Source organism: Pseudosulfitobacter koreensis (assembly GCF_024733015.1).
Classification (GTDB): domain Bacteria; phylum Pseudomonadota; class Alphaproteobacteria; order Rhodobacterales; family Rhodobacteraceae; genus Pseudosulfitobacter; species Pseudosulfitobacter koreensis.
The window spans coordinates 1-54,460 of the sequence record NZ_JANKJG010000014.1 but is presented as its reverse complement, the minus strand read 5'-3'; the positions used below and the strand labels follow the sequence as shown (position 1 = coordinate 54,460).

59 protein-coding genes (1 of these 59 cut by a window edge) are annotated in these 54,460 nt (G+C 61.8%); 22 read left to right on the top strand and 37 right to left on the bottom strand.

All coding sequences use genetic code 11. From position 1 onward, the window contains the following. The 3 genes from NTA49_RS15865 to NTA49_RS15855 form a co-directional block, all read right to left on the bottom strand. Positions 1-51, bottom strand: partial view of an SH3 domain-containing protein gene (locus tag NTA49_RS15865; RefSeq protein ID WP_258295784.1) — the beginning only. 243 nt of this gene lie to the left of the window's left edge; 51 of the gene's 294 nt are visible here — the first part of the coding sequence; it begins with the start codon at positions 49-51; its stop codon lies off the left edge, out of view. A 70-nt stretch (positions 52-121) separates the two neighbouring features. Further along, positions 122-997 (bottom strand): alpha/beta fold hydrolase, encoded by an 876-nt coding sequence (locus tag NTA49_RS15860; RefSeq protein WP_258295783.1) that lies wholly within the window; start codon positions 995-997, stop codon positions 122-124. Positions 998-999: 2 nt separating this feature from the next. Next, positions 1,000-2,292, bottom strand: coding sequence for an alpha/beta hydrolase family protein (locus NTA49_RS15855; protein WP_258295782.1), 1,293 nt, complete (start codon positions 2,290-2,292; stop codon positions 1,000-1,002). Between the two features lie 265 nt (positions 2,293-2,557). Between NTA49_RS15855 and NTA49_RS15850 the strand changes: the two genes are divergently transcribed. From NTA49_RS15850 to NTA49_RS15840, 3 genes are all read left to right on the top strand, one after another. After that, positions 2,558-3,700, top strand: a complete 1,143-nt coding sequence (locus tag NTA49_RS15850) for an Acg family FMN-binding oxidoreductase (RefSeq protein ID WP_258295781.1) — start codon at positions 2,558-2,560, stop codon at positions 3,698-3,700. Then, complete coding sequence (locus NTA49_RS15845) at positions 3,690-4,157, top strand: MarR family winged helix-turn-helix transcriptional regulator (RefSeq protein ID WP_258295780.1); 468 nt, start codon at positions 3,690-3,692, stop codon at positions 4,155-4,157. The genes NTA49_RS15850 and NTA49_RS15845 overlap by 11 nt, the downstream gene beginning before the upstream one ends. A gap of 116 nt (positions 4,158-4,273) precedes the next feature. Beyond that, the gene (locus tag NTA49_RS15840; protein ID WP_258295779.1) at positions 4,274-4,948 is read left to right on the top strand and encodes a hypothetical protein; all 675 of its coding nucleotides are present in this window, start codon (positions 4,274-4,276) and stop codon (positions 4,946-4,948) included. Here the strand turns inward: NTA49_RS15840 and NTA49_RS17245 are convergent. Then, positions 4,945-5,823: a LysR family transcriptional regulator gene (locus NTA49_RS17245; protein ID WP_261368360.1), complete on the bottom strand. Its 879-nt coding sequence runs from the start codon at positions 5,821-5,823 to the stop codon at positions 4,945-4,947. The genes NTA49_RS15840 and NTA49_RS17245 overlap by 4 nt on opposite strands. A gap of 107 nt (positions 5,824-5,930) precedes the next feature. Between NTA49_RS17245 and NTA49_RS15825 the strand changes: the two genes are divergently transcribed. The 3 genes from NTA49_RS15825 to NTA49_RS15815 all read left to right on the top strand — a co-directional run bounded on the left by NTA49_RS15825 (position 5,931) and on the right by NTA49_RS15815 (position 8,294). Then, entirely contained in the window at positions 5,931-6,293 is a 363-nt protein-coding gene (locus NTA49_RS15825) for a DUF4260 domain-containing protein (protein ID WP_258295778.1), read from the top strand. A 41-nt stretch (positions 6,294-6,334) separates the two neighbouring features. Next, positions 6,335-7,720, top strand: coding sequence for an MATE family efflux transporter (locus NTA49_RS15820; protein ID WP_258295777.1), 1,386 nt, complete (start codon positions 6,335-6,337; stop codon positions 7,718-7,720). 151 nt (positions 7,721-7,871) lie between these two features. Then, complete coding sequence (locus NTA49_RS15815) at positions 7,872-8,294, top strand: hypothetical protein (protein WP_258295776.1); 423 nt, start codon at positions 7,872-7,874, stop codon at positions 8,292-8,294. Between the two features lie 156 nt (positions 8,295-8,450). On the opposite strand, the gene NTA49_RS15810 is transcribed toward NTA49_RS15815, so the two are convergent. The 9 genes from NTA49_RS15810 to NTA49_RS15770 all read right to left on the bottom strand — a co-directional run bounded on the left by NTA49_RS15810 (position 8,451) and on the right by NTA49_RS15770 (position 16,341). Further along, positions 8,451-10,001 (bottom strand): RNA-directed DNA polymerase, encoded by a 1,551-nt coding sequence (locus NTA49_RS15810; protein WP_258295775.1) that lies wholly within the window; start codon positions 9,999-10,001, stop codon positions 8,451-8,453. A gap of 207 nt (positions 10,002-10,208) precedes the next feature. After that, entirely contained in the window at positions 10,209-10,691 is a 483-nt protein-coding gene (locus tag NTA49_RS15805) for a hypothetical protein (protein WP_258295774.1), read from the bottom strand. Between the two features lie 181 nt (positions 10,692-10,872). Further along, positions 10,873-11,274 (bottom strand): hypothetical protein, encoded by a 402-nt coding sequence (locus NTA49_RS15800; RefSeq protein ID WP_258295773.1) that lies wholly within the window; start codon positions 11,272-11,274, stop codon positions 10,873-10,875. Positions 11,275-11,427: 153 nt separating this feature from the next. Then, positions 11,428-11,841, bottom strand: coding sequence for a cupin domain-containing protein (locus tag NTA49_RS15795; protein WP_258295772.1), 414 nt, complete (start codon positions 11,839-11,841; stop codon positions 11,428-11,430). A 90-nt stretch (positions 11,842-11,931) separates the two neighbouring features. Next, positions 11,932-12,648, bottom strand: coding sequence for a glutathione S-transferase family protein (locus tag NTA49_RS15790; protein ID WP_258295771.1), 717 nt, complete (start codon positions 12,646-12,648; stop codon positions 11,932-11,934). A 37-nt stretch (positions 12,649-12,685) separates the two neighbouring features. Further along, the gene (locus NTA49_RS15785) at positions 12,686-13,939 is read right to left on the bottom strand and encodes an MFS transporter (RefSeq protein ID WP_258295770.1); all 1,254 of its coding nucleotides are present in this window, start codon (positions 13,937-13,939) and stop codon (positions 12,686-12,688) included. Positions 13,940-14,022: 83 nt separating this feature from the next. Then, entirely contained in the window at positions 14,023-14,943 is a 921-nt protein-coding gene (locus NTA49_RS15780; RefSeq protein ID WP_258295769.1) for an AvrD family protein, read from the bottom strand. 23 nt (positions 14,944-14,966) lie between these two features. Continuing rightward, positions 14,967-15,644 (bottom strand): AAA family ATPase, encoded by a 678-nt coding sequence (locus NTA49_RS15775; RefSeq protein WP_258295768.1) that lies wholly within the window; start codon positions 15,642-15,644, stop codon positions 14,967-14,969. 76 nt (positions 15,645-15,720) lie between these two features. After that, on the bottom strand, positions 15,721-16,341 hold the full coding sequence (locus NTA49_RS15770) for an FMN-dependent NADH-azoreductase (protein WP_258295767.1): 621 nt from the start codon (positions 16,339-16,341) through the stop codon (positions 15,721-15,723). Positions 16,342-16,493: 152 nt separating this feature from the next. On the opposite strand from NTA49_RS15770, the gene NTA49_RS15765 reads away from it, so the two are divergent. Continuing rightward, entirely contained in the window at positions 16,494-17,345 is an 852-nt protein-coding gene (locus tag NTA49_RS15765) for a LysR family transcriptional regulator (RefSeq protein ID WP_258295766.1), read from the top strand. A gap of 94 nt (positions 17,346-17,439) precedes the next feature. On the opposite strand, the gene NTA49_RS15760 is transcribed toward NTA49_RS15765, so the two are convergent. The 3 genes from NTA49_RS15760 to NTA49_RS15750 all read right to left on the bottom strand — a co-directional run bounded on the left by NTA49_RS15760 (position 17,440) and on the right by NTA49_RS15750 (position 19,369). Next, positions 17,440-17,730: a CcdB family protein gene (locus NTA49_RS15760; protein ID WP_258295765.1), complete on the bottom strand. Its 291-nt coding sequence runs from the start codon at positions 17,728-17,730 to the stop codon at positions 17,440-17,442. After that, entirely contained in the window at positions 17,718-17,972 is a 255-nt protein-coding gene (locus NTA49_RS15755) for a type II toxin-antitoxin system CcdA family antitoxin (RefSeq protein ID WP_258295764.1), read from the bottom strand. Before NTA49_RS15755 ends, NTA49_RS15760 begins: the two co-directional genes overlap by 13 nt. A gap of 194 nt (positions 17,973-18,166) precedes the next feature. Continuing rightward, positions 18,167-19,369 (bottom strand): pyridoxal phosphate-dependent aminotransferase, encoded by a 1,203-nt coding sequence (locus tag NTA49_RS15750; protein ID WP_258295763.1) that lies wholly within the window; start codon positions 19,367-19,369, stop codon positions 18,167-18,169. 126 nt (positions 19,370-19,495) lie between these two features. Here NTA49_RS15750 and NTA49_RS15745 point away from each other — a divergent pair, with 126 nt between their 5' ends. Continuing rightward, complete coding sequence (locus NTA49_RS15745; protein WP_258295762.1) at positions 19,496-19,894, top strand: helix-turn-helix domain-containing protein; 399 nt, start codon at positions 19,496-19,498, stop codon at positions 19,892-19,894. Beyond that, positions 19,887-20,150: a succinate dehydrogenase assembly factor 2 gene (locus NTA49_RS15740; protein WP_258295761.1), complete on the top strand. Its 264-nt coding sequence runs from the start codon at positions 19,887-19,889 to the stop codon at positions 20,148-20,150. Before NTA49_RS15745 ends, NTA49_RS15740 begins: the two co-directional genes overlap by 8 nt. 19 nt (positions 20,151-20,169) lie before the next feature. Here NTA49_RS15740 and NTA49_RS15735 read toward each other — a convergent pair whose 3' ends face one another. After that, positions 20,170-21,735, bottom strand: a complete 1,566-nt coding sequence (locus NTA49_RS15735; RefSeq protein WP_258295760.1) for an alpha/beta hydrolase — start codon at positions 21,733-21,735, stop codon at positions 20,170-20,172. Between the two features lie 469 nt (positions 21,736-22,204). Here NTA49_RS15735 and NTA49_RS15730 point away from each other — a divergent pair, with 469 nt between their 5' ends. Continuing rightward, positions 22,205-22,690 carry a MarR family winged helix-turn-helix transcriptional regulator gene (locus tag NTA49_RS15730; RefSeq protein ID WP_261368370.1) on the top strand — a complete coding sequence of 162 codons (486 nt, stop codon included), beginning with the start codon at positions 22,205-22,207 and terminating at the stop codon, positions 22,688-22,690. A gap of 58 nt (positions 22,691-22,748) precedes the next feature. Here the strand turns inward: NTA49_RS15730 and NTA49_RS15725 are convergent, their stop codons facing one another. The 5 genes from NTA49_RS15725 to NTA49_RS15705 form a co-directional block, all read right to left on the bottom strand. Continuing rightward, positions 22,749-23,498, bottom strand: a complete 750-nt coding sequence (locus NTA49_RS15725; RefSeq protein WP_258295804.1) for a DUF1194 domain-containing protein — start codon at positions 23,496-23,498, stop codon at positions 22,749-22,751. A gap of 7 nt (positions 23,499-23,505) precedes the next feature. Further along, complete coding sequence (locus tag NTA49_RS15720; RefSeq protein ID WP_261368369.1) at positions 23,506-24,183, bottom strand: DUF1194 domain-containing protein; 678 nt, start codon at positions 24,181-24,183, stop codon at positions 23,506-23,508. 41 nt (positions 24,184-24,224) lie between these two features. Beyond that, the gene (locus NTA49_RS15715; RefSeq protein ID WP_258295757.1) at positions 24,225-24,653 is read right to left on the bottom strand and encodes a VOC family protein; all 429 of its coding nucleotides are present in this window, start codon (positions 24,651-24,653) and stop codon (positions 24,225-24,227) included. A gap of 109 nt (positions 24,654-24,762) precedes the next feature. Beyond that, a complete protein-coding gene (locus tag NTA49_RS15710) occupies positions 24,763-26,175 on the bottom strand; it encodes a hypothetical protein (RefSeq protein WP_258295756.1) in 1,413 nt (470 codons plus the stop codon). Positions 26,176-26,199: 24 nt separating this feature from the next. Then, positions 26,200-27,129: a transferrin-binding protein-like solute binding protein gene (locus NTA49_RS15705; protein WP_258295755.1), complete on the bottom strand. Its 930-nt coding sequence runs from the start codon at positions 27,127-27,129 to the stop codon at positions 26,200-26,202. A 195-nt stretch (positions 27,130-27,324) separates the two neighbouring features. On the opposite strand from NTA49_RS15705, the gene thyX reads away from it, so the two are divergent. The 3 genes from thyX to NTA49_RS15690 all read left to right on the top strand — a co-directional run bounded on the left by thyX (position 27,325) and on the right by NTA49_RS15690 (position 30,222). Then, positions 27,325-28,239, top strand: coding sequence for an FAD-dependent thymidylate synthase (gene thyX / locus NTA49_RS15700; RefSeq protein WP_258295754.1), 915 nt, complete (start codon positions 27,325-27,327; stop codon positions 28,237-28,239). A gap of 122 nt (positions 28,240-28,361) precedes the next feature. Beyond that, positions 28,362-29,207, top strand: a complete 846-nt coding sequence (locus NTA49_RS15695; protein WP_258295753.1) for a hypothetical protein — start codon at positions 28,362-28,364, stop codon at positions 29,205-29,207. A gap of 739 nt (positions 29,208-29,946) precedes the next feature. Further along, on the top strand, positions 29,947-30,222 hold the full coding sequence (locus tag NTA49_RS15690) for a hypothetical protein (RefSeq protein ID WP_258295752.1): 276 nt from the start codon (positions 29,947-29,949) through the stop codon (positions 30,220-30,222). 70 nt (positions 30,223-30,292) lie between these two features. Here NTA49_RS15690 and NTA49_RS15685 read toward each other — a convergent pair whose 3' ends face one another. Beyond that, on the bottom strand, positions 30,293-30,499 hold the full coding sequence (locus tag NTA49_RS15685) for a cold-shock protein (RefSeq protein WP_258295751.1): 207 nt from the start codon (positions 30,497-30,499) through the stop codon (positions 30,293-30,295). 187 nt (positions 30,500-30,686) lie between these two features. Between NTA49_RS15685 and NTA49_RS15680 the strand changes: the two genes are divergently transcribed. Next, positions 30,687-31,007: an arsenate reductase family protein gene (locus tag NTA49_RS15680; protein WP_258295750.1), complete on the top strand. Its 321-nt coding sequence runs from the start codon at positions 30,687-30,689 to the stop codon at positions 31,005-31,007. On the opposite strand, the gene NTA49_RS15675 is transcribed toward NTA49_RS15680, so the two are convergent. From NTA49_RS15675 to NTA49_RS15650, 6 genes are all read right to left on the bottom strand, one after another. Next, on the bottom strand, positions 30,956-31,537 hold the full coding sequence (locus NTA49_RS15675; protein WP_258295749.1) for a DoxX family protein: 582 nt from the start codon (positions 31,535-31,537) through the stop codon (positions 30,956-30,958). The genes NTA49_RS15680 and NTA49_RS15675 overlap by 52 nt on opposite strands. Beyond that, positions 31,534-32,283: an HvfC/BufC N-terminal domain-containing protein gene (locus NTA49_RS15670; protein ID WP_258295748.1), complete on the bottom strand. Its 750-nt coding sequence runs from the start codon at positions 32,281-32,283 to the stop codon at positions 31,534-31,536. The genes NTA49_RS15675 and NTA49_RS15670 overlap by 4 nt, the downstream gene beginning before the upstream one ends. After that, positions 32,280-33,131, bottom strand: a complete 852-nt coding sequence (gene bufB, locus NTA49_RS15665) for an MNIO family bufferin maturase (RefSeq protein WP_258295747.1) — start codon at positions 33,129-33,131, stop codon at positions 32,280-32,282. Before bufB ends, NTA49_RS15670 begins: the two co-directional genes overlap by 4 nt. 78 nt (positions 33,132-33,209) lie before the next feature. Then, positions 33,210-33,512, bottom strand: a complete 303-nt coding sequence (locus NTA49_RS15660) for a BufA1 family periplasmic bufferin-type metallophore (RefSeq protein WP_258295746.1) — start codon at positions 33,510-33,512, stop codon at positions 33,210-33,212. Positions 33,513-33,773: 261 nt separating this feature from the next. Then, positions 33,774-35,756: a threonine--tRNA ligase gene (gene thrS, locus NTA49_RS15655; protein WP_258295745.1), complete on the bottom strand. Its 1,983-nt coding sequence runs from the start codon at positions 35,754-35,756 to the stop codon at positions 33,774-33,776. A gap of 89 nt (positions 35,757-35,845) precedes the next feature. Beyond that, positions 35,846-36,997: an MFS transporter gene (locus NTA49_RS15650; RefSeq protein ID WP_258295744.1), complete on the bottom strand. Its 1,152-nt coding sequence runs from the start codon at positions 36,995-36,997 to the stop codon at positions 35,846-35,848. 178 nt (positions 36,998-37,175) lie between these two features. On the opposite strand from NTA49_RS15650, the gene NTA49_RS15645 reads away from it, so the two are divergent. The 5 genes from NTA49_RS15645 (at position 37,176) to NTA49_RS15625 (ending at position 40,800) form a co-directional block, all read left to right on the top strand. Continuing rightward, entirely contained in the window at positions 37,176-37,931 is a 756-nt protein-coding gene (locus NTA49_RS15645; protein WP_258295743.1) for an alpha/beta fold hydrolase, read from the top strand. Then, the gene (locus NTA49_RS15640) at positions 37,928-38,920 is read left to right on the top strand and encodes an alpha/beta hydrolase (RefSeq protein WP_258295742.1); all 993 of its coding nucleotides are present in this window, start codon (positions 37,928-37,930) and stop codon (positions 38,918-38,920) included. Before NTA49_RS15645 ends, NTA49_RS15640 begins: the two co-directional genes overlap by 4 nt. Next, on the top strand, positions 38,920-39,348 hold the full coding sequence (locus NTA49_RS15635; RefSeq protein ID WP_261368367.1) for a VOC family protein: 429 nt from the start codon (positions 38,920-38,922) through the stop codon (positions 39,346-39,348). Before NTA49_RS15640 ends, NTA49_RS15635 begins: the two co-directional genes overlap by 1 nt. A gap of 17 nt (positions 39,349-39,365) precedes the next feature. Further along, positions 39,366-39,980, top strand: a complete 615-nt coding sequence (locus NTA49_RS15630; RefSeq protein ID WP_261368366.1) for a hypothetical protein — start codon at positions 39,366-39,368, stop codon at positions 39,978-39,980. Between the two features lie 106 nt (positions 39,981-40,086). After that, entirely contained in the window at positions 40,087-40,800 is a 714-nt protein-coding gene (locus NTA49_RS15625) for an alpha/beta fold hydrolase (RefSeq protein WP_258295739.1), read from the top strand. Between the two features lie 45 nt (positions 40,801-40,845). Here NTA49_RS15625 and NTA49_RS15620 read toward each other — a convergent pair whose 3' ends face one another. Continuing rightward, positions 40,846-42,486, bottom strand: coding sequence for an ABC transporter substrate-binding protein (locus tag NTA49_RS15620; RefSeq protein ID WP_258295738.1), 1,641 nt, complete (start codon positions 42,484-42,486; stop codon positions 40,846-40,848). 210 nt (positions 42,487-42,696) lie between these two features. Further along, a complete protein-coding gene (gene phaZ / locus NTA49_RS15615; RefSeq protein WP_258295737.1) occupies positions 42,697-44,025 on the bottom strand; it encodes a polyhydroxyalkanoate depolymerase in 1,329 nt (442 codons plus the stop codon). A 128-nt stretch (positions 44,026-44,153) separates the two neighbouring features. Here phaZ and NTA49_RS15610 point away from each other — a divergent pair, with 128 nt between their 5' ends. From NTA49_RS15610 to phaR, 3 genes are all read left to right on the top strand, one after another. Next, the gene (locus tag NTA49_RS15610; RefSeq protein ID WP_258295736.1) at positions 44,154-45,959 is read left to right on the top strand and encodes a PHA/PHB synthase family protein; all 1,806 of its coding nucleotides are present in this window, start codon (positions 44,154-44,156) and stop codon (positions 45,957-45,959) included. Positions 45,960-46,101: 142 nt separating this feature from the next. Further along, positions 46,102-46,545: a phasin family protein gene (locus NTA49_RS15605; protein WP_258295735.1), complete on the top strand. Its 444-nt coding sequence runs from the start codon at positions 46,102-46,104 to the stop codon at positions 46,543-46,545. 198 nt (positions 46,546-46,743) lie between these two features. After that, a complete protein-coding gene (gene phaR / locus NTA49_RS15600) occupies positions 46,744-47,319 on the top strand; it encodes a polyhydroxyalkanoate synthesis repressor PhaR (RefSeq protein ID WP_258295734.1) in 576 nt (191 codons plus the stop codon). 79 nt (positions 47,320-47,398) lie between these two features. Here the strand turns inward: phaR and NTA49_RS15595 are convergent, their stop codons facing one another. The 6 genes from NTA49_RS15595 to NTA49_RS15570 all read right to left on the bottom strand — a co-directional run bounded on the left by NTA49_RS15595 (position 47,399) and on the right by NTA49_RS15570 (position 54,320). Continuing rightward, on the bottom strand, positions 47,399-48,586 hold the full coding sequence (locus tag NTA49_RS15595; protein WP_258295733.1) for a DegT/DnrJ/EryC1/StrS family aminotransferase: 1,188 nt from the start codon (positions 48,584-48,586) through the stop codon (positions 47,399-47,401). 127 nt (positions 48,587-48,713) lie between these two features. Next, entirely contained in the window at positions 48,714-50,015 is a 1,302-nt protein-coding gene (locus NTA49_RS15590) for an NAD(P)/FAD-dependent oxidoreductase (protein ID WP_258295732.1), read from the bottom strand. Between the two features lie 15 nt (positions 50,016-50,030). Beyond that, positions 50,031-51,398 carry a glutamine synthetase family protein gene (locus tag NTA49_RS15585; protein WP_258295731.1) on the bottom strand — a complete coding sequence of 456 codons (1,368 nt, stop codon included), beginning with the start codon at positions 51,396-51,398 and terminating at the stop codon, positions 50,031-50,033. After that, complete coding sequence (locus tag NTA49_RS15580; protein ID WP_258295730.1) at positions 51,395-52,075, bottom strand: type 1 glutamine amidotransferase; 681 nt, start codon at positions 52,073-52,075, stop codon at positions 51,395-51,397. Before NTA49_RS15580 ends, NTA49_RS15585 begins: the two co-directional genes overlap by 4 nt. A 66-nt stretch (positions 52,076-52,141) precedes the next feature. Next, on the bottom strand, positions 52,142-53,476 hold the full coding sequence (locus NTA49_RS15575; protein WP_258295729.1) for a glutamine synthetase family protein: 1,335 nt from the start codon (positions 53,474-53,476) through the stop codon (positions 52,142-52,144). Positions 53,477-53,597: 121 nt separating this feature from the next. Next, on the bottom strand, positions 53,598-54,320 hold the full coding sequence (locus NTA49_RS15570) for an ABC transporter permease (RefSeq protein WP_261368363.1): 723 nt from the start codon (positions 54,318-54,320) through the stop codon (positions 53,598-53,600). Positions 54,321-54,460 lie beyond the last annotated feature (140 nt).

Below are 54,460 nucleotides of genomic sequence, written 5' to 3'. Positions count from 1 at the left end.
GGAAAAGCCGATCATGCCTGCGATCAGCGCGGTGATGATGACGTTGCGCATCGTTGTTATCCTTGTGACTGCCTCGCGTCCCTTCTAGGCCGCAGCCCCCGGCACAGGCAACCAAAAGCCCTCAGGTCGGCGGCAACCAGTCCAGCACCACATCCGCAATCTCCTGCGGCTTCTGGTGGAACAGCCAATGATCCGCGTCCGCAATCTCCACCCGCGTCAGGTCCGGCGCGTACTCCTCCAGCCCCTCGGTCGCCTCGGGCATCAGCGCCACATCCCCCATGCCCCAGATCAGCAGATGCGGACAGCGCACCTGCAACCGCTCCACCGGCATCGGGCGCAGATCGGTCACCGGCTTGCCGGGGTCCGCGACCACCAGCGGCGACGCGCGATACCAGTTGATCATCCCGCGCAGCCGCCCCGGACGCCCCCAGGCCTCCTTGTAGCGCGCCAGCACATCGCCCTGCAGCCACGACATATCCATCTTGGCCGAAAACAGTGCGATCAGCTTTTCGAAATCATTGGCCGCCAGCTTGTCCTCGGACCCGTCGCTGCGCAGGTAGTTGATGTATTGCGACGCCTCGGACTGCTTGCCGCCCTTGGCCATCTCGCGCTGGAACGGGGCAGGGTGCACCCCGTTGGCAATGATCAGCCGCGACACCAGATCGGGGCGCATGAACGCCAGCGCATAGGCGACACCGGCCCCCCAGTCATGCCCCAGCACCGTCACCGGGCCATCGTCACCGATCAACGCCACCATGTCCGACACCAGCCTGGACGCGGTGTATTCCCCCACCTCCGCAGGCGCCCAGCTGCGCCCGTATCCGCGCTGGTCGGGGGCGATCACGTGAAACCGCTCGGCCAGCAGCGGCGCAAAGTCATCCCATGCGCCGCCGTATTCCGGAAACCCGTGCAGCAACAGCAGCCGTGGCAGGGCAGGGTCGCCCCATGTGCGGACATAAAATTCATGCCCGTTCAGTTCGCGCATCCCTGCCTGCATGGTCACTCTCCCTTGGCTTTGCTCTCGAACCGCAGACCGGCAGCCGTGCGCGGCGCAAACCCGGTCCAATAGGTGTGATCCTCGGTCTGATCGCCCGCATCGTCCACCGCCACGACCCCGTCACCCGACACGGGCGTCAGGTCGAAATAGGCGGCCATGTCCTCTTCACCCTTCAGATGCAGGTCCATGAACGCGGTGGCAAAGTGCTGGGCGATGTTGTTCATCCGGTTGGTGTCCCAGACCGCATCGGCGTAATGCGCAAACGGCGCATAGCCCAGCCCCTCGTCATACGCCCAGCTTTCGCGGGGTGCGGGCATCGGCGCGGCCGCATTGTGGTTGGCATTCTCGAACGTCAGCAGGTGCCGGTCGGTGCCCGTGGTGCCGTCAAAGATCCCGCGCATCGCCTCATAGATCGACACATCGTCCACGCTGCCCGCCATCAGCATCAGCGGCTTGCGAAAGCCCGAAAGCCCTTCGGCGTCCCAGAACCCGGTGTTGTTGCCCCATGGCCCGATGGCGATGACCGCCTTCACCCGTTCGTCGATCAGCGCCTCGTGGCTCTCCGATCCGGCCAGATGCGCCGCCAGCAACCCGTTCGGCGTGCCCCAGCTGTATTCGGTCGACGCCTGCGTGACACCCGCCCCGCCAAAGATCAGCGCGCCGTAGCCGCCCATCGAATAGCCGATCACGCCCACGGTCTCGCCGTCGATGATCGCACCCAGCGGACCGTCCAGCGTGGCCATCTGCTCGATCACGAACCGCTGGTCGATGGGCCGGTTCAACAGCGTCGATCCGAACGCGCCCTGATCCGAATAGGTGCTGTCGGTGTGGTCGATCGACACGGTGACATAGCCCTTCGACGCGAGGTTCTCGCCCAGGTGGCTCATCAGAAAGCGGTTGCCGGGATAGCCGTGGCTGATCACGATCAGCGGAAACTGCCCCTCTGCCGCAGGGGCCGCATCGCGTGCGGCACGGCCCGTCAGCGTGGCCTGCCGTGCCCCGTCGCGCAGGGTGGTGACATATTCGCCCCCCGGCTCGGTGCCCTCGGCCGCCGGATACCAGACCTCGACCGTCAGCGGGCGGTCATAGACGGGGGCGTCGCCCTCGGTGGTGTTCAGGATATCGACCTGACCCGCGTGCGCAAACTCCAGCGTCTGCACCCCGATGGTATAATCGCCATAGGGCGCAAGCTCGGGCGCGTCGGGCCGGATCTGGTCGATCGGATTTGCATAGAGCATCCCGGCAGCGCCGATGCCTGCAAGCCCAAGCGTTACGGTTTTCAATGCGGTGTTCATGACAGTCTCCCTCTCTGTCTGGTCCGTCCCCGTCCGCCGTGCGGCCTTCGGGGGCTGTGATGTCTCGCCTTGGCGAATGCCGCCTCACGCGTGTCTCATCTTATTGTCTTGGCACTGTGACACAGCCCCCGCAGCGATCAACCCATGACCTTACGGCGCGGGCAGGGGCGGCGGGCGCGCAAGTCCCGCCGCAGAAATCCCTTGAACTGATACGATATCGTATCATATAAGTAGTGCGACATCGTACCAAACTAGGAGAATCGCCATGACCCTGTCCCGCCGCAAGACCCTCGCCCTGATCGGTGGCGGTGCCATCCTCGCCGCCACGGGCACCTTCGCCTACGACATCACCCGACTGCCGCGCACCGCCTCCCTTCCCTGGGACCAGGCCGGGCAATACGACGACCCGCGTATGCGCGCGCTGTCCTGGGCGATCCTCGCGCCCAACCCGCACAACCGCCAACCGTGGAGGGTGGACCTTACGCAGCCCGACACCGCGATCCTCTATGTCGATCCCGACCGCCTGCTGCCGCACACCGATCCATTCAGCCGCCAGATCACCATCGGTCTCGGCTGCTTTCTCGAAGTGCTGCGCATGGCCGCCCTGCAAGACGGCCGGCACGTGCAATTCGACCTCTTCCCCGACGGCTCCGACGCCCAATCGCTCGACACCCGCCCGGTTGCCATCTGCCGCTTTGCGCCCACCGATGCCGCCCCCGATCCGCTCTTTGCCCACGTGCCCCAGCGCCGCTCGCTGAAAGAACCCTTCGACATGACCCGCCCGGTGCCCGACGCGGCCCTGACGGCCATCGCCGCCGCCGCGCTCCACGGCACCACGGTCGGCACCACCAACAGCGAGGCAGACCTTGCCGAACTGCGCCCCTTCAGCCACGAGGCCCTGCGCATCGAGATCGAAACCCCCCGCACCTACAAGGAAAGCGTCGATCTCTTCCGCATCGGCCGCCACGAGGTCGACGCCAACCCCGACGGCATCGACTTTACCGGCCCGATGTTCGAGGGGCTGGCGCGCACCGGCATGTTCACCCGCGACATCGCATTCGACACCACCTCCACGGCCTACCAGCAGGGGCTGGCGGCGGTCTTTGCCAACACCGACACCGCGATGGGCTACGTCTGGCAGGTCACCCCCACCAACACCCGCGCCGACCAGATCCGCGCAGGCCGCGACTGGGTGCGCATCAACCTCGCCGCCACCGCGCAAGGGCTCGGCACCCAGCCGCTCAGCCAGGCCCTGCAGGAGTACCCCGAGATGCGTGCGCATTACGACAAGATCCACCGACGTCTGGCGCCCGGCGGCGGAACCGTGCAAATGTGGGCGCGGCTGGGGTATGGCCCGCAAACCCGGCCCAGCCCGCGTTGGCCCCTGGAGGAAAAGATTGTCGGATAACAAGACGTCAGACCTGCGCATGCTCTTTGCGCTGTTCAACGAGATCGGCATCATCGAACAACTCAGCCGCACCCTTTTCGAGGGGCGGCTGCCCAAGGGCGTTCTGGTCTCGCATTTTTCCGTGCTCAACCACCTCAGCAGGCTGGGTGACGGACGCACCCCGCTCGACATCGCGCGTGCCTTTCAGGTGCCGAAAACCACGCTCAGCCACACGCTGTCGCTGCTTGAAAAACGCGGCTGGATCGAGATGCGGCCAAACCCTGCCGACAAACGCTCCAAGCTGGTCTACCTGACCGACGCGGGCCGCACCTTCCGCGAAACCGCCATCGACAGTCTTGCCCCGGATATGGCCGCGATGGCCGATCATCTGAACCTCGGCGACATTGAGGCGATGCTGCCCAAGCTCGCCGAAATTCGCAGCTACCTCGACCGCGCCCGCGACGCAGCCGGCACCTGACAGCGGGCTGCGGGCCACCCCGACGCTGACCTAGCGTCGGGCGAATTACGAGGGAACACAAACGCGCAAATGCACGTTCGGTCAAAATAACCGAAATTGCGAAGGGCGCTACCGACTTGACGATTCAGGATAAAATCACCGACACACGGCACCGGCCCCACCTGCTTGTGGGCGTGGCCATCGCCGCGATCGCCGCCACCATCGGCTTCGTGCACACGATGGACCCCGGCACCCAGGCGGCCCTTCTGGTCGAGGGCGGTCCGGTCCAGTCCCTGACCGTCGTGGTCTACGCCGTCTGCATCGCACTCATTCTCGTCAGCTGGTCACCTGCCACGCTCAGATCGCGCTGGAACATCCCCGCGGTGCTGCTGGTGTTCATTTTCATCGAGCTTGATCTCGACAAATCCTATTTCACCGTCGGCCTGCTGAAATCGCGCCAGTACATCGGCGATCAGGTCGCACTGCCCGAACGCGCGCTCTCGTTCGTCCTCATCGGCCTGATCGTGGCGCTGGTGCTCTCGATCCTGATCCGCGAAGCGCGCGGTTTCCTGTCAGAGCTGCGCGACCTCAACCCCAGCGCGCTGGCCGCCCTGACCGGCATCGCCCTGATCTTCGTCAGCGAAGCCTCCGACGGCATCGGCCGCAAACTCGAAGGCCTCGGCATCGTGCTGCCCAGGCAAATGGAAAACTCCGCCTATATCGTCGAGGAAGTCGTCGAGCTTGGCATCCCGGTCATGTTCGCCGTCGCCATCGTGACCAGCACCGCCTCGGCCATCGTCAAACCGGACTAGCGGGGCCGCGTCGGGCGCCCTTTCAAGGCCCCCGGCAACCCTGCCACCAGATGATCGAACAGCGCCCGCACCGCAGGGCTCGCCCGCTGATCCTCGTGCATCGCCACTGCGCAGGGCATCTGCACCGTGACCTCGCGCAGCACCCGCACAAAGCCCAGCCGCGCCGCGATCCCCGCCTGACACAGCCCCACGCCCATGCCCGCCGCAATCGCCGCGATCTGCACCAGGGCATCGTCAGTGCGCAGCACCACGTTGCGCGGCGCAGCCAGCCCCCGCGCCGCCAGCCACGGCGCGATCTGCCCGATGCGGTCGTCGTCGATGAACGGCGCACTCACCAGGTCCGCAGGCTCGGCCAGACCCGCTGCCCGGAACAGTCCCAGCTCCACCTCGGGCAGGGTGCGCGCCACCAGCGCCTTTTGCGTCAGCGGCGCCACGCGAATGGCCACATCCGCCGCCCGGTGCAGCAAGTCCTCGGTGCTGTCGGTCGCGGCCAGTTCCACCACCAGACCGGGATGCAGCGCCCGCAACTCCGCCAGCAGGGGCGGGACCACATGCACCGCCATCACCCGCGGACAGGTCAGCCGCACAGCGCCCGCAACCTGTGCGCCCCGGTCCACCATCCGCCGCAGCCCGTGCGCCTGATCCAGCACCGCTTGCGCAGGCTCGCGCAAACGCAGCGCCAGCGGTGTCGCCGTCAGACCGTTCTGCGCACGGGTAAACAACCGCGCGCCCAGCTCCGCCTCCAGCGTCTCGATCTGCCTGCGCACCGTGGGCTGCGACAGCCCCAGCGCCCGCGCCGCCCCCGACAGCGATCCATGCTCCAGCACGGCGCAAAAGGCGGGGATCAGGTCCAGCGAGGTCAGGGGCATGCTCATAACTTCTTTCTAGGCAGTTGTCAGAATTTGAACAATGGCGTTCAGCGTGCCGCGCGCGCAAATTCCTCCCAGACCCTCAACCCAGACCTTCAACCCGGAGCCCCGCCATGACCCACAGCCCCATCGCCCTGATCCTGCGCGCCGAAGCCCTCGCCACGCTGATCGCAGCCCTCTTCGCCTACCACCTCACCGGCGCATCCTGGTGGCTCTTCGCCGCCCTGATCCTGGTGCCCGACCTGTCGATGATCGGCTACCTGCACGGCCCCCGCACAGGGGCCATCTGCTACAACATCGTGCACAGCTACGCCCCCGTCCTGACCTTGGGCGCCGCCCTGTGGGCGCTGGGCATCCCCTTCGCCCTGCCGCTCACCGCGATCCTCGTGGCCCACATCGCCGCCGACCGCGCAATGGGCTTCGGGCTGAAGCGCAGCACGGGTTTCCACGACACCCACCTGCAATCCTTTGCGTAACGCCTCTTTAAAAGGCAGCGGTCAGCGACTACAGGACCGGCATGACCCAATCGCTGACCCCCGCGCCGCCGCGCATGACCTATCCCGAACACGCCCGCGCCATGCTGGTGCTGGGCGTGCCGCTGATCGGCGGGCACATCGCGCAGATGGCCATCGGCGTCACCGACACGGTGATGCTGGGCTGGTACGGGGTCGAAGCGCTGGCCGCCGTCACCCTTGCCTCCACCTATTTCTTCCTGCTGTTCCTGATGGGCAGCGGCTTTGCCATGGCGGTGATGCCGATGGTCGCCTCCTATGCCGCCGAGGACGACGAGGTCTCCGTGCGCCGCGTCACCCGCATGGGCCTGTGGCTGTCGGCAGGCTTTGGCGTGCTGGTGCTGCCGCTGATGCTCTGGGCCGAACCGGTGCTGCTGATGCTGGGCCAAAGCCCGCAGGTTGCGCGCGATGGCGGGCTCTATCTCGGGATCGCGGGCTGGGGCATGGTGCCCGCTCTGCTGGTCATGGTGATGAAATCCTATCTGGCAGCGCTCGAGCGCACCCAGATCGTGCTCTGGATCACCTTGGCCGCCGCCGTGGTCAACGCGCTTGCCAACTACGCGTTGGTCTTCGGCAACTGGGGCGCGCCCGAACTGGGCGTGCGCGGTGCCGCCATCGCGTCCTTCTCGACCCAGGCCGTCAGCCTGCTGGGCGTGGTCATCTATGCCCTGCGCGCGCTGCCCGAACACCAGATCTTCGTGCGCCTGTGGCGGCCCGACTGGCAGATGCTGGCGCGGGTCTTCCGCCTTGGCCTGCCCATCGGCCTGACCAACCTGTCCGAAGTCGGTCTCTTCGCCGCCTCCGCCGTGATGATGGGCTGGCTGGGCGTGGTGCCGCTGGCCGCCCACGGCATCGCGGTGCAGATGGCGGGGCTGACGTTCATGGTCCACATGGGCCTGTCGAACGCCGCCACCATCCGCGCGGGCAATGCGGTGGGCCGCCGCGACGCGCCGCACATGGCACGCGGCGCGCGCACCGCCTTCGTGCTGTCGCTGGCCATGTCGCTTGCGACCATCGCCGTGTTCCTCCTGTGGCCCGAAGTGCTGATCTCCGCCTTCATCGAACGCGACGAGCCCGCCCGCGCCCAGATCATGGTGATCGGAGTGGCCCTGCTGGCCGTCGCCGCCCTGTTCCAGCTGGTCGACGGCGTGCAGGTCATAGCCTTGGGCCTGCTGCGCGGCGTGCAGGACACATCCGTGCCCATGGTGCTCGCCGCGATCAGCTACTGGGGCGTCGGCCTGCCCACCGCCTATGTCTTCGGCTTCGTGCTGGACCTCGGAGGCGTCGGCATCTGGTTCGGCCTCGTCGTAGGCCTGGGCTGCGCCGCCCTCACCCTCGCCTGGCGCTTCTGGCGCGTGAGCTTCCCCAAAATGCGCGGGGCCTGGGGGTAGGGGGCCTTTGCCGCTCGGGGATAGGCCAACTCACCTGATGCAGTATCTTCAAACCAACACGAGGGTATCAAATCGAGAACTCTTCCTCGACAGAACTTCCCTCACTGTATACATCCCGTCTTGAGATTTTCGTTAGGGATTACAGGAAAATATGGACGGACTTGGAATAATCATTCAGGGAATATCAATCCTTGTAGTTCTGCTTTCACTTGGTCCCACGTTTTGGCACGGACATCAGTGTAAACGCTCCAACCCTGAGAAAATGGGCTCCCGATGGGGATACTTTGTCACCTACAGCACCGCACTTTTTTACATTTTCGTTCTGGGTGGTCTGACTGTGTTGTGGCTGGTGAACAATGGGTTCGCCGCACCTCAGGTGTACATGGTTATTTTGCTGGTTTTCATAACAGGTATTTCATATCTGGCCATGAGACGAAATCGCTGGGCGTTGATTGCAATCACGTTCCTTTCACTCAATCCCTTATGGATGATCATCAACCTTTTCTACTTTGGAAACCGATGGAGTGAGTTCAAGGTTGAAGCTCTAGAGAAAAGAGCCGAAAAAACAGCCTGACCGGTTTTAAATTGGCACCGAGAGGCCGACGGCACTGCGTGCCTCGTTCCGGGCCTGGTGGGCCGGTGGGGGAGCGGACATTCGCGCATAGGAAACAAGTTTTAGTCAGCGCTCGAAAAGCTATCATACACAATTCGAGGTGTATGAACGTTGCATCTATATCGAAGAAGCAATCAGAGCGTTGATTTCGGAGTGGCCACGCCACGCCTTCTTCATTACGGATTTATCCGCCCCAACAAAGAATTGCCCAGAATACAGGATGGCGGCTTTGACGTACGGCGAAACATTATCGTAGATTTCTCTAACACTTCGCTTGTCTTGCACTCGACCGAATTTAGCAACGAATATAGCCGCTATTGCGCGTGTTGGGTCACCAATACGACCATCCTGAAGCCAATTTAGAGCATGCTGGACTGTAGAGTTTTCCACAGCTTCGCAGGACATTACTCCGGCAAGATAATACATCCGTTGGTAATCCAAGTGGAATCCGTTTGCGCGTATCAGATCCTCTATTCGCTGTCTAACCTCGGTGTGTTTCTTAGCGAAGTGATTGAGATAGGAGAAATAGTGCCTTGTAAGATGGGGGCGTTCGACAAGCCCTGCGAAGGCCCTTTCAATTCCATATTCGTCGCCAACTGAGCGTAAATATGGCAAGCAGAAACGATCGATTTTCTCTTCAAGATCTGGCGTCTCTGCTTTGTAGTCAAGGAGCGCACGGACGGCCAGTAGCTCATCGTCTACGCCGTCGCTCATCGCCACTTCTAATTCGTCGGAGTTGATCCAATCTCCTTGGAAACCATAGCCGCCTTGTTCAACCAAATCCTTTGCGCCCGCTATCTCTGCTCTTGCAGCGTCGAACAATGTGTCAATTTCCTTTTGCTCGAAAAGGAGAGTTCCCGATTCAATGATTTTCGTTTTGGTGGGGCTGAGATTGAGTCCTACTTTTCTCAGCTTTTCAATCAATGTGTTCAGAAATATTTTGGCTTCAAGTTCGGTACTGAACCCCACATAAATGTCATCAACGTAACGTGCAGACGGCAAGCCTTTTAGTGCGCATAATCCGTCGATATCTGTCAAGTAGAAATTCCCAAGTACATCTGACGGAAAAATTCCCTGAATAATACCTTGGGAAACGCTTTGCTTGAAGCTTGTGAGTACTTTTTCCAATAACCTAACCGACTCCGCTCTGCATCCGCTTCCCTCTAACGCGTTGATCAGTGGGTGTTGGGGAAGTGTCTCGAAGAAATTTGCGACATCACATTGAAGAATGAATCTGCACTCTCCACAAATTTGTTCGACTCTTTCTTGAAATGCATTCCAAGCGTCAAAAGACGGTGCGAACAGCCGTTGATCTTCGCCCGATGGTACATGGCTGAACGTTCGCCCCCTGTCCATCTGTCCCTCCAATTGTGAAAGAATATCCTCGACGAGCCCCTGATACAGAAGCCTGTCTTGAGGAAGCAAGATACTTCCTGGGCGGGAAAGGATGCCTTGCTTGGGCACGCTCATTTGGATCGGAAGCTGAGGCTCATAAGTACCAGAGCCTAGCACCGCACAGAGTTGTTGGATCAGCTCATCGCTCTTCTCGCGAAAAATGATATCAAAGTGCGGGGCAAGTATGAAATCTGAACGATTATCAACAATGATATTCTGGACAGCCTTTGACCAGTCGATTTCATCAATAACTTTCTTGTCTAATCCGGGCACTTTTGAGTACAACCTCTATGCGGTTCAATCTTCTTGTTGATCTGCTCCAACCAACAATATGCAATGATAGATTTCGAGAACAAATGTTGCCATATCTTTTACCTTAAATGGGCAATTTTAAATGTCCACTCTAAGTCCCGCCGCATCGCAGCGACAGATCACGCAACCAAGGTCGGCTAAAGGCCCCTCACCCTCGCAAAAAAACCCTCACCCCACACACCCACTCACCGCGACAACCGCAACGCCGCCCTCATCAAACACCGCGCTCGACACCGCACCGCCGCGCTCCACACTCAGCACGCTCCCCGCGATCTCGCTGCCCGTGACGGTGATCTCGCGCGCGCCCGCCGTGTCGTCCACGTCGATGGTAAAGGACACCACCTGATCCACCGGCAGGCCCACAAGCGTCAGCGACAGCGTCTTCTGGCCGTCCACGACCTCGGGCAGGGCGCTCACCAGCGCGCCGCCGCGCGTCAGCTCGAAGGGTTGAAAGACCTCGACGCCGGCACCCGCGCCGGTGGTGTCAAAGATCAGCCCGCCCGCGCTTGGCCCCATGTCCAGCGTCAGGACCAGCCCGCCGTGATCGCAGGCACCCAAGGCCGAGATCACGAAACTGTCCTTCGGCGCGCCGTCGCGAAAGGTCATCTGAACATCGGCCAGCGCCTGCACCGGCAGGGCAAGCAAGCACATCGCAGCAAAAGGAAAAACCGGGGTCGGGCGCATATCTCTAAAACCTTACACTAAATGAAACTCGGAACATGATCTAACGGCGTTCCGCGCCGCATGGCCACTCAATACCGGCGCACGCGCCCGCGCGGGGCAGTTTTGCACCCGGTGATGCAGACCCCGGACCCCCCGAAGGCGACAAGGGTCAGCCCTCCATCAGCCGGTCGGCCTTCTTGCGGACCAGCACGCTGCGCAGGTCGTGCATCGCCAGCAGCAACGCGTCGGTCACGTCGTCCAGCTGCTCGTCCGTCGCCTTCGACTGCACCCATTGCGCGGTCAGGTTCAGATAATCGACCGCGCGGTGAATGTCGTCGACGTCGCGCGCCGCCAGCAGCGCCTGCCGCGAGGCCATCCAGGCGTTGATCTCGTCCATGTCGGCGGCACTCAGCGTGCGGTCGCCATGCGCCTTCACGTCGCCGTTGCGGATGTTGATCACCGCGATCTGGTCCATCTCGATCCGCCGCTGCCGGTTTTCGGTGTCCAGACGGAACACAAGGGCCCCGTTTTCGCGGACCCTGAAATAATAGTCGGGCAAATCGCCTGCCATGACGCAATCCTTTCTGGCTGGGGATGTCCGGCCTGATGTTTCATGCGGTGTACCAGCAACCGGGGGGCAGGCAAATAATTTCGCCCCTCTCGGCAGGAGAAAATACCAAGAATCCAAGCGAACAGGCAGTGCAGCAGGCCGCCGCGTACCCGGTCAGCCCTGCGCGAACCACGCGACGATCTTGGGCATCTCCCGCTCGAAACCGCCGGGGACATAGACGTTCAGCAGCCGCGCAGGGCGGTCCGTCAGGTTTCTGAAATCATGCGTGACCCCGGCAGGCACCCGGATGAACGCGCCGGTCTCGAACACTGTCCAGGTGTCGCCGACCAGCAGCTCGGGGCGTCCTTCCAGCACATAGAACACTTCGTCATTGGCGGCGTGCTCATGCGCCCCGACACCGCCTTGCCCGGGCGCAAGGATCCATTCGGATATGCTGTAGCCCGCGCCGGTCTCGTCCTCGTCCGCCTTGAACAGGGCGGTCAGATCGCCCATCTCATAGCGCCGCCCGCCGCCCGCCGCCCGGTGGCAGCGCGATGACGGCCCGCGCCGCCGGTGTCTGATCGTCACCTTCCACGACCGCCCTCCCTCCCACAAACATGCGCGACTATGCGCCCGACGCACCGCTCTGACAAGCGGCGCCCACCACCGGGCCAAACGCTAATGCGACAAGGCCGACCCGCGCAGGGCCATATGCGCTTCAAGCTGTTCATGATGCTCGGGGCCATGCACCTGCCGCACCGTGTCGCGTCGGGTCAGCGCGGTGCCCCAGTCGCGCAGCCTGGGCAATCCGGTCAGCAGGTCGATCGACCGTGTCCTGATCAGGAAATCGCAACGCACGAACAGCGGGGCATAGGCGGCGTCGACGATGGCAAAGCCGTCCCCGTTGAAATAGGGCGCGTGGTGCAGGGCCGTCTCGACCTTCTGCATGGCGGTGAACAGCGCCGCGCGGTGCCGGTCCGCCTCGGCCTGCGTCCTTGCGATCATCAGCATGTACTGGGCCCGCAGCAGGTTGCCCGCAAACTCCGCCCATGCGCGGTTCAGCGCCCGTGCGGCTGGCTTTTCGGGGTGCAGGCTGGGGCCTCCCAGCTCGTTGATGAACTCGGCGATGACCGATGATTCAAAGATGAAATCCGTGCCCGTGTCCAGCGCAGGAACGGTGCCCGTGGGCGAGCGTTTCAGGAACCAGTCCGGCTTGTTCTCAAGGTCGATGAACCTGACGTTGACATCGACGCCTTTCTCCAGCGCCACGATGCGGGCGCGCGCCACGAAGGGGCAGATCGGAAAGCTGATCAACACGGCCTGGGGCGGCAGGGTCAGCGGGGCTGTCGGGGACGCATGGTCGTGCGGGGACGCATGGTCGTGTGTCTGCAACATCGTCAGGGGTCCTTTCGGGACAGGGGCAATCGAAACCTCAGGGCAGGGGGCGGGCGGCAGCCTTCACCGGATCACTTTCCGGGCGCGCGCGCAGCAACAGGGTGCAGGCGATCAGCGCCGCGATGGTCGGCACGGCAAAGGCCATGGCCGGATCGGCGCGATAGACGGCCCCCGCGACCAAGGGTGCGATGCTCGCCCCGATGAACAAAAAGAACGTGTAGGTCGCAAGGGCCCGTGCCCGCATCGCGTTGCCCGACCAGAACGTGACGGCAGCGATCAGCCCCGGCACCGCCAGCGCCACGCCCGCCGACACCACGACACTGGCCAGGACAAGACCGCCCGCCGGGACCCAGGCAGGCCATCCGGCAATCGACGCAGCACCGCCGCTCGTGACCAGCGCGACAATCAGCCCGGCGGCGGTGACCGCAAGACCGCTGCAGGCGGTGACCGCGGGGCCATAGGCCTTGGTCAGGCGCGGTGCGATGAAACACAGCAGCAGCGGCGGAAAGCCTGCCAGCCGCAGCATCTGCGGATCAATCATGCCCTCCGCACCGGAACCGGGGGCGGCAAGCATCTGGCACAGCGTGTGAAACGACACCAGACAGAACAGAACCACCAGCGGCGCCAGCACACAGGCCGCAAGGGGCGGCATCGCCCGGCCCGCAGCACCGCCCGCCGCACCGCCCGCCGCCCCCCCTGTCGCGGGTGTCGGGTGTTCCGCCGCAACATCCGCCGGACGCGGCCCCACCGCACCGCTGCCAAGGACACCGCAGGCGCAGATCAGGTACAGCGCCGCCATCCCCCACATCAGCCGATCCAGCGGCACATCGAACGCGGCCACCAGCAGCTGCGACAGCGGTGCCGAGCTGAGAAACGCAAAGCCCATCATCGCAATCGCCATCGGCTGATCCGGTCGCGGCACCCGTTGGGACACCAGCGCCAGCGCCGTCGCGGGAAAGCTGGCGGCGGCAAGCCCCTGCACCATGCGTGCCGCAACCAGCGCGGCATAACCTTCGGCCGCCGCGACCAGCGCCGTGGTCCCGGCCAGCGCGACCAGCCCCGCGATCAGCAGGGTCATGCGGTCAACCTTGTCGGCCAGCGGTCCGAAGACAAGAAACCCGATCGCATAGGCCAGCCCGAAGGCCGCCGGGATCAGGTCTGCCTGCGTCTCGGTGATGCCCAGATCGACGGCAAGCGTGCCAAGCATCGGCAGCACTGCATAGATCTGCGCCACCACCAGAAAACCGGTGATCATCACGGCCACAACAAACGTCCAGGGCGAATGCGTCATCTCGGTCTCTCTCGGATCAAGTGATGGAAACTCGCCCCCCCGAACACACGGGCCTTCCGGGGGGGGATAACAGCGACAGGTGCCTACTGAACCAGATGCACCGCAGGGCCGGGCAGGCGGTGCGTCACACGGCAGGTGATCTGCACGTTGCAAAACGCCGCGCAGACATTGGCCCTGCGCCATTCCCCATCCGCCTTGGTGTATTTCAGAACGTCGTCCAGATGCGCGTGAATGGGCTGAACCCCGCCGCCGCTGGGCATCAGGTCGGAAAAGCTGATGTGCGTCCGCTTCATCCACAACGTGTTGCTCTTGGTGCGGTCGATCTTGTCCAGCTTGTAAAGCAACAGCTGCCCCAGTTGCAGCGCGCAGGCAAAGCTGGCCGAAAGCGACCAGGCGCCCCCGCTCTGCCCAGCCCTGCTCTGCCCAACCCCAACCTGTCCCCCCGAAGAGGCCATGGCCGAGGCCTGCATCCCTTCGGTGTTCAACAGCACCTCGCTCAACTCCACAGGCTGCCTGCAAAACGTCAGCCCGCGCGCCACCCCATGGCCACGGGGCCGCAGGCGCAGGTGGACCTCCATGTTCGCGATGTTCAGCAACATGACCTCGCCCGCTTCGTCGTCCAGCAGCACCTGCCCGGTGATCGCAAGCGCGTCCATGTCTTCCTCGACGGGGCTGCTGCCCGCGACGATGGAAATGCTGCTCAGAAGGTCGGTGGACAACTCGTCGCCCCGGCGCATCCCGATGCGAAACTGCCGCAGACATTCCAGCGCCAGTTCGATGACATCAATGGTGCTCAGATGCGGCTTTTGCTGCGTCCCGCCCTTCTGCGACCACATCGCAGGCAGGCTCACCGCCCCCACGCAACTGATCTGCAAGGCGTTCAGACTGCCCGAAATCCCGAAATCACGAATGATCTGCGAGGATTTCAGATAACCGTCACCGAAATACCGCCCCTGACGGACACCCAGAAAATCGTCGATACTTTTGTAATAGCCAAGTTCCATGAAATAAATCCTCTGAATACGCGTTACATCAAAAGCGTGTCGTAATCCGCCTGGGCCTGCGCCATGGCCTGCTGGACCGACATCACCGGCTTTTTCCCGAACACTTCGGCAATCGCATCGGCGCGTTCCTCGACCGATCCGCCAATCACGACGAATGGCATGTCGATTTCCCTGAGCGTCTCCAGCAGGAATTCATCCGAAGACCGGCGAAAATTCTCGTTGACCGGCCTGTGGCCGTCCTTTGCCAGCGGCAATTCATTCCTAAGGTGAATGAACTGATCGAATGACGCCTTCACATGGCGCTTGAACGCCTTTCCCAGCTCCCACATCACGTCTTCGAAAAACGCAAGCTCGCCGGTCTTTTCGACGCTTGCATCCGGTTCCAGATGGATCGACGCATTCGGATTGACCCCGTATTTCACCCGGACGCTGCCATAGATCCATTCCTGCAAAGAGCAGCCGTCGGAAATGAATTCCGGCGACAGCAGTTTTTCATGCACCACGCGTTCGGAATGACGCACCACGATCATCTGGATCAATTGCGCTGCGGTGCATTCCTCGAGCGTCTTGTCCGGTGCCGCGTGCGGAAGAATTTCACGCATGGTCGATGCCTCTGTGCGGCGCACCCCGAGATACTTGGAAACCACAAGAGACGTATATGTCTTGCCTGACGAATATGTGCCAGTCAGCCCGATCTTCATTGAATAATATCCTTGAACAAACCATTGAAATTGTGAAACTCTTCCGCCGTCTAACCGACGCGCGACCGCCCCGGTATCAGGCTGCGGCGGCTGCCGCTTCGGCCTTGACGATGGCTTCGGCCTTGGTCGTGGAATAGTCGGCATTCACGACCGTGGGGGCCACGTGGATGTGCTCGACATCGGCGACACCGATGAACTTGAACCAGTCGTCCAGATAGGGGGTGGCGAAATCCGACCCGAAATTGGGCGAAATACCGTTGTAATAGACACCGCTTGCATGCACGACAAAGGCGCGTTTTCCGGTCAGCAGGCCGTTATAACCCTTTTCGGGATCAAATCCAAAAGTCCATCCGGGCTGTGTGACCAGATCAATCAGCTGTTTCAGCACATAGGGAATGCCGTTGTTCCACAGCGGCGTATTCACCACATAGACATCAGCCGCGGCAAAGCGCTGGAATATCTTTTCGACCGTGGCCCAGGTCTCTTTTTGCGCGGCAGTGGCCTCTGCGCCGGTAAAAAGCGCCATTTTGGCACCCACCGCATTTGCGTCAAAGGCAGGCAGCGAGCCGTCGAACAGATCCATCGTGTCCACCGAAACACCGGGGCCTGATTTCAGCTTTGCGATGAGATTTTCAGCCACGGACAGCGATTGGCTTTCAGGCCCGCGCGTGGATGCATTAATCTGAAGGATTTTCATGGCATTTCCTTTTTTATAGATAAAGCAGGACGATAGGATTACAAAACCTTATTGCGCTGCAGCAATTTTATATTGCATATGCAGCATGATCCTTCAGTTCCCGTGCGCAGTCCATCCGCGATGCGTGCAAGTAAGAGTTGCGTAAATTGCCAATGGCCGATTTTGTCTGGGACGATCTGAAACATTTCATGGCGGTCGTCGCCGAAGGTTCCGTCGCCGGGGCCGCGCGCGTGGCCAAGATCGAACATTCCACCGTCACACGGCGCATCACCCGGCTTGAGACGCACATGAACGTGCGGCTGTTCAACCGTCTGGTGCGCGGCTGGGTGCTGACCGACGAGGGCAAGACGCTTCACGCACAGTCCGTCGAGATCGAACACCGGATGCGCAACGTCGAAAGGCTGTCGCTGGCCATGGGCACCGTCTCGGGCAGCGTGACCTTGACCGCGCCGCCCTTCCTGCTGAGCGAGATCATCATGCCCGCCCTGCACGGGTTTCACGACGCATACCCCGACATCAGCCTGCGTCTGCTGGGCGAGATGAAAGAGGCGAACCTGTCGCGCGGCGAGGCCGACGTCGCCCTGCGCATGGTCGCCGCCGAAGGTGCGGAACTTGTCACCCAGAAGATCTGCAATGTCAGCTATCTGTTCTACGGCCTGCCCGAAACCTGCGCGGTGCCTGCGGCGTCACGCAGGTTCATCGGCTATTCCGGCAGCCATCAGCCCTATCTCAGCGACGCCGTCCTGCGCCAGGCCGCAGGCCGCGTCGTGACCGTGCAGACCAACAACCCCCGGATCGCACAGCAGGCCGCCCTGCATGGCATGGGGATCGCCCTGCTTCCGACCTTTCTCGCCGCCCAAGGCCCCGCGCTCCAGGTCATCGAACCCGCGCGTCTGGCCATCTCGCAGCCCGTCTACCTCGTCATGCAACGCGACGTGCGCAAGGCGGGCAGGGTGCGCGCCCTGACGGACTACCTCAGGGACAACCTCAGCAAGGGCGTGTGAGGGCGTGCAAACGACGACCGTGGCCCCAAGAGGCCCAAAGAGGTCCCAATAGGCCCCAAAAGGTAGCGCCCGCACATCGTGTTGATCTTGCGCGCTATACGCCTGACATCAAGACATCCACGGCACGCGTAATCTGATCCCTCTGGTCAGCGACATTTCCGGTGTGTCGCAAACGCGACCGTCGCACACCCGCGATCAGCCTTGTCGCCAGGATCAGGCGTCTGCCGTCGCATTGAATTTCAGGATTCAGATGCCGCACCGCAGGATAGTCGGAAAGAAGCGGAATAACGACAACGGAGGCATCGGGCGGCAGCAGGTCGCTTTCGACGACGACCATGGAAATGCCATTATACTCCGCGACATCATAGCGGGTCAGCGAGACCATGAGGATCCACCGGGCGCTACGATAATATCGGCCAGTGGATGCCCGTTGTGCTCGTGCCAATCCGATTGAGCGGCAAACGCGCTGGCGTTCTCAACCAACCACTTGTCGCGACGCGCCTCGGCAACGGCCTTGACCAGTGCCGCCTCAGCCACTGCGGATACGTTGATACCCAGCTCCCGTGCGCCCTCCAGAGCCTCGGCATCGAGTGTCAAGGAGGTCTTGCGCTTAGCGGCATTTGCCATACGATCAATCTCCGTTCCTATACCGTCAAGATATACCGCGCGCGGTGCGACGCAAGGTTTCCTTGTCAGGAATTCCAGACCGACTCCCACGGTTTGCGGACAGGGCCCGGTAGATTGACAAACGACTTTAGCCCGCAGTCAACGCCCGCTTCGCCCCGCCCCCCAGACCTTCCGCCCAAACAACCCAAAACCCGTCACCGCACCCCCGCGCAGAACCCCTGTATCCGCGTGCACGCTTCCTTCAGCGCCTCGTCCGATGTCGCATAGCTCACCCGGAAGTTCGGGCTCAGCCCGAAGGCCGCGCCAAACACAACCGCAACGCCGGTCTCCTCCAGCAGCGCGGTGGCAAAGGTCTCGTCATCCACCAGTTTCACCCCCGCAGGGCTCGTCTTGCCGATCAGCCCCGCGATCGACGGATAGACATAGAACGCCCCCTCCGGCACCGGGCATGAAATCCCTTCCGCCGCGTTCAGCATCTCGACCACCAGGTTGCGCCGCCGCACAAAGGCCGCGTTGTTCTCGGCGATGAAATCATGCGGCCCGTTCAGCGCCTCGACCGCCGCCCACTGGCTGATCGAACAGGGGTTCGACGTCGACTGCGACTGCACCTTGCGCATCGCCTTGATCAGCTCCTCGGGCCCCGCCGCATAGCCGATCCGCCATCCGGTCATCGCATAGGCCTTGGACACGCCATTGACCGTCAGCGTGCGGTCATAAAGTCGTGGCTCGACCTGCGCGGGCGTGCAGAACTCGAAATCGTCATAGGCCAGGTGCTCGTACATGTCGTCCGACATCACCCAGACATGCGGGTGGCGCATCAGCACGTCGGTCAGCGCCTTCAGCTCGTCGCGGCTGTATCCCGCGCCCGTCGGGTTCGACGGCGAGTTGAAGATGAACCACTTGGTGTTCGGCGTGATCGCCGCCTCCAGCTGGTCCGCGGTCAGCTTGAACCCCGTCTGCAACGACGCCTCGGCCACCACCGGCGTGCCGCCGGCCAGCAGCACCATGTCGGGATAGCTCACCCAATAGGGCGCGGGGATCACCACCTCGTCGCCCTCGTTCAGCGTCGCCATCAGCGCGTTGTACAGCACCTGCTTGCCGCCCGACGACACAGAAACCTGCGCCGGCACATAGTCCAGCCCGTTGTCGCGCTTGAACTTGGCGCAGATCGCCTGTTTCAGCTCGGCGATGCCGTCGACGGCGGTGTATTTGGTCTTGCCCAGCGCAATCGCCACCACGGCGGCATCCTTGATGTGCTGCGGCGTGTCGAAATCGGGCTCTCCCGCGCCCAGACCGATGATATCGCGGCCCGCAGCCTTCAATTCCGCCGCCTTGTTTGATACTGCTATGGTCGGAGACGGTTTGACACGGTCGAGAGTGGCGGAAAGCAGTTTCATCTGAGCCTCGCAGGGTCTGGGGGAATACCTCTGGACTCATAGGCGCGGCCCGCCGCACGATCAAGCACAAGCGCATCGGCCAAGCACAGGCGCATCGGCGCACACTCAACGGATAGGGGACACCTCATGAACGACGACGGCAACGACTGGTACTCACAGGAAGCAGCGACCTTCGGAGACAGGGTGGCCGCCGCGCGCGAATCCGCCGGATTGACGCAAAAGGATCTGGCCCGCCGTCTGGGCGTGCGCCTCTCGACCGTGCGCGGGTGGGAAGACGACCGCTCCGAGCCGCGCGCCAACCGCCTGTCGATGATGGCCGGGCTCTTGAACGTGTCGATGATGTGGCTGATCAACGGCCAGGGCGACGGTCTGCCCGCCCCCGACCACGACCCGCTGCCGCGCGACATGCGCATGCTGCTCGCCGACCTGCGCACCCTGCGCGCCGACCTCACCGCCCAGGCCGACCACGTCGCCCGGATGGAGAAGACCCTGCGCAAGCTGGTCCAGGACCCCGCCGATGTCTGAGCTGCACGAACACCGCCTCAAGCGCCTGAAAATGCGCTCGATGCGGCGCGGGATCAAGGAAATGGACCTGATCCTCACCGCCTACGCCGACGACACCCTGCACCTGATGGACGACGAAGGCCTCGCCAACTACGACGACCTGCTCAACGAGAACGATCAGGACCTGTATCAGTGGGTGACGGGCCAGGTCCCACCGCCCGAGCGCTTCGAAGCCCTGATCGCGCGGATCTCGGTGCAGTTCCAGGGGACAGGGTAGCGGGGGGCATGAATAGTTCCTAGTTTTTAATGCGCCAATATTTAGCAGTCCCATTCCCTGCGGGTTCAATGGCATGCCGATTATCAGGTGGAGTATTCTCTTTCAGCAAAGTGAAAACATCGCTAAGGATGGTTCGGCTACTGGAAAGGTAGGCATGCGAAAAATCTCCTAAATCCAAGTCGTTTACAATGATAGTGTCCATGCCATTTAAGACGAACGTTGGTGGAGTGATACCGACTCTCGGGTAGCTATGAAGCCAACCAGAAACTTTTAAGGCTCTGTCTAAGCCCGAAACATAAGATGTCATCCTTTTGCAATGCTTTACAACCGACCCTCCCTGATGGGGCATTATCGTCGCATCTACATCCGCTGCTGCCATGATGACTTGGTTTACTTTTTTCAATGTGGAAACCCGTTTGTGAGAAAGAACTTCCAGGGCCCCAGCGAGACACCTACAACCCATGCTGTGAGCAATGAGATTCACCTTGCCCGTTGGTGAGTTGGCAGTGAAGTCTTGGATGAAATTAGCCAAGAAGTACTTACTCGCTTCAGATTGCGTCTCGTCAGCGCTGTAATTGCGTAGCTTGCCTTTTGATGGCCAGCTAAAAAGAGCGATTCCTTGACCTATACCTAGGTCATACCCAATTTGAGACGACCTAAGCACTGCTTCTTCAAATGTAGTGTTGAAGCCATGAACAAAGATTGTTGGGTGCTCGCGCAGCTTCATTCTGTCAGCGGTATCCCGGATGAGCTTCCAAAAAAGCTCATCATTCATTGAAATCAAATGATCAATATGTAAGCGATCATCTTTCCTGTTAAAAAGTCGCTTCCACAATGGTGATCCTAAAGAACCTACGCGATGACCTTCAGGGACAATAACTTCGCAAACACCGAGGCTTAACGTGTTATTGTTTAAAGCTCCAAATCCAGTAAGCTCGCCTCTTTCAAGAATGGGGTTGCGGTTGGTAGCAAAGAAAACGTCATATCTGTTCTTTTTAGATTTTCCGCTGTCATATTCTTCTTCATAAAATTCTGGCAGTGATTTTTCCATTTTGTTGGCTGAAAGTAAACGGGGTTCTATAGCTTGTAAGAACGCTTGTCGGTCTGCGAAGACAGAAGCTGTCTGCAGCGATACCTTTTCTATTTGGCTTTCAGGAATATTGCTAGCGATGAAGGTCGCGCCCTCAATTGTGGCACCTGCTAACTCAATTCCAACCAAGGTAGTATTTTCAAATTTGCTACTCTTGAAAATAGAATTTCGAGCGTTCACACCAGAGAGGTCAGCATTTGTAAAGTTTGCTCTTCCAAAATTTGACATGGAGAGGTTTGAATTGGACATATCTGCGTTAACAAATTTTGAGCCGACGAAATTAAGATCAGATAGGTCAGAGTTTCTTAGATTTGCGTTTGATAGATCAATTTTCTCGAAAAACCTAGAAGTTTTGGGCGCATCTCGAAAGTCTGGCGGCAGAAAGTCGAAGAATCGTATACTTGATAGATCAGGGGAAAATTGAACCTTTTTCCTTCGGCGATTCCAGCTCTCAACTCCTTCTTTGAGCCACTCCGCATGTTCTTCGTTAGACACAGTTTGCTCTTCCTCGCAATCTAAAATATCAGTTCATACCTATGTGTAACCTATGACTTCACAATAGCAAAAAACTTTCTGCCGTATTTTTTACAGTCACTGCGGGTGACAAAAAGTACCCCAATCCACATGTGTCACTTTGATCACTAGCTCTAAAACTGCCGATCAGTTCGCATATGGCTCCTGACGCTGTCGCGGCACAACAACAAAACGTCTAAATCCCTGGGTGGCTGCTACGGTTTACTGTGCCGCCAACGCGGGTACTGCGAGGGTCCTAAACCTACTCGCTGAAACGAATAAAGCGCAAAAAAATATATGTGCCAAAGACTCCAAATCCACTTCCCCTCTATCAAATTGGTTCCTCCCCCCAAACCCAACTTAACGGTTTATTGTCAAATTCTCCCCATTCTCCCTCGCAGGATGAACGAGTCGGAGTAGTACAATGAGCATTCAGGAACCTGCACTCAAGATGCCCGGCAACGGTCCGCCGGGGAGGAGTTTTATCGGCAGCTATCTCGAGGCGCTGTCGCTGGTCGAGCGGCTGCACCGTCTGCTGCTCGACGTGATCAAGGATGAGTTCGAACGTGTCGGCGTGCTGGAAATCAACGCGGTCCAGGCGCTCTTGCTGTTCAACATCGGTGACAACGAGGTGACGGCCGGCGAATTGAAAAGCCGGGGCTACTATCAGGGCAGCAACGTCAGCTACAACCTCAAGAAGCTGGTGGAAATGGGCTACATGCACCACCAGCGCTGCGAGATCGACCGTCGTTCGGTCCGGGTCCGGCTGACCGCGAACGGCCGCATGATCCGCGACACCGTGGCCGAACTCTTCGAGCGTCACGCCGTCGGCCTGCAGGCCGCACAGGTCCTGCGCGACGACGGCATCGAAGAGATCACAGGCACCCTCAAGCGCGTCGAACGCTATTGGACCGATCAGATCCGCTATATCTACTGATCCCCGCCTGCGATGCACATCAAGGACCAGCCAGAACGGCGGTCTGCATCCCCCCCGGCTAGGGCCGCGCCACGTCCTCGATGACGCCACCCATCACGCCCCCGATCACGCCACCGATAACCATGACCTGCAATTCCCGCTCCAGCTTGCGCTGCATCGCCGCCGCATAGCCGTCGAACCCCAGCGCCGTCTCGACAAAGGCATCCGCCCCGAAAATCACCTCGGCGCGAAAATATGAGCTCAGCTCGCCGATCTCGTCCTGCCTGCGATCCCCCGTGGCCGGCGCATCCGCCCCGATCACCAGCGCGTTCACCGTGACACCCCGCCCCGACAGCGCGTTCTTCACATCGCGCGGACGCGGTCCCAGATTGGATTTGCCGTCGCCCGAAATATCCAGCGTCCGCACCGTGCAATCGGTCTGATCCAGCATCCCCACGCCGTGCTGCACCGCCGACCCCAGGCCCGTCCCGGGCGAGCGTGGCACCCGCACCCGCGCGCGCAGCGTTCCGATCACACCGTCCAGCGCCGCTTCGGAGGTCACTTCCGTCCAGGGCACCAGCAGCGTGGTGTCGCCGGGACTGCTCCATTCATAGACCGCCAGCTTCACCGGCGTCTGCGGAAACTGCATCAACGCCTGCCGCACCGGGCCCGCATCCAGCGCCTGCGCCAGCCCGTCCATCTGCAACCGGTATTCGCGCGCATCGACCGATCCCGACACATCCAGACCCAGCGCCAGCGCCTGCCTGCACGCCGCCTGCGCCTGTCCCGCGACCGCAAACGCACATGCCAACAGCGCCGCCCGTATCATGCGCACATCATCCCCGGTCACCCGGTTGCCGCAACGCCCCGAACACCGGCGGCGACAGCTCGCGCTCCAGCTTGCGGCGCATCGCGCGCTCGTAATCCTCGAACCCCTGCGCCACTTCGACAAAGGCACCGGGCCCGTGCATCACTTCGCGCTGATAGAAGGCGATCAGCCCGACCTCGGCCTCGTAATCGGCGGCGTTCACCACCAGACCGTTCACCGTCACCTGCGCGAAATCAAACGCGCGATAGGCCGCCTTCGGGCCAAAGCCATCGTTGTTCTGCCCGTCGCCCGCCATGTCCAGCGTCTGTTGCAGACAGTCGGGCGCGCGCTCCAACAGCCCCGCGCCATACCCCAGCGCATAGCCCATCGCCGTGGGGAAATCATTGTGCGAGCGTTTCGACGCCGCCACGGTCTCTGCCGCCATCAGCAGTTCGGCGGGGCCACGCACGACCACCCAATCTAGGATCAGCTCCTGATTGTAGCGTCCCGACCACTCGTAAACCGCCAGCGCCACGGGCGCGTCCGTCGCAAAAAACGCCGCGCGGACCTCGGGCGCGGTCAATGCCGCCACCAGCCCCTGCCGCTGCAACGTGTCCTCGGTCGCATCCACCGACGACGACACATCCAGCGCCAGAACCAGCGCCAACCGGCACTCCTGTGCTGTGGCGGCGGCGGGCAGGGCCATGCAAAGGCCCCACCACAATGCGATCAGCGCATGTTTCACCGTTACCAGTGCCCGGTGTTTTCCATGCTGGCCCACGGCTCTTGCGGGGCCAGCGCGTCACCCGATTGCAAAAGCTCGATCGAGATGTTGTCGGGCGAGCGCACGAACGCCATGTGCCCGTCACGCGGCGGGCGGTTGATGGTCACGCCGTTGTCCTGCAGCTTTTGGCACATCCCGTAAATGTCATCGACCGCATAGGCCAGGTGCCCGAAATGGCGGCTGTCGTCGGGCAGCTTGTCGTCGCCGTCCCAGTTGTAGGTCAGCTCGACAGGGCACTCTTCCTGCCCCTCTGGGGCCATGAAGATCAGCGAAAAACGCCCCTGCTCGCTGTCCATGCGGCGGGTCTCTTTCAGGCCCAGCATCTCGAAAAAGGCCATGGATTTCTCCAGATCCTTCACCCGAACCATCGTGTGCAAATACTTCAGCGCCATTGTCGCGTCCTTTCGTCCTTGAAGTCTGGGCAGACTCTAGCACGCACGCGCCCAAGGGCCAGCGCAGTTTCCGGCGCGCGGGCGCGTCAGCCTGTGCGACCCGCACGGATCAAAAGACCGACTTGACCTCGAAGTTCACGGAAAACTCCGCACCCTCGTAGCGGCTGACGTTGCTTTGTCGTTGGCCTGCGCGCAGCCGCACAGATGGCGCAAAGCCTGCATAGTCGTAATCGGCAAAGAAAAATGTGACGTCGCCGTAGAACGACGTGTCCTCGCGCCCGCCCGGCACCGCGATCCAGCCGACGCTGAAATCGTCGTACTGCGATTGCCCCACGATCAGCGATGCGGTGACCTGCGCGGGGCCGATGGACTGGCCAAAATGATAGGATGCCCGCACGCTGGCCGAGGATTGGCGCTGGTTGATGTGGCCCGCGTCCACGTCCGACAGCGAAAACGACAGGCCCACGGTGTCGCCGCGCGTCAGCTTGTGACTCAGCTGCGCGCCAAATGTGGTCAGGGTCTGGTCCTGGCTGGCCCGCACCGCCGATTTGCGCTCTTCCAGTGCGGCGCTGAACCCCAGTCGCGTGCGCGCGCCCAAGCCGACCGAGCGGGATGCGCGCAGGCTCGCAAAATCATAGGACGCATCGCCGCCCGACCATGTCTTGCCAAGCGCAAGCCCGACCGACGCGGTGTTGCCCGGCTTGCCCCAGCGAAACCGCCGGTCGATGGACACATCCGCATAGGTGCTGCCCAGATCCGCGCCGCTGAACCCCGGTGCCATCGCCTTGGCCTCCGACGACAGCGACACACGCTTGACGTAGAGCCGCGTGCCGATCTCGGTCACGCCGGTGTCCGACTGAGCGATCCGGTATCCCAATGCGATGTCGGTGGTGGCGACGGTGCCCGACAGCGCCTGCGCACTGCCGCTCAGGCTGCCGACGATGGGCACGCCGTCGATGGTCTGCAACGCGCTGTCGGCGCCGTTGTTCACGTTGTCCGAAGGCGAGACACTGGCACCGATGCGAAAGCTGAACGGGTTCATCGCCCGCACCCGTGCGTAATCCGCGCCGATCCGCTTGATGTCCTCGGGGTTGGTGGTGTTGGTCGCCGCCCGGCGCAGCCAGATCTGCGTGAGGGTAGGGCGCTTGTCCAGCATCGCCGCCCGCGCGGCAAACTGCGCCGCCTTCAACCGGGATGTGTCGTCGTCACTGGCGCGATAGGCGCGCCCCGCCGCACGGCGCGATGCCCGGTGATTGCCCCGCTGCGCCTCGGCTGCGGCCACGATCGCCAGCGCATTGGCGTCACGCGCATCGGCCTGCAACAGGCTCGTGCCCAGCTTCAACGCCAGATCGGCATCGCCCCGGCTCAGCGCCACATGCGCAAGCGCGCGCGCATCGCCTAAGGATACCGTGGTCTCGACAGGGGCCGCCTTGACGTCATCGGTCCCCGCAATGGCCACGACCGCGCCAAACCCCGGCGCGGCCACAGCCGTGACACATAACAAGTGTCTTATGCGTATCATCCGATCCGCCCGTCAGCCCCCGGCTCAGTCGTCCACATCCGTACAGGGCGCACCGGCTTGCGGTCCGCCGCATTTGCCCAGCACCCAGACGCCGTATTCTTCGGCATTTTCGATCTCCAGCAAATGGTCCTCAAGAAAGACCGCACCCGCCATGACCTCGCTTTCAGTCCCGCCAAAGATGCCGCCATAGGTGCCCTTGTCGTCCTGACCAATGCGCGCATCGCCCTGAAAGGTCCCGTTGCCGTCGATCGTGGTGGGCACAAAGTCGATATTCGCCACCGCCACCGTCGTCGCGCCCCCGGTCAGCTGGCTGTCGGCCAGATCCAGCTGGCGCTCATAGATCGACCCCTTCAGCGTGTTGTCCGAAAAATCGACGTTGAAGAAGATCTTGCCCGTCACCTTCGCCGCCTGTCCCGGCCTCAGAGCCTCGTTGCGGCCATCTGGAAATGGCAACAGATCCGTTTCGTCCCCCGGCAGGTTGGTCAGCCCGACGTAATCGCCCTCATAGGTCACCAGACCACTTTCGCCCGTCACCACATGCGGGCTGTAGCCGCCCTCGCGGCCATAGGCAGCGCCGCCGTTATAGGTGCCGAACTGCCCGCCCGTCACCATGATGCCCGCGCGCGTGCCGTTGATGTCCTGCACATAGGCCGTCGCGTGCTGGTCCAGCGCATCGTCCTGTGCGGTGAACGCCACATAGCCCGGCACATCCAGCCCCGGTGTGCGCCGATAGACCGACCCCAGCGCGTCCTCGTCCAGGCTCACGCCCGTCACCACCAGCGTGCCCGTCGTCGGGTCATATGTGAAACTGTCCAGATCGCTCGCCAGAACCGCAGGGATCGGCCCCGTGGTCGGATCGCCACCGGTGTCAGTCGGAGGGGCCGTAAACGGATTGCCGTCGCCGCACGCGGCAACCAGCGCCAATACGGCGATGCCTGAGAATAAACGGGTCATTTGCGACCACCTTTTTGTTGAACTGCTGCCTCTTATTGGCGTCAAATTCCCCCCAAACGCGTTCAAAGTCAACGAATCTGTGAACAACCCCCGATAGATGTGTCTTGCATGCGACCACGATATAGCGGTTCACGGATGGCTCCCCGCTAGATAAGGTGACGCCCTATCAGATTCTGTGTCCAAAGGATTCGCGCAATGCCTCTCAGCCCCGACCAACAAGCCGAAGTCGACGCCCTGCGCGACGCCCCCCAGCAGACCCTGCGCGCGACCGCACCGGGCATCGAACAACATCTCTACCGCGCCCACGACGTGCTCGACCACGGCTTTGTCCGCGTCATCGACTACATGGGCGACGACAGCGCGATCTGCCAGGCCGCCCGCGTGTCCTATGGCCGGGGCACCAAATCCGTCCAGAACGACGAGGGCCTGATCCGCTACCTGATGCGCCACTGGCACTCGACCCCCTTCGAGATGTGCGAGATCAAGCTGCACGTCAAACTGCCCGTCTTCGTCGCCCGCCAGTGGATCCGCCACCGCACCGCCAACGTCAACGAATACTCGGCCCGCTATTCGATCCTCGACCGCGAATTCTACATTCCCGCGCCCGACCACCTCAACGCGCAATCCGTGGTCAACAACCAGGGCCGCGGAGCCCTGCTGGAAGGCGAAGAGGCCGCCCGCGTCCTCGACATCCTCAAGGCCGACAGCAACCGCGCCTATGACCACTACGAGCAGATGATTTCCGAAGACGGCCAGTCCGGCCTTGCCCGCGAACTGGCCCGCATGAACCTGCCCGCCAACATCTACACCCAATGGTACTGGAAGGTTGACCTGCACAACCTCTTCCACTTCCTGCGCCTGCGCGCCGACGCCCACGCCCAATACGAAATCCGCGTCTACGCCGACGCCATCGCCAAAGTCGTCGCCGACTGGGTGCCCGCCGCCTACGGCGCCTTCGAAGACTACCGCATGGGCGGCGCGCAACTCTCCGCCAAGGGTCTTGAGTGCGTCCGCCGCATGCTCAAGGGCGAAGAGGTGACGCAGGAGACATCCGGAATGTCCAAGGGGGAATGGCGGGAATTTGAGGGAGTTTTGAACGACCCCGCCTAGCGGGGTTGGAACGCTCCAGTGGAGCGTTCCAAGTTCAAAACGGGCGCGCCGCAAGGCGCGGCCATGAAGAGGAGATGTCGGCCAGAGCAGCGAACACCGGTTTTAGATGGATGTAGATATTTATGAAAATCAGGGAAGATGGTAAATTTGCCTTAGGACTTATCATGGGCTCAGTATTTACTCTGTTGGCCTTTTTAGCGACCGAAAAATACTCACAAATCATTTTGAATGATCCAACTCTATTTGGCGCAGTCTTAGGGGCGCTAATAGCGGGGTTTATCGGTGTAACCGGGCAAGTGTTGGTTATTTACCAGACCGCCCAGCGTGTCGAGGCCGAAGAACAGAAAAAAGAACGAGCGGTTTTGCAGAGTCTATTGGTGCGAATGAATCGGACAATGAGTACCTTTGCCCAGTGCAAAAGTCACTTAGAGTCTACGTCGCCATTTGATAATATAAAATTTGACGATCGCGAATGGTTGATGAAGCCATTAAAAATAAACGATTTGCCATCTGGATTTTCTGATGTCGATTTGTCTCTGCCACTGAGCTTTGGCGACTTTAAGCTCTTTAATTTGATGAACGTGTTTGATTCTGTTGTGCGAAATTTTGGATGGGTTTACAATGAGTACGACAGAGAAGTTTCGTTGATGCTAAATTTGATCCGCTCCGGCAACGACATGAAATTTAGTGACGGTAAAATGTCAGGAAATGCTGAATTGGATATTCGTCACTACCATGAAGTTCGCGACTTCCAGAACCACTACCGTCAAGATGTGTACAGTGGTTTGGTCATTGGAAGGAAAATTCATATTGCACTTTCGAGATACCTTTCTGAGAATCATGAGGTAAATGTGACTTTATCGGAATTGATTAGTGAATCCGAGTGGCAAGAGCTTACTGAAGCCGTCGAACTAGGAAATTTCGCTGATGACGTACTTAATGATAGTAATGATAATAGTGCTAAGTGATCCAGTAACTATATAAACGCAGTTTTAGACAAGGGCAGCGCCCGACCGCGGGTGGGCGCTCCAACCTCCGTTCATGCCACTTGATCCCACAGCCTTGGCCCGACACTGAAGACACACACAACGGTGAAGAAGCGCCCGCCCGTCGTGCTGAAAGCACGCCTTCGGCGTGACGGGCGGTCGGGCGCAGCCCGGCGGTGCTACGCACCTCGACTCCGGGCTTGGTGGCAGCAACATCTGCCGACCTGCGAGCACCGAGAGGGCAGGGGCACGGCACCCGCGAATGCCGAAAGCTGCGGGCACGTCCCCGCGTCGGCTTGCGATCACCGAAACGGCAGAGGATCGCAAATTCCGCCGCCACGCCGCCCGAACCCGAGCCGTAAAAAAACACCCCGCCAGCCCCCAAGAAATCCGGCCAGATTAACCGCTTGTCCGCGCGGGTCCCGGCCCTGAAACCTCAATCTGTACACATTCCGCCCGAATATGTACCACACCGCCAAAACCCCCCGATGTGCCCCCGAAACCCCGGCGCGATCTTGTACAAGACCGCCCCGAATATGTACCGAACCCCACGATTGCGGACCCGCGCAGGCCCCGCAAACCCCGCAAATCCCGTGGTTAACGCCCCGGACGCCGCATGGACGATCCCCGGAAATCCCCAAAAAAATTCTGGACAGACGCAGGCTGCAGCGCCAAACTTACCCCATTGGCGGGCCCCCCGCGCAGCGAGGAATTAAGCAAAATGAAATCTATTATAACCGCATCACTGGCATTGACCTTGGGCACCGCACTGCCCGCAATGGCCGCCGACACGCCCCAGGTCTATGCCTATCCCAGCGCCCAGAACTATTGCCTTGCCGGTCTGCAACCGGTCACCATAGAGGGCGACATCAGCTGCGGCACACCGACCGTCGCCGTGCCCTACACGACCGTCATGACACATGTTGTCATCCGCCCGAAAACGCACAAAAGCAGCTATGATTGCCAGATCGGCACCAAGGGCTGCACCTTCGACTGAGTGTCGGACAGATCTGTATCATCGGTCAAAGGGCCCGACATCGCGTCGGGCCGCTTGTCTTTTGCGCGGATCAGAGCAGCGTCAGATCCGAAGCCATCTGCCGTCCGTCCCGTCCTTCGGACAAATCGTAACTGACCTTCTGATTGTCGGCCAGTCCCGTCAATCCCGATCTTTCAACAGCTGAAATGTGCACGAATACATCGCTGCCACCATCTTCCGGTGCGATGAACCCGTATCCTTTGGTGGTATTGAACCACTTCACGGTGCCCGTTGGCATAATCCCGTGCCTCCTTCTACCTTACAGTCACTCCCGTTAAGTTAAACAACGGGACGTTGGCGCAGCACCCGATTAACCATATTCGGCCGCCACCCCTTTAAAGATTGATCAACCCCGGAAAAAATCAAGAAAACCCCTGCTATTTCCGCGGGGAATTTCCTATCCAGGACGCAAAAGGAGCCTGAAAATGCAGATATACGGACTGAAAACATGCGACACCTGCCGCAAGGCGCTCAAGGCTTTGCCGCAGGCGGAATTCGTCGACGTGCGCGCAGACGGCGTGCCCCAAGGCATTATGAACAAGGCACAATCCACCTTTGGCGACGCATTGCTCAACACCCGCAGCACCACCTGGCGGGGCCTCGATGATGCCACGCGCGCGCAACCCCAGGCCGATCTGCTGGCCGCGCATCCGGCCCTGATGAAACGCCCGCTGATCGTGGATGGCGACGCGATTTACCTCGGCTGGACCCCGGACACCCGCGCGGCCTTGGGCGTAACCGACTGAAAAGCCGACCGGATCGCCGCATCCACGCTGATCGGCCCGGCGCCTTTGACGACCAGAACCAACAGGATCAGCACCCAGAACGCGCGCTGATCCGCAATCGCCCCACCCGCCAGATGATCGAACCACGTGCCGATCGTCTCGGCACTCACGCCGTGCCCGAAGATGTCCACGTAGCTTTGCACGCCCACGAAAACGATCATGCCAAGCGCGCTCATGCGCGTCAGCAGGCCGACCACGATCATCAGCGGCAACAGAAATTCGGCCCAGGTGCCCGCAACCGCGACCAGCCAATAGCCTGCGCCAAGCTGCGACGCGTCATAGCCCGCTGCCTCCATCGCCTTGGGAAACATCTGCACATAGGCGGTGTCCGACAGCCAGATCAGCCCCGCAAAACCATCCCCAAGCTTGGTCATCGCGGAGACCCAGAAATAGAACAGCAGAACCCCCGCGAATACCAGCCGCGCCAGCGTCGGCAGCAGCCCGTCGGCGCGGTCCAGCGTCGCGGTCATGCGGGTATAAAGCTGGCTCATGTCTGACCTTCCCATGCCATGCCCGTCACGGCGTTCTGCGCGAACAAAAGCGCCATGGGGGTTGCGATATCGCAATCGGGGTCAATCTGCGCGGCGGCATCCTGCGCGCCGTCCAGGCTGGCCCCGGCCATAAGCGCCGCGATCCAGGCACCCTGCGCGGGCGACAGCGGATGCGGGGCGGGGTCATAGCCTGCACGCGTGACCAGCACGTGCTGCGCCACGGGCTGCGGCTTGGGCGCGCCGTCTTCGCTGTTGAACCGCCAGATATCAAAAAGCGGCCAGACCGATGCGATCAGGTGCACCGCCGGGGCGAACTCCAGCCGCGTGTGTGTCAGTTGCGCAGGCGTCAGCCCGGCCAGAGCCGCAGCTTCCAGCGGGCTGGTATCCGCCGCGTGACAGGACGCCCGCAGGGCTTGCTCCAACCGCGCCACGTCCCCCAGATAGCCCAGAGACGCCAGTTGCGGAACCGCAGCCAGAAACGCGTCAAAGCCGTCGCCATAGCGCTGCATGATCGGCTGGGTGGGCGGATGCGCGCGGATGAACGCACCCGCCACGATGTCGAAATTCGCCGCACCGATCAGCTTGCGCACCACCGGAAAGCCCGCGCGCATCACGTCGGTCAGCGATTGCATCACGTTGTTGCGGTAGACGTCAAAGCGTTTGCCAGCCGCACCGCCACGCCCGTCGTGCAGGCCCTCGGGCGCGCTCAGTGCAGGGTCCAGAAGTGCGCCGTGAAACGCTTTCATGCGATGGCCAGCGCATCGGCGGCGCGCGCAGCCTCGGCGCGCAGGGTGGGCCAGTCGGGCACGTCGTTGTCCCATTCCACCAGCGTGGGCAGCGGTCCGGTGCGCTCCAGAACGTCGCCCAGCAAGGTCCAGACCGCATCCGTCACCGGCGCGCCATGGCTGTCGATCAGCAAGGGCGCGCCGTGCTCGTCCGCATCCTCGGCATGGCCGCCCACGTGCAACTCGGCCACGGCGGACAGCGGATAGGCGTCGATGTACTCTCGCGCGCTGGTGCCCAGATTGGTGGCCGAAATGAACACGTTGTTCACGTCCAGCAGCAGCCCACAGCCGGTGCGCCGGACCAGTTCGGCCAGAAAATCGGGCTCGGACCAGGTGCTCGCGTCAAACGCCAGATAGCTCGACGGGTTCTCCAGCAGCATCTGACGGCCCAGCGTGTCCTGCACCTCGGTGATGTGCGCGGCGACATGGGCCAGTGTGCCAGCAGTATAGGGCAGGGGCAGCAGGTCGTTCATGAACGCAGCACCATGGGTGGACCAGGCCAGATGCTCGGAAAAGCTGGCGGGTTTCACCCAGTCGCACAGGTGTTTCAGCCGTGCGAGGTGATCCGTGTCCAACGCTTGCGCGCCGCCGATGCTCAGGCCCACGCCGTGGACGGACACCGCGAATTCTTCAGACAGGGCGCGCAGTTGCGCAATCTGGCGGCCACCATCGGCCATGTAGTTTTCGGCGTGTACCTCGATCCAGCGCACCGGGCCGGGGTCGGATGTCAGCCCCTCGAAATGCGCGGGCTTAAAGCCCACACCGGGCGCGCGGGGCAGCGCGGGGTTCGTCTGGCGTGTGTCCAGCATCGGCTTTGGCCTTTCACGCGTGACAGGGGGGATGCACCGGGCCCGCGGCCCGATGCGACAGCCCCACCGGGGGGAGGCTTATGCAGGCCGGTCGCGGTTCAGCTCGTCCAGCGAGCCGGTCCGCGGGGTGCCGTCCGCCATTGCGGGCAATTCGATCTCGGTGCAGGTGCCCGCATCGACCAGCGTCCAGGCGTTGCCCTGATAATCGACGGTCGAGCTGCCAGCGCAGGTGGTGCCTTCGCCCGCCTTGCACGAATTTTCGCCGGCCAGCGAGATGCCATAGCATTTTTCCTTGGACGCGGCGCTGACGCCACCGGTCTGGGCGGCCATTGCGGCGGCGACGGCCCCCATCAGGGCGGCGGTTTTAATCGTTTTGGACATTTCAATCTCCCTTAAGCAAAGTTTCGGTTCGGCTCGGGCGTTGTTCGCCCTGCATTCAGCCTAGCGGTCATTTTTCATATCCTGCCATCACGACGCCGTGAATCACTTCTGTGTCAGAGGATACCACTGCAACGGGCAAAGATCGTCGGTGATCGTACTTTTTCATTACGATTTCGTTGCACCACCGCGCGTGAAACTATCAGTTTGTTACAATCCGGGCGGTGCGGCAGCGGGCAAGACGCCGATGCCGCACCGAATGTGTCAGTCCCGCAAATCAGGCGCCGTCGCCTCGAGTGCAAGCGTCTGCAGCACCTCGTCAAGCGACTGCACGGACGTCTGCTTCTCGCCCAGACGCCGCACCGACAGCGTGCGCTCCTCGACTTCACGGGCACCCACGGCCAGGATCACCGGCACCTTGCCGACCGAATGTTCGCGGACCTTGTAGTTGATCTTTTCGTTGCGCAGATCGGCCTCGGCGCGCACGCCCTTCGCTTGCAGGGCGGCCACGACCTCCTGCACATAGGCGTCCGCATCCGAGATGATCGAGGCCACGACGACCTGACGCGGCGCCAGCCAGAACGGCAGCTTGCCCGCGTGTTCCTCGATCAGAATGCCGATGAACCGCTCGAACGAGCCCAGCGTCGCACGGTGCAGCATGAAGGGCCGCGCCTTGGCCCCGTCCTGCGCAATATAAGTCGCCCCCAGCCGCTCGGGCAGGTTGGGGTCCACCTGGAACGTGCCGCATTGCCACACGCGGCCAATCGCATCGGTCAGGTAAAAGTCCAGCTTGGGGCCATAGAACGCGCCATCGCCCGCCTCCAGCGTATAGGTGCGCCCGGTCTTGCGGATCGCGCCCTCAAGGGCGTTCTCGACATAGTCCCACGATTCCTCGCTGCCGACCCGCTTTTCGGGACGGGTCGCGAACTTGATCTCGAAGGTGGGAAAGCCCAGCTCGGCATAGATTTCCGCCAGAAACTCGATGAAACGGGCGCATTCCTCTTCGATCTGGTCCTCGGTGCAGAAGATATGCGCGTCGTCCTGGGTAAAGCCGCGCACCCGCATGATGCCGTGCAGCGCGCCCGAAGGCTCGAACCGCGAGCAGGACCCGAATTCGGCCAGCCGCAGCGGCAGATCACGATAGGATTTCAGACCCTGGTTGAACACCTGCACGTGGCAGGGGCAGTTCATCGGTTTCAGCGCGTTGATGCGCGTCGCGGCCTTGTTCTTGATCTCGGCGTCATCATGCTCGCCGTCGCGGGACTCGTCCACTTCGACGATGAACATGTGGTGCTGGTATTTCTCCCAGTGCCCCGACGCCTCCCACAGCTTGCGGTCCACGACCTGCGGCGTGTTGATCTCGCGGTAACCGCCGACGCGCTGCTTGCGGCGCATGTAGTCCTGCAATTCGGTGTAGATGGTCCAGCCGTTGGGGTGCCAGAACACCTGACCGGGGGCCTCTTCTTGCATGTGGAACAGGTCCATCTCGCGGCCCAGCTTGCGGTGGTCGCGCCTGGCCGCTTCCTCCAGCATGTTCAGATGCGCACGCAGCTTTTCCTTGCCGGTAAAGGCCACGCCGTAGATGCGTTGCAGCATCTGGCGGCTGCTGTCACCGCGCCAGTAGGCACCGGCGATCGACATCAGCTTGAACGCGTCACCGGGCACCTGTCCGGTATGCTGCAGGTGCGGACCCCGGCACAGATCCTGCCAGTCGCCGTGCCAGTACATGCGCAGGGGCTCGTCACCCGGAATGCCTTCGATCAGCTCGACCTTATAGGGCTCATCGCGGTCCTGGTAATACTTGATCGCAACATCGCGGTCCCAGACCTCGGTGCGGACGGGATCGCGCTTGTTGATGATTTCCTTCATCTTTTTCTCGATCTCGCCCAGATCTTCGGGCGTGAACGGCTCGGCGCGGTCAAAATCGTAATACCAACCGTCCTTGATGACGGGGCCGATGGTCACCTTTGTGTCGGGCCAGATTTCCTGCACGGCGCGGGCCATGATGTGCGCAAGATCGTGGCGCACCAGCTCGTTGGCCTGCTCGTCGTCCTGCATGGTGTGAATGGCGATCTGCGCGTCGGCATTGATCGGCCATTGCAGATCCCAGTGCTGGCCGTCGATGCTGGCGCTGATGGCCTTCTTGGCCAGGGATTTCGAGATGCTCTCCGCGACTTCGGCGGCGGTGATGCCGGCCTCGTAGTCGCGTGCATTGCCATCGGGAAAGGTAAGGGAGACTTGGGCCATGAAGGCACTCCTCGTCAGTTTGGCGCCCACGGAACGCCCGGTTGCGGGTTATATGTGTGCTGGTCTTTTGGCGGGGCAGGCACGTGGCGTCAAGTGGCGGAGGCGTGCTTTGGCGACATTCGTGCCGACAGCAGCAGATGCGCCAGTGCGACGGCGACACCGCAGCCCGACGCGATCCCCAGTGCGGTGACGCCCGCGCGCGCCAGAACCCAGCCACCGATGGCCGAGCCTATAGCCGCCCCCACATAGATCGCGGCGGCATTGAGCGCCAGAACCACGGTCGCCTGCGCGCCAGCCAGTCCGACCAGCCGCGATTGCTGCGCTGCCATGAACGCCCAGCCGGTCATCGACCACAGCACTGTCAGCACCATCAGCGCCGCATCGGCCATCGGCAGCAGCGAGAACATCGGCAGCAGCACGATCTGGCAGAGGCACAGCGCCACCAGCGTGCGCAGCCACCCCAGACGGTCGGTCAGCAGGCCGCTGGCCAGATTGCCGATCACCGCGCCCACGCCCGTCACCGCCAGCACTAGCGTCACGCCATCGCGGCCATAGCCCATCGTTTCGCTCAGCACCGGTGCCATGTAGGTGAACAGGATATAGGTCGCGCCCAGAAACGTGCTGGTGAACAGCACCGCGAACATCATGCGGAAATTCCCCAGTGTGCTGCGCAGATCGCCCAAGGTGACGGGCTGGAACTTCAGACCGACGGGCACGTATATCCAGATCAGCGAGATGCAGGGCAGGGCCAGTGCCACCACGCTCCAGAACCCCCAGCGCCAGCCAAAGGTATAGGCGATGTAGCTGCCCGCAGGCACGCCCAGCACCTGCGCCACGCTGAAGCCGAAAAACACCATCGCCAGCACCCGTGCACGCTGTTCGGGCGGGTAAAGCGCCGCAGCAGTCGCGGCGGCTACGGGCGTGAACAGCCCCGCACCCGCAGCGGCCAGAACGCGCGCCGCGTCCAGCATCAGCATCGAGGGCGCCAGCGCCGACAGCAGCGCCGCCAGCGCGAACATCGACAGCCCCAGCGCCATCACCCGCCGCCGCCCGATCCGGCCCGTCATCGCCACCAGCATCGGCGACAGCACCGCATAGGACATCGCGTAGACGGTCAGCAATTGCCCCGCCTGCGCCGGGGTCACGCTCAGATCCGCACCCAGCGGCTCGAGCATCCCGATGATGATGAACGCGCCCACACCGATCAGGAAATTCGACAGGGTCAGGACCGGGATCAACATTTTGGGAGGCGCTTGCATAGGGCAGCTTTGGGCCGCACCGGATGAAAGAGCAAGGCCCGCAGGGGCCGCGACCAACTGACGTGGCGTTCCCATATCCCGGACGCTTTGACAAAAATCGAGTTGAACGCCCCGCCTTCCCTGCGCAGACTGCCATCAGACCTGAATTGAGGAAGATTTCATGCCCGATCCGCAGTATCTGAACACGCCGCAGGGCCGCCGCATCGCCTATCATCTGACCGCAGGTGACGGCCCCTGCGTGGTCTTCCTCGGCGGGCTCAAATCCGACATGGAAGGCACGAAGGCCGTCCATCTCGAAGCGTGGTGCAAGGCGCAGGGCCGCGCCTTCCTGCGGTTCGACTATTCCGGCCACGGCCTCAGCAGCGGCACCTTCGAGGAAGGGTGCATCGGCGACTGGGCCGAGGACACTGCGGCCGCGATCACGGCCCTGACCACGGGCAAGATCGTCCCCGTCGGCTCGTCCATGGGCGGCTGGCAATCGCTGCTGTTCTGCCGCGCCCACCCCGAGCGGGTCGCGGGGCTGGTCACCATTGCCGCCGCCCCGGATTTCACCGAAGATGGCTATTGGGCCAACTTCACCGACGCGCAGAAGGCGACGCTGGAACGCGACGGGCAGATCGCGATGCCCTCGGACTATATGGAGCCCTTCATCATCACCAAACGCATGATCGACGACGGGCGCACCCGGCTGGTGCTGCGCGATCCGCTGCCGCTGCCCTTTGCCGTGCGCTGCCTGCAAGGCACCGCCGACACCGCCGTCAGCACCGCAACCGCCGTGCATCTGCTGAACCACGCCGACAGCCCCGACATGCGGCTGTTGCTGGTCAAGGACGCCGATCACCGCTTTTCCGACGGGCCTTGCCTGACGCTGATCGAACAGGCGGTCATGGATGTCATCGCCGGGGCGGCAGGGTGACGTGGCGCGATGCAGGCGCGTGGTTTCTGGTTGCGCTTGCGACGCTCTTTGCGCTCATCGTCGCCTTCGGCCCGCGCGAACCTGCACCGCTGGACATGTATTTCGACAAGGGCCAGTTCGACGGTGGCGTCGCCGCCCATTTCGCCCGCACCGAGGCACGTTTCGACGACATCACCGAAGGCGTTGAAAAACGTGTCATCTGGGCCGGCGCGTCCGAGCAGAAAACCGAATGGTCGGTGCTCTATGTGCACGGCTTTTCCGCCACCTCCGAAGAAATCCGCCCCGTTCCCGACCGCGTCGCGGACGCCTTGGGCGCAAATCTGGTCTACACGCGCCTGCAAGGGCACGGGCGCGACAGTGCGGCGATGGGCACCGCGTCCGTTGCAGGCTGGATGGCCGATATGGCCGAAGGCTTGGCCGCAGCCCAGGCCGTCGGCGACAAGGTGATCCTGATCGGCACCTCGACCGGTGCCACGCTGATCACCGCCGCCGTCGCCAGCCCTGCGCACATGGACCGTGTCGCGGGCGTGGTTCTGGTGTCGCCGAACTTTGGGGTCAACAACCCCTATGCCGCCGTGCTGACATGGCCGCTGGCGCGGACCTGGGCGCCCTGGATCGCGGGCGATACGATCGGTTTCACACCGCGCAACGCAGCACAGGAAAGATACTGGACCACCCGCTATCCCTCCGTCGCGGCCCTGCCGCTGGGCGCGCTGGTCAAGGCCGTGAACGCGTTGGAGCATGATGATTTCCTGGTGCCCGCCCTGTTCTGGTATTCCGACGCCGATCAGGTGGTCGACCCGCAAGCCACCGACCGTGTGCGCCGACAATGGGGCGCAGGCTGGGGCACGGTCGCCACACGCGCCTTTCCCGATCTGCAACAGGGCGACGACCCCGCCGCCCATGTGGTCGCGGGCGAAATCATGTCGCCCAGCCAGACGGAGCTGATAGTCTCGGGCATATTGGGATGGATAAGAGAGATCGAATGATGGACCAACGGATCAGCCTGATTACCCTCGGCGTGCGCGATATCGCGGCAGAGACCGCGTTTTACACCGCACTGGGTTGGAGAGCGGTGGACAGCCCCGATGGCGTCGTAGCCTTTGATCTGATCGGGCAGACGCTGGCGCTCTATCCGCTGGAGGATCTGGCACGCGACATGGGTCTGCCGCTCGATGCGCTGGGGCACGGGGCGATCACCCTGGCCTATAACGTGCGCGACAAAGACGAAGTGGCCCCCCTGATGGCCCGCGCCAAAGCGGCGGGTGCGCGCATCCTGAAACCCGCGCATGACGTGTTCTGGGGCGGGCACATCGGCTATTTCGCCGACCCCGAGGGACACATCTGGGAAATCGCCCACAACCCTGCCGCACCGCTGGGGCCGGACGGCGCGTTCCAGTGGAACGGCGCTGTCTGATGCGCCAACCCCGCAGCATGCGCGGTCTGGAGGATTTGGGCCGCGTGCGCCTGTCGCGCCATTTTTTCATGCGCGATTTTCTCCATTCCGAAATCGGCAGCCTGCACGGCATCCCAAATGTGCCCACCGACCCCGATCTGGCAATCGCGAATGGCCGGGCGCTGTGCGTCAAACTGCTGGACCCGCTGACCGAAACCTTCGGGCGGCTGGCGATCCGGTCGGGGTACCGGTCGCCCGCGCTCAACCGCTTTGGCAACGAAAACGGGCTGAACTGCGCGCGCAACGACAACCCCATCGAATGCCATATCTGGGACCGGGCAGGGGGCCCTGCGGCCATCGCAGGCACCTCACTGGTGATCCCGTGGTTTGCCGACCGCTACGCGCAGGGGCGCGACTGGCGCGATCTGGCGTGGTGGCTGCACGATCATCTGCCCTATTCCGCGATCTGGTTCTTCCCCAAGCTTTGTGCGTTCAACCTGGACTGGCGTCCCACACCGCTACGTACGATCTCAAGCTACATCGCACCCAAGGGGATGCTGCTGCGCGCGGGCGCCGAGCCAGATGAAGACCTGGCCACGCGCCGTGCTCGCTATGCGGATTTTCCAGCCTTTCGCGGGCTCTCGCTGCCCTGAGGCGGGAGCAGGTTTCCGCTGGCCCATGTCAGCGTTAACACTTGTAGCATGCAGGCGCATGCGACATGTTGCGGCGCAAACGCAGCAACGAAAGCGCGAGACAGGCATGACCGAACCTCTGGTTCTAATTCCCGGAATGATGTGCGACGCAAGGCTGTACGATGCGCAAATGGCCGCCTTTTCCAACGAGATATGCGTGACCATTGCCCCGGTGACCCAAGGCGAGCGGATCGAGGAGATCGCGTCGAACCTGCTGGACCAATTGCCCAAACGCTTTGCGCTGGCGGGTCTGGGCTTCGGTGCGATGGTCGGAATGGAAATCCTGCGCCGCGCCCCCGATCGCGTCAGCCGCATCGCGCTGATCTCGACCAATGCGCAGGCCGACACGCCCCAGACCGCCGCCGCGCGCGAGGCACTGATCGTGGGCGCGCGCGCCGGGCGGCTGGACGAGGTGATGCGCACGCATCTCAAGCCTGAAACCCTGGCACCGGGTGCGCACCGCGCAACGGTGCTGTCGGCGGTGGCGTCGATGGCGCGGACGCTGGGGGCAGAGGTCTTCGTGCGCCAGTCCCGCGCGATGCAACGCCGCCGGGACCAGCAAAGCACGCTGCGCAAATGCAGGGTGCCGACGCTGGTGATGTGCGGCGCGCATGATCTGCTGACCCCGGCGCGACATCACAGCTTCATGGCGGAGCTGATCCATTATGCAAAACTGGTGGTGATCGAAGACGCAGGGCATTTGCCGCCGCTGGAACAGCCCGAACAGACAACCGCAGCGCTGCGGGCGTGGATGAAGCAACCGATGGTGCTGCGCAGCTAGGCCGAACCGGCCCCCCGCGAAGGGAGCCGGGCAGATGTTCGTGGTTCAGGCAGCGTAGCCCAGTTTCGCCACGTGAATTTCGAACGTCGGGTGCATTTCCGCACCGACGACGCCGGGCTTGTGGTGGCGGTAGATCGAGCGCCAGTAGGGCTGGATGACCACGCCTTCGTCCTGCATGATCTTCTCAAGCTTGGCCATGACCTCGCGGCGCTGGTCGGCATCGGCGATGGCCAGCGCATCCGCCAGCAGCCCGTCGAACTCGGCGTTGGAGAACGCGGTTTCATTCCACGCCTCGCCCGAACGGTAGGCCAGTGCCAGAACCTGAACGCCAAGCGGACGCTGTGCCCAGTCGGTCGTCGATAGCGGGTATTTCACCCAGTCGTTCCAGAACGTCGCACCCGGCAGGATCGTGCGTTTCACGTTGATGCCTGCGTCCCGCAGCATCGCAGCCGCCGCGTCCGAGGTGTTCTTGCGCCATGTGTCGTCGATGGAAATCAGCTCGTGCTCGAAATCGCCCATGCCCGCCTCTTCCATCAGCGCCTTGGCAGCTGCGGGATCGTACACGGGCGCGGGCAGTTCGGCATATTCGGGGTGCAGCGGCGACACGTGGTGGTTTTCCGCGACAAGGCCGTTGTTGGAAAAGCCCAGTTCCAGCAGCACCGAATTGTCGATGGCCATCGCCAGCGCCCGGCGCACACGGGCGTCCGCATATGGCTTCATGCCGTTGATTTCAGCCTCCTGGTTGGCACGGATCACGACGGTGTTGGCGGTGACCGCTTCGGATTTCTCCCAGCCGATCGAGTCGAAAATCTGGATGAACTCGCCGATGGATTCGTAGACCATGTCCACTTCGTCCGCGTCCACGGCGGCCACGATGCTGGCCTGATCAGTGCCAAAGTCCAGATATTCGATCCGGTCCAGATAGGCGCCTTCGCCCCACCAGGTGTGATCCTCGTTCTTGATCAGGACAGCCTTGACGCCGACTTCGAAATCGCCGGGCAGGTAAGGGCCGGTGCCAATCGGATTGTCCAAGGGATCGCCGTTGAACGACTGGTGTACAATCGCAGCCGGATAGTCCGAGAAACCCGCGATCAGCGTGATGTCGGGCTGTGCCGGGGACAGGCGCACGGTGGCGTCATCGACGACCGTGATGGCTCCGTCGCGGGCCATGCCGGTTTCATCGTCGACCAGCGACGACATGCGCGAGGCCATCGAATTGCCTTCGACGCCCTTTTCGCACCAGCGCGAGATGTTGAACGCCACGTCCTCGGCGGTGAACACATCGCCGTTGCTCCAGGTCACGCCGGGGCGGATCTTGAGCGTGTACTCGGTGGCGTCGTCGTTGACCTCCCAGCTTTCCAGCAGGGCGGGTTGGAATGTGCCGTCTTCCTGATACTCGACCAGATACTCGAGATAGCCGCGGGTATAGTTGGACATCTGCGGCCAGTCATAGGTGCGCGGATCTTTCAGCGCCTTGACCGTGGATTCGATGCGCAGCATGCCGCCCGACTGGGCGTGGGCTGCGGCGCGCACCGGCTGTGCAAGGCCGAGCAGGCCGTAAGCTGCTGTGGCGCTGACGCCAAGTGCGGTTGCGCGCGACATGAATTCACGTCGCGACAGTGTGCCTGCGGCGACCTCATCAGCGTAGTTGCGCGCGGCGGGGTGAACGGTTTTGGAAAATGTCATGAAATTCTCATCTGTTCTTGTGAGAAGCCAAAAGCGACCGGGCTTCATCTTGCCGGGGCCACTTCGAACACGGTCATCGCGTTCAGATCGTGACCTGCAAGTTAGCACAAAAACGACAAGATCAACAAAAACGACAGGTTCTCAACGAAAAAAAGCGCCCTCCACGGGGGGAGAGGCGCTTTCAGTGTCTCGCGACGGGATGTCTGCGGTTCAGACCGGAACGTCGGTCGAGCCGTTCTTGCGCAGCGGCGCGGGGGCTGCGTCGGGCTTTTGCGAGGTGTTCGCGGCACCCTTGGACGGTGCAGCGCCCTGACTGTTCTTGCTGATGAACTCCAGCACCATGGGGCGGATGTTGTTGCGCCAGCTGCTGCCTGCGAAGATGCCGTAGTGGCCCGCGTGCGGCTCCACGTGGCTGGCCTTTTTCGTGTCGGGCAGACCGGTGCACAGGTCCAGCGCCGCGATGCACTGACCGGGGGCGGTAATGTCGTCCTCACCGCCTTCGACGGTCTTGACGGCGACTGTCGTGATCTTGCCAAAATCGACCTTGCGGCCCGCGACCACGAATTCGTTCTTGGCGATCTCATGGTTCTGAAAGATACGCTCGACCGTCGACAGGTAGAATTCGGCGGTCATGTCCATGACGGCCAGATACTCGTCGTAGAACTCGTTGTGCTTGTCATGGTCCGATGCCTCGCCACGTGCGGCGCGCGCGATCTGGTCGTTGAACGCCTTGGCGTGCTTTTCACCGTTCATCGAGATGAACGAAGACAGCTGCAGCAGGCCAGGATAGACCTGACGACCGACGCCCGGATATTTGAACCCGACGCGTTGGATCATGGATTTTTCCAACTGGCCCATCGTGACGGAATGGCCAAAGTCGGTGACTTCAGTGGCGGCAGCACCGGGATCAATCGGACCACCGATCAGGGTCAGGCTGCGGGGCTGTGCCGCGGGCTCTTCCTCGGCCAGATAGGCGGTGGCGGCCAGTGTCAGTGGCGCAGGCTGGCAAACCGCGATCACATGCGTGTCCGGCCCCAAGTGCTTCATGAAGTTCACAAGGTAGAGTGTGTAATCCTCGATATCGAACTTGCCCGCGCTGACGGGGATATCGCGCGCATTGTGCCAGTCGGTGATGTAGACGTCACAGTCGGGCAGCAGCGAAATCACGGTCTTGCGCAGCAACGTGGCGTAGTGGCCCGACATGGGGGCAACCAGCAGAACGGTCGGTTTTTCCTCGTCGCGGCCCGGCACTTCGAAGTGCAGCAGATCGCCGAAATCATCCTCGACCACCTTCGAGATGGTCACGATGTGGTCCTTGCCGTCCTTGGCCGTGAAGTGGGGAATGTCCCAGTCGGGTTTGACGACCATGCGCTGAAAACTACGCTCTGTAACCTCACCCCAGGCCCGCATCCATCCGAACGCGGGGTTTGGGATCATGGAGAAGGCAGGGTATGATCCCATCGCAAGGGCCGAGGCGCCAAGCCATTGATTCGTCGTTCTGATTGTCTCCATCAGATCGTAGGTGGCCATGTAACGCATCTCGGGTCTCCTGTTTCTGCCGGGTGTGCCCGGCGCAATCGTCGCATGCCTCCCCGAAGTCGGCGACGTTAATCAAGGTTACGATACTATATAATGCTGCAACTGCAAAGTACGAGGTTCGTTCCACTATGACAACAAAAGACACAGGATCTGGTGAACTCTCGGTCGAAACCATCGACAAATTGACGGAAAACCTTGCCAAGGTTGAAGAACTGCGCGAACGGCTGACCCACGTGATGACGCACCGCAGCACACATAACGCTGCGTTAGATGGCCCGAATCAAGAACTGTTCGGCAAGGCCGCGACCGCATATTGGCAGGATGCAGTGCACAATCCGGCCAAGCTGATCGAGCAGCAGATGGGCTATTGGTCGAAAACCATGGCGCATTTCGTCGAGGCGCAAAAGGCGCTGACGCAGCACGGATTGTCCGCGCCCGAAGACACCGGCCCGGCGGATCGCCGCTTTGCCAATCCGATGTGGAACCACCACCCCTATTTCAATTTCGTCAAACAGCAGTACCAGATCAATTCCGCCGCGCTGATGCAGGCCGTGGACAATGTCGAGGACATGGACCCCGCCGAGAAACGGCGTCTGGGCTATTTCACCCGTCAGATCGTCGATCTGATGAGCCCGACCAATTTTCTGGCCACCAACCCCGATGCGCTGGAAAAGGCCGTGGCGACCGAAGGGCAAAGCCTGATCAACGGGCTTGAGAACCTGATCAAGGATCTTGAGAACAACAACGGCGAGTTGGTGGTCAAGCTGGCGGACGAGCAGGCATTCGACATCGGCACCAACATTGCGTCTTCCCCTGGCAAGGTGGTGTTTCGCAACCGCATGATGGAGGTGATCCAATACGCGCCCAGCACCGACGAGGTTCTCGCGACCCCGCTGATCATCTTTCCGCCCTGGATCAACAAGTTCTATATCCTCGACCTCAAGGCGCAGAATTCGCTGGTCAAGTGGATCGTCGATCAGGGCTATACGCTGTTCATCGTGTCCTGGGTCAATCCCGATGCCTCCTACCGTGATGTCGGGTTGGAGGAGTACGTCGAGGAAGGCTATCTGACCGCCGTGGACGAGGTGAAGAAGATCACCGGACAAAAGCAGGTCAACGTGATCGGCTATTGCATCGCGGGCACCACGCTGTCGATGACTCTCTCGATCATGAAGCAGCGCGGCGACACCTCGATCAAATCCGCCACTTTCTTTACCGCGCTGACCGATTTCAGCGATCAGGGCGAGTTTGCGCCCTTCCTGACCGATGATTTCATCGACGGCATCGCCGCCGAGGTCGAGCACAAGGGCGTGCTGCCTTCGGTGATCATGGCGCGGACGTTTTCGTTCCTGCGTTCGAACGATCTGGTCTATGCGCCCGCAATCCGCAGCTACATGATGGGCGAAACGCCCCCCGCCTTCGATCTTTTGTTCTGGAACGGCGACGGCACCAACCTGCCTGCAAAGATGGCGCTGCAATACCTCAAGGGGCTCTGTCAGGGCGACCGTCTGGCGCGTGGCGAGATGGAGTTGCTGGGCCACAAGCTGTCGCTGGGCGATCTGGATCTGCCGATCTGCGCCGTGGCCTGCGAGACCGACCACATCGCCCCGTGGAAGGACAGCTTTCGCGGCGTGCAGCAGATGGGATCCAAGCAAAAGACGTTTCTGATGACCCAATCGGGCCACATCGCGGGCATCGTCAATCCGCCGTCCAAGAAGAAGTATGGGCACTACACCAATACGGACATGTCCGGCGATCACACCACCTGGCTCGAAGGTGCGCAGTTCCACGAAGGGTCGTGGTGGCCGCGCTGGGGCGCCTGGCTGAAAAAGCGGTCGGGCAAGATGATTCCCGCGCGCCAACCGGGTGATGCATCGCACCCCGCCTTGTGCGATGCGCCGGGTACATATGTGGCCAACAAGCCAAAGACCTGATTTCCCGCGACAATTACGCCAGGTCAATTTTCTTTTGCTGCACTGCGGCATTTTACTTGCAATGCTGCGGTGCAGCATCTATATTCCTGTCAGACGCAGAACGCGGGGCTGCCCCGCACAGCAACCCGAAAGGACCGCTACCATGGCCAAGACACAAGACATGACCGCAATGTTCAAAGACATGATGGGCGCATTCCCCGTCGACACCGCTTCGATGGAAGGCGCATTCAAATCCGCCACCACGCTGAACGAAAAACTGTCCGGCGTCGCGCTGGAAGCTGCCGAGAAATCCACCGAAGTGTCCAACAAATGGACCAAGGAAACTCTGGCCAAGCTGGCAGACATGTCGAAAGCGAAAACCGAGCCTGCCGATTACGCCAAGGCGATGACCGACTTCGCGTCGTCCTCTGCCGAAGTCGCAGCCGAGAACATGGCCGCATTCGCCGAGATCGCCAAGAAAGTTCAGATGGAAACCGTCGAACTGATGATGGCCGTCGGCAAGGACATGGGCGAAGAAGCTCAGACCGCGATGAAAAAGGCTTCGACAGACGCGCAAGCGGCTGTGAAAAAAGCCACGGCGAAGTAATTCGCACGATTTGACCGCGTTATTTCCTCCCTGTCATACGCGGGCAGACAAGGGTGGGTTCCGAAAGGAACCTGCCCTTTTTTCATGCCTGCAGCGCAGTTGATAAAGCGTGGAACGGGCAATGCGATGAATTCCTTTCCATTTTCGGTTTGCACCCCTAAGCTGCATTGCAGCACGTAGTCTGGGGAGGATTTTTCTGTGACGACCAAAGACAAGCCATTGCTGATCAAGCGCTACGCAAGCCGCAGGCTCTATAATACAGAGACGTCCGACTATGTGACGCTGGAAGATATTTCCGGCTTCATCCGTGACGGGCGCGAGGTTCAGATCGTCGATCTGAAATCCGGCGACGACCTGACGCGGCAGTACCTGTTGCAGATCATTGCCGAACACGAAAGCCGGGGCGAAAGCGTTCTGCCTGTGGATGTGCTGAACGACTTGGTGCGCAGCTACATGGGCGGCGATGCTTCGGTGGTGCCGCAGTTCCTGCAAGCGTCCTTCGAGATGCTGCGCAGCGGCCAGAGCCGGATGCTGGAGAACATGGGCGCGATGAACCCGATTGCCAAGATGCCGGGGCTGGAGGCGATGCAGGCGCAGCAGGCGGCCTTCGTCAAGGCGATGACGGGCGGTATCGGCGGCATCCCGACGAACTGGTCGACCACACCGCAGATGGACGGGGCGGAAGAGACCGCCGAAGAGACGCCCGCCGAAGACCTGGATGCGATCAAGAAGCAATTGGCCGAGTTGCAGGCGAAGTTGTCGAAGCTGAAGTAGGTTCAGCTTCACCCCCCTGAATTAGAAAAGGAGGCCCCTCTCGGGAGCCGCCTTTTTTATGTCCGGGGACATGGTGACCTCAGGTACCATACGCCAGCGTCTCGCCAAAGCTCGCTTCGGCGGCACTCAGCAGGATGTCCGCCACGGTGTCTTGTTCCGCGCGGGTCAGGTGCACGGGCAGGCGCACGTCGCAAGCGCGCATCAGCATCGCGCGGGTCTGCGGCAGTTCGGGCAGGTCGGGGATGAACTGCCAGTTCCAGAACGCCCGCGCGTTGTCGTTGCTCAGGCCAAAGACCTGAACGGTAACGCCCTCGGCCTTGGCGGCGGCGACGAAATCCAGCACCTGCGCGTCGGTTACGCCCTGCACGTTGAACTGGATGGAATCCGGTGCGCGCGTTTCGGGGGCCAGCGGGGCAGGCACGTCAATCCATGCACTGCGGTTCAACTGTGCCGCCACATGGTCATGGCCGGACAGCCCGTCGGTCACGCGGCGCGCGAGTTCAGGCAGTTGCGGGCGGATCACGGCGGCGCTGAGGTTGCCCATCCGCAGGTTGTAAAGCGGCAGTGTGTTCTGATGTTGGGCGAAAGCTTCCTGCAGAACCGGGTGCTTCGTCCAATTATGCTCATAAGCGCCCGACATGATCACGGCGCGCGCCACCAGATCGGCGTCATCGGTGACCAGAATGCCGCCTTCGCCCGCGTTGATCATCTTGTAGGACTGGAACGAGAAACAGCCGATGCGCCCGATCGTGCCGATCTTGCGGCCATGCCACAGCGTGCCCAGCGAATGCGCCGCGTCTTCGATCACCGGGATGCCTGCGGCGTCGCACAGGCCCATGATCGCGTCCATGTCGGACGTGTGGCCGCGCATGTGGCTGACGATCACGGCGCTGACATTCGGCAGTTTGGCCGCAAAATCGTCCATGTCGATGCGGTAGTTGTCGCCGACCTCGCAGAGCACCGGCAGGCAGTCGGCGTGCAGCACGGCAGAGGGGACAGCGGCAAAGGTAAATCCGGGGATCAGCACGCGCGCATCGCGCGGCAGCGCCAGCGCCTTCAGCGACAGGAACAGTGCTGCAGAACAGGACGACACGGCCAGTGCGTATTTGCTGCCCATCATCTGCGCGAACTCGGCTTCCAGCAGGGTAACGGGCGAAGCAGTGGCTGAGGTATAGCGAAACAGGTCGCCCGATTGCAAAAGCCGGTCAATCTCAGCCTTGGCGGCGTCGGGGATCGGCTCGGCGTGGTGCATGTTTGGCAGGGACATATTTGCGTTTCCTTAACTGCGGTTTTCAAATTCGTAAAACAGTTGAACGAAAAAGGAAACGGTTTTGTGACACAGCCCCAGATTTCGGCGGTGCCGCGCAAATTTGTCTAGATGCAGAAATAGCGGTTCAGACGCCCAGACGGTCGCGCAGCGCGTACCACGACATCGCCAGCGCCAGCAGTGGCGCGCGCATCGCAGGGCCGCCGGGGAAAGGCGTCGAGGGGATCGCGGCCATCGCATCGAACCCGTCGCTTTGCCCTTCGATCGCCAGGGCCATCAACTGCCCTGCATGCGTCGCGGTGCCAAGCCCGTGCCCCGAATAGCCCGAGGCCGACAGCACGTTGGGCGCGATCCGCGCCAGATAGGGCAGGCGTTTCATCGTGATGCCCAGCGTGCCGCCCCAAGCATAGTCGATCTTGACGTTCTTGAGGTGCGGAAAGATTATGGACATCGGCCCGCGCACCTTGGCCGCGATATCGGCAGGGAACTTGTAGCCATAGCTTTCGCCGCCGCCGAACAGCAGGCGGCCATCATGGCTGAGCCGGAAATAGTTGACGACAAAGCGCCCGTCGGCCACCGCCACGTCCTGTCGTAGCACGTCCTTCACGCCATCGCCCAGCGGTTCGGTCGCCGCGACAAAGTTGTTGATCGGCATGACCCGCGTCGCTGTCTTGTGCTCGAGCGCGCCGAGATAGCCGTTGCAGGCCAGCACCACGTGATCCGCCACAACGTGGCCCGCGTCGGTGCGCACCGTGACCTTGGTGCCGTGGTCGATGTGTTCAGCCGGTGTGCCCTCGTAGATCCGCACGCCCGCGTTTTGACAGGCGCGCGCGAGACCCAGCGCCAGGTTCAGCGGATGCAGATGCGCGGCGCCCCGGTCCAGAATGCCGCCGCGATAATCGGGCGAGGGGCAGATGTCGGCAAAGCCCGCCGCGTCATATGCTTCGATTTCGTAGCCATAGACGCGGTCCATGTGCGCAGCATAGTCGTGCAGGTCGGCGACATCGGATTTTGACGATGCGCTCCACGCGACGCCGGGTTTCACGTGGCAGTCGATGTCGTGCTTGGCGATCAAGCCCTTGACCAGGTACTTTGCATCCTCGCCCAGTTCCCACAGCTTGCGCGCGGCGTCCATACCCAGCATCTTTTCCAGCGTTGGCTGTTCGACCCGCTGGCCCGACCCCAATTGCCCGCCATTGCGCCCCGACGCGCCAAAGCCCACGCGCTGCGCGTCGATCAGCACCACGTCGCGCCCCGCCTCGGCCAGATGCAGCGCCGCTGACAGACCGGTATAGCCTGCCCCAACCACGCAGACGTCCGCGCGGGTCTCGCCCTTCAGCGGGGCGAAGGGGGGCAGGGGATTGGCCGTGGCGGCGTACCAGCTGTCGGGATAGGCCCCCAGGGCGTCGTTGGCATAAAGCAGGTTCAAGGTGTGGCTCTTTTTTCAGGCGTTCAGCAGCAGGTGTTCGCGTTCCCACGGGCTGATGACCTGCAGAAATTCGTCGTATTCGGCCCGTTTCACGATGGAATAGACCCGGCCAAAGTCCGGTCCCAGCACCTCTTGCAACTTGTCGGCGGCATCGAAACCTTCCAGCGCCTGCCCCATGTCGCGGGGGATGTCGCCATCGCCCTCATAGGCATCGCCCTTGAATTCGGGCTTTGGCTGCGTCGCTTCGACCAGACCCAGATACCCACAGGCAAGCGAGGCGGCGATGCCCAGATAGGGGTTGCAGTCCATGCCTGCGATGCGGTTCTCGACCCGGCGCGATCCGGGCGAGGACAGCGGCACGCGAATGCCTGTGGTGCGGTTGTCGCGGCCCCATTCCAGGTTGATCGGGGCTGCGTGGTCCTTCACGTAGCGGCGGTAGCTGTTCACATAGGGTGCCATCACTGCCAGCGCGTCGGGCATGTGGTTTTGAAGCCCCGCGATGAAGTGATAGAATTGCGGCGTCTCCGCGCCATCCGCGTCGGAAAAGATGTTCTCGCCGGTTTTGACATCCAGAACCGAATGGTGGATGTGCATGGCCGATCCGGGCTCCTGTGCGATAGGCTTGGCCATGAAGGTGGCGAAACAGTCGTGGCGCAATGCCGCCTCGCGTATCAGACGTTTGAAATAGAACACCTCGTCCGCCAGCTTGATCGGATCGCCGTGGCGCAGGTTGATCTCCAACTGGCCCGCGCCACCCTCCTGGGTGATGCCGTCGATCTCGAAACCCTGGGCCTCGGCAAAGTCATAGATGTCGTCGATCACCGGGCCGAATTCGTCCACCGCTGTCATCGAATAGGCTTGGCGCGCGGCGGCAGGACGGCCCGAGCGGCCCATCATCGGCTCGATTTCCTTGGCGGGGTCGATATTGCGCGCCACCAGGTAGAATTCCATTTCGGGGGCCACCACCGGCTCCCATCCCCTGTCCCGATAGAGCTGCACGACACGGCGCAGCACGTTGCGCGGGCTGAACGGCACCGGAACACCGTCACGGTCATAAGCGTCGTGGATCACCTGCAGCGTCCAGTCGCCCGTCCAGGGGGCTGCGGTGGCGGTGTCCATGTCGGGGCGCAGGATCATGTCACGCTCAATGAACCCGTCGGCCCCTGCCGCTTCGCCCCAATCGCCGGTGATCGTCTGGAAAAAGATGCTGTCGGGCAGGTGGAAATACTCCTGCCGCATGAATTTCGATGCGGGCACCGCCTTGCCGCGCGCGATGCCGGGCAGGTCCGAGACGATGCACTCGACTTCGTCCAGACGCCGCCCCTCAAGATAGGCCTGCGCCGCTTCGGGGAGGTCTTCCAGCCAGTTGTTCTCGGCCATCATGCTCTCTCTTTCTTGAAAAACTCGGCCATGAAAGTGCCGATGTCGCTGCTGTTGTCCGCCTCGTTCAGGTGGCTCGCGGCCTCCTGCAACTGATCGTCGGGCACCACGCCCTTGCCACGAAAGCGGATCAGCCCATCAATCACGCTGCTGCTGAATTCGGGGTGCGGCTGGATGGTCCAGATCGTGTCACCGTAAAGTAGCGCCGCAGTGGCGCAGAAATCGCTTTCGCCGACGATGCGGGCGCCGGGGGGCAGTTCGACCACCTGATCCTGATGCCATGCGTTCAGCGCCATCGTGGCCCCGTGCAGCCTGTATTCGGTGCGGCCCACGGACCATCCGTGATCGTATTTCACCACCTTGCCGCCCAGGGCCTGCGCGATGATCTGGTGACCGAAGCAGACCCCGATCATCGGCACATTGGCCGCGCGGATTTCGCGGATCAGCGTTTCCAGCGGCGGGATGAACGGCAGGTCTTCGTACGAGCCGTGTTTCGATCCGGTAATTAGCCAACCGTCGGCGTCGTGGATGCTGTCGGGGAATTCCATGTCGACCACGCGAAAGGTCACGAACTCCAGATCGTGGCCCCCAAGCAGGCGGTGGAACATCGTGTCATAGTCGCCGTGGTCTTTGAGCACTTCGTCCGGGGCATGGCCGGTTTGCAGAATGCCGATCTTCATGGGTCACCTGATTTGATCAAATTTTTGCGCAGGCCGCGCCGATGCGACTTGCGCCTGGTCTCCAGCTTATACGGTATCGAGATAGACTTCGACCCGTTCCTCGGGGCTCAGCTCGTCCATGTATTTCGCCTCTTGGCGCTTGGTCATGGTAAAGTTGCGGATCAGGCCGGGGGCAAAGATGCGCGCGATCTCTGGGCTGGATTCGAAGGCGTCGATGGCCTTGACCCAGTCGGTCGGAACCTGCGGCAGATCCTGGTCATAGCCGTTGCCGGTGATCGGCGCGGGCGGGTCAATCGCGTCTTCCAGCCCGTTCAGCGCGGCCCCCAGGACGGCGGCGACCGACAGATAGGGGTTCACGTCGCCGCCTGCCTGACGATGCTCGATCCGCCGCGCGGCGGGGGCCCCCGATGGCACCCGGATCGCAGCGGTCCGGTTTTCATAGGCCCAGGCCACGCCTGTGGGCGCGTGGGCACCCGGCACCAGCCGATCAAAGCTGTTGTGGTGCGGCGCAAAGATCAACGTCGAGCCGGGCATCGCGGCAAGACACCCCTGAACCGCATGGCGCAGCGCGTCGGATCCTCGTTCGGTGCCGTCGTCGAAAATGTTCTTGCCGTCCTTGTCCAGCACGGAAAAGTGCATGTGCAGGCCCGATCCGGCGTAGTCTTCGTAGGGTTTGGCCATGAACGACGCGGCGAAACCGTGTCTGCGCGCCAAGCCCTTGACCAGCATCTTGAACAACCACGCGTCATCCGCCGCTTTCAACGCGTCAGGCTGGTGCATCATGTTGATCTCGAATTGTCCCAGACCGGCCTCGGAGATGGCGGTGTCGGCGGGGATGTCCATCGAATCGCAGGCGTCATAGAGCTCGGTAAAGAACTGGTCGAACTGGTCGAGCGCGCGCAGGCTGAGGATTTCGCCCGCGACACGACGCTTGCCGGTGCGGGGCGAGGCGGGCACGCGCAGATCGCGCCCGGAATCGTCGATCAGAAAGAACTCCAGTTCGACCGCGACCACGGGCGTCAGGCCCAGTTCGGTAAACCGGTGCTGCACGGCGGCCAGCGCATGACGCGGATCGCCCTCGAAGGGGCGGCCGTCTTCGTGAAACATCCAGATCGGCATCAGCCCTGTGGGTGTGTCCAGCCATGGCATCCGGACAAAGCCACGCTCTGTCGGTTTCAGAACGCCGTCGCGGTCGCCGCTTTCCATCACCAGTGGGCTGTCGTCGATGTCTTCGCCCCAGATATCAAGGTTCATCACCGACAGCGGAAAGCGGGTGCCGTCTTCGATCACCTTGTCGGCGAAGCGTACGGGCACGCGTTTGCCGCGTGGTTGTCCGTTAAGATCGGATGCCGCGACGCGGATCGCGCGGATGTCGGGGTTGGATGTCAGCCAGTTGTCCATGAGGTCTCTCGAATTATTCAAGACCTCAATATCTCCGCCGAGGGGGCAAAGTCCACGAAATTTGATCAAAAGTTTGCGTGGGCCGTCGAGAGACCTGATTTTGATCAATTTTCCACCGGGGTCAGCGGATCAGGTTCATCCGAAATTTCAGCCGGGGACGGGTGTTCGACGGCAGGTGCCGGTTCAGGCGTCGGTTGACCATGCCGAACAGGCCGACAATCGCCAGCGTCAGCAGGATGAAATAGCCTGCCAGGATCGGATAGGGCACGAAGGGGTTGAACGTCTTGTCGGCGAAATAGCTGGCGTAGTAGAGCGCATCGCCGCGCTGCTGCCACGCGGGAAAGCCGCTGAAGAACACCAGTGTGGTGGCGTGAAACAGAAAGATCGCCTCATTGGTATAGGCGGGCCATGCCAGCCGCAGCATCGTGGGCCAGACGATGCGGCGAAAGCGGGGCCAGCCCGACATGCCATAGGCATCGGCGGCTTCGGTGTCACCCTTGGGGATGGATTGCAGCGCGCCATAGAAGATCTCGGCGGAATAGGCGGCGGTGTTCAGAAACAGCACGATCAGCGCACCCAGCCAAGCGGCGGTGAAGTTGGTGAAGACCGGCGAGACGCTCTTGAGCGACAAGAACAGGAAGTAGGCAAAGAAGAACTGGATGAACAGCGGCGAGCCGCGGAAGATGAAGATGAACCATTCGGCAGGCTTGCGGATGCCCCAGCGCGGTGATGCCTTGGCCACGGCCAAAGCGGTGGCGAAGAAAAACCCCGTCAAAAGGGCGCAGACACCGAAATAGACGTTCCAGATCATGCCCGAGCCGATCAGCGTGACCTGTTCGCACAGCGTGAAGTCAGAGTGTTGGTTTTCATTGAGAACTGACCCGGTATTTTCACCGAGATTTGACCCACCCTTTATTGTTTATCAGCGGTCATGATTTGGTCAATGGCTGCGTCTCCTTTCGTGTTTTCTTTGCAGCTTCTGAG

What these genes read in the sequence shown, in the direction of transcription:
- NTA49_RS15860 (WP_258295783.1), bottom strand. Translation starts at nt 997, where the DNA reads ATGCAGGCAGGGATGCGCGAACTGAACGGGCATGAATTTTATGTCCGC.
- NTA49_RS15855 (WP_258295782.1), bottom strand. Translation starts at nt 2,292, where the DNA reads ATGAACACCGCATTGAAAACCGTAACGCTTGGGCTTGCAGGCATCGGC.
- NTA49_RS15850 (WP_258295781.1), top strand. Translation starts at nt 2,558, where the DNA reads ATGACCCTGTCCCGCCGCAAGACCCTCGCCCTGATCGGTGGCGGTGCC.
- NTA49_RS17245 (WP_261368360.1), bottom strand. Translation starts at nt 5,823, where the DNA reads ATGAGCATGCCCCTGACCTCGCTGGACCTGATCCCCGCCTTTTGCGCC.
- NTA49_RS15825 (WP_258295778.1), top strand. Translation starts at nt 5,931, where the DNA reads ATGACCCACAGCCCCATCGCCCTGATCCTGCGCGCCGAAGCCCTCGCC.
- NTA49_RS15820 (WP_258295777.1), top strand. Translation starts at nt 6,335, where the DNA reads ATGACCCAATCGCTGACCCCCGCGCCGCCGCGCATGACCTATCCCGAA.
- NTA49_RS15815 (WP_258295776.1), top strand. Translation starts at nt 7,872, where the DNA reads ATGGACGGACTTGGAATAATCATTCAGGGAATATCAATCCTTGTAGTT.
- NTA49_RS15805 (WP_258295774.1), bottom strand. Translation starts at nt 10,691, where the DNA reads ATGTGCTTGCTTGCCCTGCCGGTGCAGGCGCTGGCCGATGTTCAGATG.
- NTA49_RS15800 (WP_258295773.1), bottom strand. Translation starts at nt 11,274, where the DNA reads ATGGCAGGCGATTTGCCCGACTATTATTTCAGGGTCCGCGAAAACGGG.
- NTA49_RS15790 (WP_258295771.1), bottom strand. Translation starts at nt 12,648, where the DNA reads ATGTTGCAGACACACGACCATGCGTCCCCGCACGACCATGCGTCCCCG.
- NTA49_RS15785 (WP_258295770.1), bottom strand. Translation starts at nt 13,939, where the DNA reads ATGACGCATTCGCCCTGGACGTTTGTTGTGGCCGTGATGATCACCGGT.
- NTA49_RS15780 (WP_258295769.1), bottom strand. Translation starts at nt 14,943, where the DNA reads ATGGAACTTGGCTATTACAAAAGTATCGACGATTTTCTGGGTGTCCGT.
- NTA49_RS15775 (WP_258295768.1), bottom strand. Translation starts at nt 15,644, where the DNA reads ATGAAGATCGGGCTGACTGGCACATATTCGTCAGGCAAGACATATACG.
- NTA49_RS15770 (WP_258295767.1), bottom strand. Translation starts at nt 16,341, where the DNA reads ATGAAAATCCTTCAGATTAATGCATCCACGCGCGGGCCTGAAAGCCAA.
- NTA49_RS15765 (WP_258295766.1), top strand. Translation starts at nt 16,494, where the DNA reads ATGGCCGATTTTGTCTGGGACGATCTGAAACATTTCATGGCGGTCGTC.
- NTA49_RS15760 (WP_258295765.1), bottom strand. Translation starts at nt 17,730, where the DNA reads ATGGTCTCGCTGACCCGCTATGATGTCGCGGAGTATAATGGCATTTCC.
- NTA49_RS15755 (WP_258295764.1), bottom strand. Translation starts at nt 17,972, where the DNA reads ATGGCAAATGCCGCTAAGCGCAAGACCTCCTTGACACTCGATGCCGAG.
- NTA49_RS15750 (WP_258295763.1), bottom strand. Translation starts at nt 19,369, where the DNA reads ATGAAACTGCTTTCCGCCACTCTCGACCGTGTCAAACCGTCTCCGACC.
- NTA49_RS15745 (WP_258295762.1), top strand. Translation starts at nt 19,496, where the DNA reads ATGAACGACGACGGCAACGACTGGTACTCACAGGAAGCAGCGACCTTC.
- NTA49_RS15740 (WP_258295761.1), top strand. Translation starts at nt 19,887, where the DNA reads ATGTCTGAGCTGCACGAACACCGCCTCAAGCGCCTGAAAATGCGCTCG.
- NTA49_RS15730 (WP_261368370.1), top strand. Translation starts at nt 22,205, where the DNA reads ATGCCCGGCAACGGTCCGCCGGGGAGGAGTTTTATCGGCAGCTATCTC.
- NTA49_RS15725 (WP_258295804.1), bottom strand. Translation starts at nt 23,498, where the DNA reads ATGATACGGGCGGCGCTGTTGGCATGTGCGTTTGCGGTCGCGGGACAG.
- NTA49_RS15720 (WP_261368369.1), bottom strand. Translation starts at nt 24,183, where the DNA reads ATGGCCCTGCCCGCCGCCGCCACAGCACAGGAGTGCCGGTTGGCGCTG.
- NTA49_RS15715 (WP_258295757.1), bottom strand. Translation starts at nt 24,653, where the DNA reads ATGGCGCTGAAGTATTTGCACACGATGGTTCGGGTGAAGGATCTGGAG.
- NTA49_RS15710 (WP_258295756.1), bottom strand. Translation starts at nt 26,175, where the DNA reads ATGATACGCATAAGACACTTGTTATGTGTCACGGCTGTGGCCGCGCCG.
- NTA49_RS15705 (WP_258295755.1), bottom strand. Translation starts at nt 27,129, where the DNA reads ATGACCCGTTTATTCTCAGGCATCGCCGTATTGGCGCTGGTTGCCGCG.
- thyX (WP_258295754.1), top strand. Translation starts at nt 27,325, where the DNA reads ATGCCTCTCAGCCCCGACCAACAAGCCGAAGTCGACGCCCTGCGCGAC.
- NTA49_RS15695 (WP_258295753.1), top strand. Translation starts at nt 28,362, where the DNA reads ATGAAAATCAGGGAAGATGGTAAATTTGCCTTAGGACTTATCATGGGC.
- NTA49_RS15690 (WP_258295752.1), top strand. Translation starts at nt 29,947, where the DNA reads ATGAAATCTATTATAACCGCATCACTGGCATTGACCTTGGGCACCGCA.
- NTA49_RS15685 (WP_258295751.1), bottom strand. Translation starts at nt 30,499, where the DNA reads ATGCCAACGGGCACCGTGAAGTGGTTCAATACCACCAAAGGATACGGG.
- NTA49_RS15680 (WP_258295750.1), top strand. Translation starts at nt 30,687, where the DNA reads ATGCAGATATACGGACTGAAAACATGCGACACCTGCCGCAAGGCGCTC.
- NTA49_RS15675 (WP_258295749.1), bottom strand. Translation starts at nt 31,537, where the DNA reads ATGAGCCAGCTTTATACCCGCATGACCGCGACGCTGGACCGCGCCGAC.
- NTA49_RS15670 (WP_258295748.1), bottom strand. Translation starts at nt 32,283, where the DNA reads ATGAAAGCGTTTCACGGCGCACTTCTGGACCCTGCACTGAGCGCGCCC.
- bufB (WP_258295747.1), bottom strand. Translation starts at nt 33,131, where the DNA reads ATGCTGGACACACGCCAGACGAACCCCGCGCTGCCCCGCGCGCCCGGT.
- NTA49_RS15660 (WP_258295746.1), bottom strand. Translation starts at nt 33,512, where the DNA reads ATGTCCAAAACGATTAAAACCGCCGCCCTGATGGGGGCCGTCGCCGCC.
- thrS (WP_258295745.1), bottom strand. Translation starts at nt 35,756, where the DNA reads ATGGCCCAAGTCTCCCTTACCTTTCCCGATGGCAATGCACGCGACTAC.
- NTA49_RS15650 (WP_258295744.1), bottom strand. Translation starts at nt 36,997, where the DNA reads ATGTTGATCCCGGTCCTGACCCTGTCGAATTTCCTGATCGGTGTGGGC.
- NTA49_RS15645 (WP_258295743.1), top strand. Translation starts at nt 37,176, where the DNA reads ATGCCCGATCCGCAGTATCTGAACACGCCGCAGGGCCGCCGCATCGCC.
- NTA49_RS15635 (WP_261368367.1), top strand. Translation starts at nt 38,920, where the DNA reads ATGGACCAACGGATCAGCCTGATTACCCTCGGCGTGCGCGATATCGCG.
- NTA49_RS15630 (WP_261368366.1), top strand. Translation starts at nt 39,366, where the DNA reads ATGCGCGGTCTGGAGGATTTGGGCCGCGTGCGCCTGTCGCGCCATTTT.
- NTA49_RS15625 (WP_258295739.1), top strand. Translation starts at nt 40,087, where the DNA reads ATGACCGAACCTCTGGTTCTAATTCCCGGAATGATGTGCGACGCAAGG.
- NTA49_RS15620 (WP_258295738.1), bottom strand. Translation starts at nt 42,486, where the DNA reads ATGACATTTTCCAAAACCGTTCACCCCGCCGCGCGCAACTACGCTGAT.
- phaZ (WP_258295737.1), bottom strand. Translation starts at nt 44,025, where the DNA reads ATGCGTTACATGGCCACCTACGATCTGATGGAGACAATCAGAACGACG.
- NTA49_RS15610 (WP_258295736.1), top strand. Translation starts at nt 44,154, where the DNA reads ATGACAACAAAAGACACAGGATCTGGTGAACTCTCGGTCGAAACCATC.
- NTA49_RS15605 (WP_258295735.1), top strand. Translation starts at nt 46,102, where the DNA reads ATGGCCAAGACACAAGACATGACCGCAATGTTCAAAGACATGATGGGC.
- NTA49_RS15595 (WP_258295733.1), bottom strand. Translation starts at nt 48,586, where the DNA reads ATGTCCCTGCCAAACATGCACCACGCCGAGCCGATCCCCGACGCCGCC.
- NTA49_RS15585 (WP_258295731.1), bottom strand. Translation starts at nt 51,398, where the DNA reads ATGATGGCCGAGAACAACTGGCTGGAAGACCTCCCCGAAGCGGCGCAG.
- NTA49_RS15580 (WP_258295730.1), bottom strand. Translation starts at nt 52,075, where the DNA reads ATGAAGATCGGCATTCTGCAAACCGGCCATGCCCCGGACGAAGTGCTC.
- NTA49_RS15575 (WP_258295729.1), bottom strand. Translation starts at nt 53,476, where the DNA reads ATGGACAACTGGCTGACATCCAACCCCGACATCCGCGCGATCCGCGTC.